At 71.0% G+C, this 57,411-nt stretch carries 47 protein-coding genes (1 of these 47 only partly in view); 28 read left to right on the top strand and 19 right to left on the bottom strand.

The window, feature by feature from the left end:
* The 4 genes from Pka01_RS11930 to Pka01_RS11915 all read left to right on the top strand — a co-directional run.
* Window positions 1–280, top strand: the 3' portion of a protein-coding gene (locus Pka01_RS11930) for a hypothetical protein (protein WP_203882755.1). 137 nt of this gene lie to the left of the window's left edge; 280 of the gene's 417 nt are visible here — the last part of the coding sequence; the start codon falls outside the window, past its left edge; its stop codon occupies window positions 278–280.
* Window positions 281–534: 254 nt separating this feature from the next.
* Window positions 535–1,452 carry a 4-hydroxy-tetrahydrodipicolinate synthase gene (gene dapA / locus Pka01_RS11925; protein WP_203882754.1) on the top strand — a complete coding sequence of 306 codons (918 nt, stop codon included), beginning with the start codon at window positions 535–537 and terminating at the stop codon, window positions 1,450–1,452.
* A gap of 215 nt (window positions 1,453–1,667) precedes the next feature.
* A complete protein-coding gene (locus Pka01_RS11920) occupies window positions 1,668–3,353 on the top strand; it encodes a ribonuclease J (protein WP_203882753.1) in 1,686 nt (561 codons plus the stop codon).
* Between the two features lie 83 nt (window positions 3,354–3,436).
* Window positions 3,437–3,949 carry a DUF402 domain-containing protein gene (locus Pka01_RS11915; protein ID WP_239114917.1) on the top strand — a complete coding sequence of 171 codons (513 nt, stop codon included), beginning with the start codon at window positions 3,437–3,439 and terminating at the stop codon, window positions 3,947–3,949.
* Here Pka01_RS11915 and Pka01_RS11910 read toward each other — a convergent pair.
* The 5 genes from Pka01_RS11910 to Pka01_RS11890 are packed head-to-tail and all read right to left on the bottom strand — an operon-like array spanning window position 3,942 to window position 12,051.
* Entirely contained in the window at window positions 3,942–5,477 is a 1,536-nt protein-coding gene (locus Pka01_RS11910; RefSeq protein WP_203882752.1) for a DHA2 family efflux MFS transporter permease subunit, read from the bottom strand. The two genes, Pka01_RS11915 and Pka01_RS11910, sit on opposite strands and share 8 nt — an antisense overlap.
* A gap of 30 nt (window positions 5,478–5,507) precedes the next feature.
* The gene (locus tag Pka01_RS11905; RefSeq protein ID WP_203882751.1) at window positions 5,508–8,750 is read right to left on the bottom strand and encodes an AfsR/SARP family transcriptional regulator; all 3,243 of its coding nucleotides are present in this window, start codon (window positions 8,748–8,750) and stop codon (window positions 5,508–5,510) included.
* A 15-nt stretch (window positions 8,751–8,765) separates the two neighbouring features.
* Complete coding sequence (locus Pka01_RS11900; RefSeq protein WP_203882750.1) at window positions 8,766–9,896, bottom strand: hypothetical protein; 1,131 nt, start codon at window positions 9,894–9,896, stop codon at window positions 8,766–8,768.
* Window positions 9,893–11,152 (bottom strand): glucarate dehydratase family protein, encoded by a 1,260-nt coding sequence (locus tag Pka01_RS11895; protein WP_203882749.1) that lies wholly within the window; start codon window positions 11,150–11,152, stop codon window positions 9,893–9,895. Before Pka01_RS11895 ends, Pka01_RS11900 begins: the two co-directional genes overlap by 4 nt.
* Complete coding sequence (locus Pka01_RS11890; RefSeq protein ID WP_203882748.1) at window positions 11,146–12,051, bottom strand: 5-dehydro-4-deoxyglucarate dehydratase; 906 nt, start codon at window positions 12,049–12,051, stop codon at window positions 11,146–11,148. The genes Pka01_RS11895 and Pka01_RS11890 overlap by 7 nt, the downstream gene beginning before the upstream one ends.
* Before the next feature lie 233 nt (window positions 12,052–12,284).
* Here Pka01_RS11890 and Pka01_RS11885 point away from each other — a divergent pair, with 233 nt between their 5' ends.
* Window positions 12,285–13,085 carry an NAD-dependent epimerase/dehydratase family protein gene (locus Pka01_RS11885; protein ID WP_239114916.1) on the top strand — a complete coding sequence of 267 codons (801 nt, stop codon included), beginning with the start codon at window positions 12,285–12,287 and terminating at the stop codon, window positions 13,083–13,085.
* Window position 13,086: 1 nt separating this feature from the next.
* Window positions 13,087–14,514: an aldehyde dehydrogenase (NADP(+)) gene (locus Pka01_RS11880; protein ID WP_203882747.1), complete on the top strand. Its 1,428-nt coding sequence runs from the start codon at window positions 13,087–13,089 to the stop codon at window positions 14,512–14,514.
* A 60-nt stretch (window positions 14,515–14,574) separates the two neighbouring features.
* On the opposite strand, the gene Pka01_RS11875 is transcribed toward Pka01_RS11880, so the two are convergent.
* The 3 genes from Pka01_RS11875 to Pka01_RS11865 all read right to left on the bottom strand — a co-directional run bounded on the left by Pka01_RS11875 (window position 14,575) and on the right by Pka01_RS11865 (window position 21,470).
* A complete protein-coding gene (locus Pka01_RS11875) occupies window positions 14,575–18,609 on the bottom strand; it encodes a discoidin domain-containing protein (protein ID WP_203882746.1) in 4,035 nt (1,344 codons plus the stop codon).
* Between the two features lie 587 nt (window positions 18,610–19,196).
* Window positions 19,197–20,495: a pectate lyase family protein gene (locus Pka01_RS11870; protein WP_203882745.1), complete on the bottom strand. Its 1,299-nt coding sequence runs from the start codon at window positions 20,493–20,495 to the stop codon at window positions 19,197–19,199.
* A 57-nt stretch (window positions 20,496–20,552) separates the two neighbouring features.
* The gene (locus Pka01_RS11865; protein ID WP_203882744.1) at window positions 20,553–21,470 is read right to left on the bottom strand and encodes a 5-dehydro-4-deoxyglucarate dehydratase; all 918 of its coding nucleotides are present in this window, start codon (window positions 21,468–21,470) and stop codon (window positions 20,553–20,555) included.
* Window positions 21,471–21,699: 229 nt separating this feature from the next.
* Here Pka01_RS11865 and Pka01_RS11860 point away from each other — a divergent pair, with 229 nt between their 5' ends.
* The 8 genes from Pka01_RS11860 (at window position 21,700) to Pka01_RS11825 (ending at window position 29,879) form a co-directional block, all read left to right on the top strand.
* On the top strand, window positions 21,700–22,566 hold the full coding sequence (locus tag Pka01_RS11860) for a carbohydrate ABC transporter permease (RefSeq protein WP_203882743.1): 867 nt from the start codon (window positions 21,700–21,702) through the stop codon (window positions 22,564–22,566).
* A gap of 25 nt (window positions 22,567–22,591) precedes the next feature.
* A complete protein-coding gene (locus Pka01_RS11855; protein WP_203882742.1) occupies window positions 22,592–23,479 on the top strand; it encodes a carbohydrate ABC transporter permease in 888 nt (295 codons plus the stop codon).
* A 30-nt stretch (window positions 23,480–23,509) separates the two neighbouring features.
* A complete protein-coding gene (locus Pka01_RS11850; protein WP_203882741.1) occupies window positions 23,510–24,802 on the top strand; it encodes an ABC transporter substrate-binding protein in 1,293 nt (430 codons plus the stop codon).
* Window positions 24,803–24,886: 84 nt separating this feature from the next.
* Window positions 24,887–26,050: an enolase C-terminal domain-like protein gene (locus Pka01_RS11845; RefSeq protein WP_203882740.1), complete on the top strand. Its 1,164-nt coding sequence runs from the start codon at window positions 24,887–24,889 to the stop codon at window positions 26,048–26,050.
* Window positions 26,051–26,080: 30 nt separating this feature from the next.
* The gene (locus Pka01_RS11840; protein WP_203882739.1) at window positions 26,081–26,854 is read left to right on the top strand and encodes an IclR family transcriptional regulator; all 774 of its coding nucleotides are present in this window, start codon (window positions 26,081–26,083) and stop codon (window positions 26,852–26,854) included.
* 192 nt (window positions 26,855–27,046) lie between these two features.
* Window positions 27,047–27,505 carry a nucleoside deaminase gene (locus Pka01_RS11835; RefSeq protein WP_203882738.1) on the top strand — a complete coding sequence of 153 codons (459 nt, stop codon included), beginning with the start codon at window positions 27,047–27,049 and terminating at the stop codon, window positions 27,503–27,505.
* Between the two features lie 62 nt (window positions 27,506–27,567).
* Window positions 27,568–28,515, top strand: coding sequence for an isopenicillin N synthase family dioxygenase (locus Pka01_RS11830; protein WP_203882737.1), 948 nt, complete (start codon window positions 27,568–27,570; stop codon window positions 28,513–28,515).
* Window positions 28,512–29,879, top strand: a complete 1,368-nt coding sequence (locus tag Pka01_RS11825; RefSeq protein ID WP_203882736.1) for a purine-cytosine permease family protein — start codon at window positions 28,512–28,514, stop codon at window positions 29,877–29,879. The genes Pka01_RS11830 and Pka01_RS11825 overlap by 4 nt, the downstream gene beginning before the upstream one ends.
* Here the strand turns inward: Pka01_RS11825 and Pka01_RS11820 are convergent.
* Entirely contained in the window at window positions 29,860–30,783 is a 924-nt protein-coding gene (locus tag Pka01_RS11820) for a sugar kinase (RefSeq protein WP_203882735.1), read from the bottom strand. The genes Pka01_RS11825 and Pka01_RS11820 overlap by 20 nt on opposite strands.
* Window positions 30,784–30,905: 122 nt before the next feature.
* On the opposite strand from Pka01_RS11820, the gene Pka01_RS11815 reads away from it, so the two are divergent.
* The 6 genes from Pka01_RS11815 to Pka01_RS11790 all read left to right on the top strand — a co-directional run bounded on the left by Pka01_RS11815 (window position 30,906) and on the right by Pka01_RS11790 (window position 37,493).
* Complete coding sequence (locus Pka01_RS11815; RefSeq protein ID WP_203882734.1) at window positions 30,906–33,419, top strand: DNA translocase FtsK; 2,514 nt, start codon at window positions 30,906–30,908, stop codon at window positions 33,417–33,419.
* A 128-nt stretch (window positions 33,420–33,547) separates the two neighbouring features.
* Window positions 33,548–34,279: a helix-turn-helix domain-containing protein gene (locus tag Pka01_RS11810; RefSeq protein ID WP_203882733.1), complete on the top strand. Its 732-nt coding sequence runs from the start codon at window positions 33,548–33,550 to the stop codon at window positions 34,277–34,279.
* 29 nt (window positions 34,280–34,308) lie between these two features.
* Window positions 34,309–35,724, top strand: a complete 1,416-nt coding sequence (gene rimO, locus Pka01_RS11805) for a 30S ribosomal protein S12 methylthiotransferase RimO (protein WP_203882732.1) — start codon at window positions 34,309–34,311, stop codon at window positions 35,722–35,724.
* The gene (gene pgsA / locus Pka01_RS11800) at window positions 35,721–36,383 is read left to right on the top strand and encodes a CDP-diacylglycerol--glycerol-3-phosphate 3-phosphatidyltransferase (protein ID WP_203882731.1); all 663 of its coding nucleotides are present in this window, start codon (window positions 35,721–35,723) and stop codon (window positions 36,381–36,383) included. Before rimO ends, pgsA begins: the two co-directional genes overlap by 4 nt.
* Complete coding sequence (locus Pka01_RS11795; protein WP_203882730.1) at window positions 36,380–36,874, top strand: CinA family protein; 495 nt, start codon at window positions 36,380–36,382, stop codon at window positions 36,872–36,874. The genes pgsA and Pka01_RS11795 overlap by 4 nt, the downstream gene beginning before the upstream one ends.
* Window positions 36,875–37,127: 253 nt before the next feature.
* Window positions 37,128–37,493, top strand: a complete 366-nt coding sequence (locus tag Pka01_RS11790) for a helix-turn-helix domain-containing protein (protein WP_203882729.1) — start codon at window positions 37,128–37,130, stop codon at window positions 37,491–37,493.
* Here the strand turns inward: Pka01_RS11790 and Pka01_RS11785 are convergent.
* Both Pka01_RS11785 and Pka01_RS11780 read right to left on the bottom strand, forming a co-directional pair.
* Complete coding sequence (locus Pka01_RS11785; RefSeq protein ID WP_203882728.1) at window positions 37,490–38,275, bottom strand: DNA-formamidopyrimidine glycosylase family protein; 786 nt, start codon at window positions 38,273–38,275, stop codon at window positions 37,490–37,492. The two genes, Pka01_RS11790 and Pka01_RS11785, sit on opposite strands and share 4 nt — an antisense overlap.
* Before the next feature lie 56 nt (window positions 38,276–38,331).
* A complete protein-coding gene (locus Pka01_RS11780) occupies window positions 38,332–38,796 on the bottom strand; it encodes an RrF2 family transcriptional regulator (protein ID WP_203882727.1) in 465 nt (154 codons plus the stop codon).
* Between the two features lie 95 nt (window positions 38,797–38,891).
* On the opposite strand from Pka01_RS11780, the gene Pka01_RS11775 reads away from it, so the two are divergent.
* Window positions 38,892–40,373 carry a cryptochrome/photolyase family protein gene (locus Pka01_RS11775; RefSeq protein ID WP_203882726.1) on the top strand — a complete coding sequence of 494 codons (1,482 nt, stop codon included), beginning with the start codon at window positions 38,892–38,894 and terminating at the stop codon, window positions 40,371–40,373.
* Between the two features lie 156 nt (window positions 40,374–40,529).
* Window positions 40,530–41,708, top strand: a complete 1,179-nt coding sequence (locus Pka01_RS11770) for an ROK family transcriptional regulator (protein ID WP_203882725.1) — start codon at window positions 40,530–40,532, stop codon at window positions 41,706–41,708.
* Window positions 41,709–41,790: 82 nt separating this feature from the next.
* Here the strand turns inward: Pka01_RS11770 and Pka01_RS11765 are convergent, their stop codons facing one another.
* The 4 genes from Pka01_RS11765 to Pka01_RS11750 form a co-directional block, all read right to left on the bottom strand.
* Window positions 41,791–43,284, bottom strand: a complete 1,494-nt coding sequence (locus Pka01_RS11765; RefSeq protein WP_203882724.1) for a glycoside hydrolase family 3 protein — start codon at window positions 43,282–43,284, stop codon at window positions 41,791–41,793.
* A 101-nt stretch (window positions 43,285–43,385) separates the two neighbouring features.
* A complete protein-coding gene (locus Pka01_RS11760; RefSeq protein ID WP_203882723.1) occupies window positions 43,386–44,237 on the bottom strand; it encodes a carbohydrate ABC transporter permease in 852 nt (283 codons plus the stop codon).
* Window positions 44,234–45,250, bottom strand: a complete 1,017-nt coding sequence (locus Pka01_RS11755) for a carbohydrate ABC transporter permease (protein ID WP_203882722.1) — start codon at window positions 45,248–45,250, stop codon at window positions 44,234–44,236. Before Pka01_RS11755 ends, Pka01_RS11760 begins: the two co-directional genes overlap by 4 nt.
* A 6-nt stretch (window positions 45,251–45,256) precedes the next feature.
* Window positions 45,257–46,582 carry a sugar ABC transporter substrate-binding protein gene (locus Pka01_RS11750; RefSeq protein WP_203882721.1) on the bottom strand — a complete coding sequence of 442 codons (1,326 nt, stop codon included), beginning with the start codon at window positions 46,580–46,582 and terminating at the stop codon, window positions 45,257–45,259.
* A gap of 213 nt (window positions 46,583–46,795) precedes the next feature.
* Between Pka01_RS11750 and Pka01_RS11745 the strand changes: the two genes are divergently transcribed.
* Entirely contained in the window at window positions 46,796–47,959 is a 1,164-nt protein-coding gene (locus Pka01_RS11745) for an ROK family transcriptional regulator (RefSeq protein ID WP_203882720.1), read from the top strand.
* Window positions 47,960–47,975: 16 nt separating this feature from the next.
* Window positions 47,976–48,659: a M15 family metallopeptidase gene (locus Pka01_RS11740; RefSeq protein ID WP_203882719.1), complete on the top strand. Its 684-nt coding sequence runs from the start codon at window positions 47,976–47,978 to the stop codon at window positions 48,657–48,659.
* A gap of 104 nt (window positions 48,660–48,763) precedes the next feature.
* Here the strand turns inward: Pka01_RS11740 and Pka01_RS11735 are convergent, their stop codons facing one another.
* Complete coding sequence (locus Pka01_RS11735) at window positions 48,764–49,354, bottom strand: hypothetical protein (protein ID WP_203882718.1); 591 nt, start codon at window positions 49,352–49,354, stop codon at window positions 48,764–48,766.
* A gap of 177 nt (window positions 49,355–49,531) precedes the next feature.
* Here Pka01_RS11735 and Pka01_RS11730 point away from each other — a divergent pair, with 177 nt between their 5' ends.
* Both Pka01_RS11730 and Pka01_RS11725 read left to right on the top strand, forming a co-directional pair.
* Window positions 49,532–50,719, top strand: coding sequence for a sensor histidine kinase (locus Pka01_RS11730; RefSeq protein WP_203882717.1), 1,188 nt, complete (start codon window positions 49,532–49,534; stop codon window positions 50,717–50,719).
* Window positions 50,716–51,399, top strand: coding sequence for a response regulator (locus tag Pka01_RS11725; protein WP_203882716.1), 684 nt, complete (start codon window positions 50,716–50,718; stop codon window positions 51,397–51,399). Before Pka01_RS11730 ends, Pka01_RS11725 begins: the two co-directional genes overlap by 4 nt.
* Before the next feature lie 9 nt (window positions 51,400–51,408).
* Here Pka01_RS11725 and Pka01_RS11720 read toward each other — a convergent pair whose 3' ends face one another.
* The 3 genes from Pka01_RS11720 to Pka01_RS11710 are packed head-to-tail and all read right to left on the bottom strand — an operon-like array spanning window position 51,409 to window position 54,883.
* A complete protein-coding gene (locus tag Pka01_RS11720) occupies window positions 51,409–53,379 on the bottom strand; it encodes a N,N-dimethylformamidase beta subunit family domain-containing protein (RefSeq protein WP_203882715.1) in 1,971 nt (656 codons plus the stop codon).
* Window positions 53,376–54,650, bottom strand: a complete 1,275-nt coding sequence (locus Pka01_RS11715) for a condensation domain-containing protein (protein WP_203882714.1) — start codon at window positions 54,648–54,650, stop codon at window positions 53,376–53,378. The genes Pka01_RS11720 and Pka01_RS11715 overlap by 4 nt, the downstream gene beginning before the upstream one ends.
* On the bottom strand, window positions 54,647–54,883 hold the full coding sequence (locus Pka01_RS11710) for an acyl carrier protein (protein ID WP_203882713.1): 237 nt from the start codon (window positions 54,881–54,883) through the stop codon (window positions 54,647–54,649). Before Pka01_RS11710 ends, Pka01_RS11715 begins: the two co-directional genes overlap by 4 nt.
* 537 nt (window positions 54,884–55,420) lie before the next feature.
* On the opposite strand from Pka01_RS11710, the gene Pka01_RS11705 reads away from it, so the two are divergent.
* On the top strand, window positions 55,421–56,836 hold the full coding sequence (locus Pka01_RS11705) for a class I adenylate-forming enzyme family protein (RefSeq protein WP_239114915.1): 1,416 nt from the start codon (window positions 55,421–55,423) through the stop codon (window positions 56,834–56,836).
* Window positions 56,833–57,411: condensation domain-containing protein (locus tag Pka01_RS11700; RefSeq protein ID WP_239114914.1), on the top strand; the 579-nt coding region annotated here is incomplete at its 3' end. The genes Pka01_RS11705 and Pka01_RS11700, both read left to right, overlap by 4 nt.

Below are 57,411 nucleotides of genomic sequence, written 5' to 3'. Positions count from 1 at the left end.
AGAGTCGCCGTACCACGGCATCCACGTCGCCCCGCTCCAGCCGGAGCACGTGAAGATCAGGTGGTTGAAGGACACGCGGCGCTGCGACCACGTACGGGTCCGCAGACATACCTGCGACTGCAAGTCGACGATCTACGAGCTGTGCCACGCGGGTGGGCTGATGTTCATCCGGCGGACGATTCGCGAAGGCGACGCTCAGATCGCCCACGAAACCGAACGACTCATCACGGCCCGCATGGAAGATCTATGGATGAGGCTGATTCTTGGGCAGGCGCGCTGAGCGTCCGGCGGTCCGCGGCGGGCTTCGGAAAAATTCTCACCAGTAGCGTGTAACGCCCGCGTAAGACGCGGCGATTCTCCGGTAGAGGCCGCTGATGTGTGTACCCCCGAGCACATATCGGCGGTCTCTTTCGTTGCCCGGACATGATGTGGATCGCCCGTCTTCGTCCCGCGTGTCGCGAGGGCGGCGATGACTTCGGCATAACGGGGTGGCGGGGTCCACGGGCATGTCGGGATCCAGGTAGCGTTCCGTCTATGGCATCGCCAACTGGAACCTCCGACGCCCCCTTCGGCCGCATGCTCACTGCGATGGTCACGCCGTTCACCTCCGACGGCGCGGTCGACTACGAGGGTGTCCAGCGCCTCGCCACCTACCTGGTGGACGAGCAACGCAATGACGGTCTCATCGTCAGTGGAACCACGGGGGAGTCCCCCACCACCACGGACGAGGAGAAGGACCGCATCCTGCGAGCGGTCGTGGAAGCCGTGGGTGACCGCGCGAGCGTGGTCGCCGGCGCGGGCACCAACGACACCCGCCACAGTGTGGAGCTCGCCCGCGCCGCGGAGCGTGCCGGGGCGCACGGGTTGCTGGTGGTGACCCCTTACTACAACAAGCCTCCGCAGGAGGGTCTGGTCCGCCACTTCACGGCGGTGGCCGACGCGACCGAGCTTCCCGTGATGTTGTACGACATCCCCGGCCGCACCGGCGTCCCGATCCAGACCGAGACCCTGGTACGGCTCGCGCGGCATCCCCGCATCGTCGCCGTCAAGGACGCCAAGGGCGACCTGTTCGCGGGGTCCCAGGTCATGGCCACGACGGACCTGGTGTTCTACTCCGGCGACGACCTGCTCAACCTGCCCTGGCTGTCGGTGGGCGCGGCCGGCGCCGTCAGCGTCGTCGGCCATGTCGTGGGCGCCGAGCTGGCCTCGATGATCGACCTGTACGGCTCCGGCGACGTGGCGGGCGCGCTCGCCGTCCACCGTCAGTTGCTGCCGGTGGTCACCGGCGTCATGCAGCGGACCCAGGGTGCGATCATGGTGAAGGCCGCGTTGAAGCTGGCCGGCCAGGACGCCGGCTTCGTCCGGCCGCCGCTGGTGGACGCCACCCACGAGCAGGTCACCCTGCTGCGCGAAGACCTCATCGCCGGAGGTCTCAAACTTGCTGACAGCTGAGCCGTGCGGGACGCGTCACGTCCCGCACCGCGCGGCCCTCGTGGTGCCGCGCCCCGTCGTCTTCGGCCGGAGCCAGCCCCCGGCCCTTGCGCCACGTCCCCTTCCCCGGGTCGCGGCGTTCAGCACGTTGTCCATAATCCGTGAGTCATATGGAGCCGAATGAGCGAGCGAAATACCAGAGATAGCCACCGGGACGAGCGCGGGGGGGAGCTCTCATGAGTCACCCGCATCCTGAACTCGCGCCGCCGCCGCCGGTGCCCGAGAACGGCCTGCGCATCGTCGCGCTCGGTGGTCTGGGGGAGATCGGCCGCAACATGGCGGTCTTCGAGTTCGAAGGCCGTCTTCTCATCGTCGACTGCGGGGTGCTGTTCCCCGAGCCCGACCAGCCGGGCATCGACCTGATCCTGCCCGACTTCGACTACATCAGGGATCGCCTGGACGACGTCGAGGCGGTCGTGCTGACCCACGCGCACGAGGACCACATCGGCGCCGTGCCGTACCTGCTGCGCGAGCGGGTCGACATTCCGCTGGTCGGGTCGCGGCTGACCCTGGGCCTGATCGAGAGCAAGCTGGCCGAGCACCGGATCCAGCCGGTCAAGGCCGAGGTCATCGAGGGGGAGCGGCGCCGGTTCGGGCCGTTCGAGTGCGAGTTCTTCGCGGTGAACCACTCGATCCCGGACGCACTGGCGGTGGCAGTCCGCACGCCCGCGGGAATCGTGCTGCACACCGGCGACTTCAAGATGGACCAGTTGCCGATGGACGGGCGGCTGACCGACCTCGGCGGCTTCGCCCGGCTCGGGGCCGAGGGCGTCGACCTGCTGATGTCGGACTCGACCAACGCGGAGGTGCCCGGCTTCGTCACGAGCGAGCGAGAGATCGCGCCGGTCATCGACGACGTGTTCCGCACGGCCGACAAGCGCATCATCGTGGCGAGCTTCGCCTCGCACATCCACCGGGTCCAGCAGGTCATGGACGCGGCGGAGGCGCACGGGCGCAAGGTGGCCCTCATCGGCAGATCGATGGTCCGCAACATGGGCGTGGCCCGCGACCTCGGTTACCTGAAGATCCCCGCCGGGCTGCTGGTCGACTCCAGGGAGATCGAGGAGTGGCCGCCGGAGGACGTGGTGCTGATCTGCACCGGATCCCAGGGCGAGCCGATGGCGGCGCTGTCGCGGATGGCCAACCGGGACCACCCGATCCGTATCGCGGCGGGTGACACCGTTCTGCTGGCGTCCTCGCTGGTCCCCGGCAACGAGACCGCGGTCAACAAGGTCATCAACGGGCTCACGCGCTGGGGCGCGAAGGTCATCCACAAGGGCAACGCGCGCGTCCACGTGTCGGGTCACGCGGCGGCGGGCGAGCTCCTCTACGTGCTGAACCTCACCCAGCCGTCCAACTTCATGCCGGTGCACGGCGAGTGGCGCCACCTGCGGGCGCACGCGCACCTGGCGAGCCTCACGGGGGTCCCGCAGGAGAACATCGTGATCGCCGAGGACGGAGTGGTCGTCGACCTGGTCGACGGCAAGGCCTCCATCGTCGGCGCGGTGCCCTGCGGCTACGTGTTCGTCGACGGCACATCGGTCGGCGACATCACCGACGTGGCGCTGAAGGACCGGCGCATCCTCGGCGACGAGGGGTTCATCTCCATCGTCATCGTGGTCGACTCCACCACGGGGAAGCTGGCGGGCGGACCGGAGATCACCGCGCGTGGGTCCGGCATCGACCCGGAGGCGTTCGACGCGGTCATCCCGCAGATCGAGATCGCTCTCCAGGAGGTCGCCGCCGCCGGGGTGGCCGACATCATGCAGATCCGCCGCACGGTGCGCCGTACCGTGGGCCGCTGGGTCAGCGACACCTACCGTCGCCGCCCGATGATCATTCCGGTGATCGTCGAGGTCTAGTCCCGCCGGGGCCGCACTCCGGTGTGGCCCCGCACGGCGGACGCCGTTGCGCCTCACAACGGCGCTGACATAGCGTGCCGCCCATGTCTGAGGTGAGCGCGGACGGGGTGCGGGTCGTCTACCGCAAGTACGGGGGCGGCCTGCACTGGAACCACGCCGGGCGGCTGCTCGGCGAGGACGAACACGGGGTGTGGGTCGGCTGTCCCGCGGGGACCGTGGCCCGGAGGGGACATCGTCCGCCGGTGACGTGGGTGCACGCGTTCGTGGGCCTGTTCCCCCGCGACGCGTGGTGGACCGCCGTGTTCTACGCGGCCCCGCACGAGATGGAGATCTACTGCGACGTCACGTCCGTGCCGCGGTGGCACGGTGACGAGGTGACCATGCTCGACCTCGACCTCGACGTCATCCGGTTCAGGGACGGCCGGCTTCACCTGGACGACGAGGACGAGTTCGCCGAGCACCAGGTGCGGTACGCCTATCCGGACGATGTCATCAGCCAGGCGGAGCTGTCGGCCGCCTGGCTGATGGACGCCGTGGGGCGTGCGTCCGGCCCCTTCGGCGGCGCGCACACCCCGTGGTTGTCACTCGTCACCTGACGGCGGCGGGCTCGGCGGGCTCCTCGTGCTCGGGGATCACCTTGGGCACCCCGCGCAGCGCGAACAGGGTCGCGACCGCGAGGCAGACGAGGATCCCCGCGGCCGTCAGCACGGTGACCTGGATGCCGCCCACGAACGCCTGCTTGGCCGCGCCCGTGACGGCCGCGGCCACGTCACGGGGCAGCGTGGCGGCCGCCTCGATCGCCCCGCCGAGGGTGTCGCGGATCTGGCCGTCCGCCGCGGCGGGCACCCCGGTCGGGACGTCGATCCCGTTGCGGTAGGCGCTGTTGAGCACGCTGCCGAGAACGGCGATCCCCAGCGCGCCGCCGATCTCGTGGGCGGTCTCGGAGATGGCCCCCGCGGCCCCGGCCCGCTCCTTCGGCGCCGTCGCCAGCACGGTGTCGTTGGTGACGGCGAAGGTGAAGCCGATGCCCACCCCCTGGATGATCATGGCGACGAGGAGATAGGGGTAGCTGACCTCGACCCCGATCCGGCTGAACAGCGTGAACCCGACGGCGACCAGAAGCATGCCGAGGGCGACGACCGGCCCACGCCCGATCTTCTGGACGAGCGGTCCGGCGAGGGCGCCGCCGGCGCCGCCGGCCAGCCCGCCCGGCATGCCCGCGAGCCCGGCCATGAGCGGGGTCCAGCCGGCGACCAGCTGGAAGTACTGCGCGAAGACGAGCGACATGGCCAGCAGGGCGAACATGGCGACGAGTTCCGCGCCGACCGCCGCGGAGAACGAACGACGGCGGAAGAGCCGCACGTCGATGAGCGGTTCGGCGAGCTTCGTCTGCCGGCGGACGAACACGACGAGCGCGGTGAGGCCGACGACGGCGGAGACGGCGACGGAGACCTCGGCGACCCCGTGGTAGGCGGCCTCCTTCAGGGCGTACACCAGCCCGAGCACCCCGATCACCGAGAGCGGGACGCTGACCGGGTCGATCCGGCCCGGGCGGGGGTTGCGCGACTCCGGCAGCACGAGCAACCCGGCGACGAGGATGATCGCGACGACCGGCACGTTGATGAGGAAGACCGATCCCCACCAGAACACGTCAAGCAGCGCACCGCCGATGATCGGCCCGAGGGCGAAGCCGATGGCCGAGACGCTGCTCCAGACGCCGACGGCGGTGGTCCGCTGCCGGGGGTCGGTGAAGACGTTGCGGATGAGCGACAACGTCGACGGCATGATGGTCGCCCCGGCGACGCCCAGCAGGGCCCGGGCCGCGATGAGCAGGCCGGGATTCGGCGCGTAGGCCGTCACGACGGAGGCCGCGCCGAAGGCGACCGTGCCGATGAGCAGCAGCCGTTTCCTGCCGATCCGGTCGCCGACGTTGCCCATGGTCACCAGCAGGCCGGCCAGCGCGAAGCCGTAGATGTCGGCGATCCAGAGCAACTGGGTCGCCGACGGGTTCAGGCTCACGACCAGCTTGGGCACGGCGAGGTGCAACACCGTGAGGTCGATGGACAACAGCAACATGGCGAGGCAGGCGATCACGAGCGTGCCCCATTTACGGGTGTCGTTCATGCCGTCAGCGTGTCCGGGAGCGCTGACGAGTCAGCCACCGAACGCTGACAGGTGCCGTGCGAGAACGGTCAACGCGGGCTCGGGGGCGTCGGTGACCGCGGTCATGCGTTCGGCCGTCAGTCGCGTGCCGCGTTCGTAGACGTCGTCGTAGACGCCGTCGCCGAGGAGGGCGCGGCAGCGGGCGACGACCCTGGCCGCGTCGGGATCTCCGATGGGCGCCGAGCCCCGAAGGGCCGTGCCGACACCGAGCAGCAGGGCCGCCCGCTCGCCGTCATCGTGGAGCAGGGCGACACCCGCGAGCCCCTCCGCGACCCGGGCCGCCAGGGAGAGGTCGCGGTCGCTGACCACCGTGGCGAGCGCGCGCCGGTGCCAGGCGAGGGCCTCCGCGGCGTCGTTCCCCATCTGCGCGATCCAGCCGAGGGCCAGGAACAGGCGTACTCGTGCCTCCTCGGCGGCGTAGGAGTCCGCGGTGCACTCCGCCAGCGCCTTCTCGAACAGCGCACGCGCCACGCCGAGGTCTCCGTGCAGGCGGGCCATCTCGCCGAGCCCCAGATGCGCGATGGCGAGGATCTCCGGCGCTCCCGCCCGGCGGGCCAGTGCGGCGGCGCGCTCGTAGTCGGCCCGGGCTCCGGCGTCGTCGCCGATCCGGACCCGTCCACCGGCCCGGCGGGACAGGATCTCGGCCACGTCCAGCACGGCGCCCAGTTGCTCGGCGAACTCCAGGGCCTCGTTGCAGATCGCCTCGACCTCGCCGTAGTCGCCTCGCAGGGTGACCAGGTCGGCGAGGGCCGACAACATGGTCACCAGCAGCCACCTGTCGCCGACGGCCCTGACCGCGGCCACCGACGCGACGACCTGGTGCTCGGCCTCCTGGAGCCGCCCGTTGAAGGCCTGGAGGAACGCGCTGCCGAAGTTGACGAGCGCGCTCACCCACGGATCCGCGTCGAGCAGGCCGGGCGGGACCTCGAGGACCGTGCCCCGTTCCGGCGGGCCGCCCACGATCGCGCGCACCATGTAGACGTACGGCTGGCGGGGAACCGTCGGCAGGCCGTCGACCATCCGGAGGGCGGTCTCCATGGAGGGGCCGAGCCCGGCGTCGTGACCGTCGCCCCACACGACGAAGAGCGCGGACAGTGCGTACTCCTCGTCGAGCCCGTCCGGGACCTGCGGGCCGATCCGCGCCAGCAGGTCTCTCGCCAGTCCGGTGGCCTCGCTCCGCAGGCCGCGAAGGAGCCAGTATCCGGTCGAGGCGGACAACAGGCGCAGCGCGCGGGCAGTGTCACCCGAGCGGGCCGCCCTGCGTACGGCCGCGTGCAGGTTGTCGTGTTCGTCGTCCAGCCGGCGAAGCCAGTCCAACTGCTCGGACCGCCGCAGATGGACGTCCGCGGTCTCCGCGAACCGGAGGAGGTACGCGGAGTGCGCGTCGTGCAGCCGTTCCTCCTCGCCCGCCTCCACGAGCCGCTCCGCGCAGAACGCCCTGATGGTGTCGAGCATGCGATAGCGGTCGCCGACCACCTCGACCAGGGACTTCTCCACGAGAGAGGCGAGCACGCCGTCGGTGCCCGGCACGCCGCACACCTGCTCGGCCCCGTTCAGGGTCGCTCCGCCGACGAAGACCGTCAGGCGTCGCGCGAGCGCGCGCTCGGTGTCGTCGAGCAGGTTCCAGCTCCACTCGACCACCGCGCGCAGTGTCCGATGCCGCGGCTGAGCGGTACGGCTGCCGCGTGACAACAGGGCGAAACGGTCGGCGGGAGAGCCGTCCCCGGGCTCCGGCGTCGTCTCCGCGCCGGTCCCCACGGCCACTCCGAGCCGGGTGGCGATCTCGGTGGCGCTCATCGAGCGCAGCCGGGCGGCGGCCAGTTCGATGGCGAGCGGCAGCCCGTCGAGCGCGCGGCAGACGCGCAGGACGTCCTCGGTGATCGACGCGTCGAGTTCGAAGCCGGGCCGTACGGCGCGGGCGCGCTCCACGAACAGTTCGACCGCCGGGTAGGAGAGGGCGTGGCCGGCGCCGCCCGAGGGGGGAAGGGCCAGCGGGGGAACGGGGACGAGCCGTTCGCCGGTGATGCCGAGCGCCTCGCGGCTGGTGGCCAGGACGCGCAGAGACGGGCAGGCGGCCAGCAGCCGGTCGGCGAGCCTGGCGGTCTCCTCCACGACGTGTTCGCAGTTGTCCAGCACGAGCAGCGGCGGGCGGTCGCTGAGGGCGGCGACGAGCCGGGCGAGCGGGTCGGGTGGCGCCGCCTGCCGCCCTGGAGCGGAGCCGGCCAGCAGGCCGGTCTCCTGGAGGCCGAGCGCGGCGAGGACGGTCTGGGGCACGTCCGTCCCGTCGCCGAGCGGCGCCAGCTCGACGAAGCAGACGCCGCCGGGCCTGCGCGCCGCCGCCTCGGCCGCGAGCCGGGTCTTGCCGGTGCCGCCGGGCCCGGTGAGGGTGACGAGCCGTGCCTCGTCGAGCAGGGCGTCGATGAGCCGCAGCTCCTCCGCACGTCCGACCATCGTCGTGAGCTGGGCCGGCATCGACCGGCGTGCCGCCGTGGCGGGGGACAGGGAGGGGTCGGAGCGGAGCACCGCCAGGTGGATCGCGGACAGTTCCGCCGAGGGGTCGGCGCCGAGTTCGTCGGCGAGCCGGCGCCGCGTGTCCTCGAAGGCGGCCAGCGCCTCCGCCTGCCGGCCGCCGGAGTACAGCGCTCGCATGAGCTGGCCGATTGATCGTTCGCGCAGCGGATGGGCCGTGACCCGCTGCTGCAGCTCGGGCAGGAGATCGCGGTGCTCGCCGAGCGCGAGCGCCGCGTCCGCGAGGTCCTCCGCCGCGTCCAGGCGCAGCTCTTCCAGCCGCGCAGCCTCCGTCGCGGCGAACGGCGCGTCGGGGACGTCGGCGAGGGCCGGGCCGCGCCACAGGCCAAGCGCCTCACGCAGGAGCCGGGCCGCCGCGTGATGGTCGCCGGACGACAGGGCGCGCCGTCCCTCGGCCGCCAGCCGTTCGAAGCGGAGCGCGTCCACGTCGTCGGGGTCGACGGCGAGCCGGTAGCCGGCCGGGTGCCGCACCACGAGGTCTCCGAACTGCTGGCGTAACCGGGAGACCTGGGCCTGGAGGGCGTTGGTCGCGTTCGCCGGAGGCTCGGCGCCGTAGAGGCCGTCGATCAGACGCTCGCCGGTGACCACTCGTCCCGCACCGAGGAGCAGCAGTCCGAGAAGCGCGCGAAGGCCCGGTCCTCCGACGGGGACCGGGCGCCCGTGCTCGAGCCAGACCTCTGTCTGGCCGAGGATGCCGAACCGCATGACAGAGATTGTCGCTCACCGGGCGATGGTCGCGGAGATCGCCTCCAGGCGGGCGGCCGAGGCGAGACCGCCGTGATACCAGTGGATCTCCTCGGCTCCGGCCGCGGTGTAGGCGTCGGCCAGCCACGACAGGGCCTCCGCGTCCGCCGGCCGCGGCGCGAGCGCGAGCAGGTAGGCGCCGACGCGGGGGCCGAGCCGGCCGAGTGCGCGCAGGCCGGCCTCGTCGACCTCGAGGGCGTTCCAGCAGTTGCCCACGAGCACGTCGGCGTCCACTCCGGCGGGCACGGTCGCGAAGGGCCCGGTCGCCCACGGGTCGGCGCTCGCATGCAGGGTGACGGGCAGGCCCGGCCGTACCGACCGGGCCTCCGCGAGGAGCAGGTCGCGCAACTCGCCCGCCAGCCCCGTCCGCAGATCCCGTACGGCGTCCGCCAGGTCGCCGAGGGCCTCGTCGACCGACGTCACGGAGCGGGGGTCGCGGTCGACGGCCGCCCGCACCCTCGAGCGCAGCACGGTGACGTCGAGGCCGGCCGACTCGTAGCGGAGGACGCACGCCGCGCAGAAGCACAGGGACAGCAGGGCGAGCTGGGCGGCCGACCAGTCGGCCCCGTCTGTCTTCTCGTGGTGGCCGCCGTGGCGGAAGCCGAGCGCGCCGCACGCCTCCAGGATCAGCGCGTCGGGCTCACCGAGCTCCACGATCTCGTGGACCAGCGTCCTGCAGTACTCGCGCACGTCGCCGGAGGCCGGGCACAGCGCGTACCGGTAGAGCTCTCCGAAGGCGTTCCTGACGACGAGGTCGGGGTTGGCCGAGCCGAGCAGCGAATTGTGCGTGAGCACCGTCCAGGCGTGGACCGCGAGGCCCTCGGCCCGCAGGGCGTCGCGGGCCTCGCCGTACGGGTCGGCGGACGTCATCCAGGAGGGCCTGCCGGGGACCAGCCGCCGGCCCTGCCACGCCTCCTCCCGCACCGGGACGTAACAGGCGGAGTGCAGGGCGTCGACCAGGCGATGAGCCGGATGCAGGGGGGTGGCCGCCCTGGTCGTGTGGTAGGAGGCGGCAAGCGCCACGGCGTCGGCGCCGAGCGCCCTGAGGCGTCCGGCGGCGGCGCCGTCGCCGACGAGGTCCCAGGGATAGGCGTAGATGACGTTCACCAGCGTGGCCTCCGGGGGGAGAAGGTCGGGTGGAAGCGCTTCATGTACGACGTGTCGTCGCGGGAGCGTACCCCGCACTTCTCATACTGCTCGTTCATGACCGCGAGGGCGTCGCGGTCGAGTTCGACGCCGAGCCCCGGGCCGTCCGGCACCGGTACGGCTCCGTCCACGAATCGCAGCGCGCCGGGCGCCACCACGTCCTGTCCGTCCTGCCACGGGGTGTGGGTGTCGCAGGCGTGGGTGACCGCCGGTGTGGCGGCCGCCAGGTGGGTCATCGCGGCCAGGCTGATCCCCAGATGGGAGTTGGAGTGCATGGACAGCTCGATGCCGAAGGTCGTGCACAACGTGGCGATGTGGGAGGACTTCACGAGCCCGCCCCAGTAGTGGTGGTCGAGGAGCAGCACGCCGATCGCCCCCTGCCGGATCGCCGGGGGGAGGTGCTCAGGCGTGACCACGCACATGTTCGTCGCCAGGGGCATCGGGACGTGCGGCGCGACGGCCGCCATCCCGTCGATGCCGCCGGTGGGGTCCTCCAGGTATTCCAGGACGCCGTCGAGCGCCCGGCCGACCTCGATCGAGGTGTCCACGCTCCAGGCCGCGTTCGGGTCGAGCCGCAGGGGGTGCTCGGGGAAGGCCTGGCGCAGGGCCAGCACGGCCTCGATCTCCTCGGCGGGAGGGAACACCCCGCCCTTCACCTTGATCGAGCGGAAGCCGTACCGGCCGACCAGCAGGCGGGCCTGCTCGACGAGCCCGTCGGGGTCGAGCGCCGCACCGAACGCGTCGTCGGGCCCGTCGGGGTGCCCGGCCCACTTATAGAAGAGATACGCGCTGTACGGCACGGCGTCCCTGACCCTGCCGCCCAGCAGGTCGGCGACGGGCCGTCCGGCGGCCTTGCCCAGGACGTCGAGGCAGGCCACCTCGAACGGGGAGAACACCCGGTCGACGGTCTTCTCCAGGGTGGCGGCCCCGGTCAGCCCGTGCGCGTCGGTCACGACGTCGGCGCCGACGGACGCGGCCACTGCCGTGTACACGGCGTTGCGGTCGTAGGCGTCGAGCCCGGTCAGCGCCCGTGCGGCCGTCCGCGTCTTGGCCAGGTGGTCGAGGTCGCCGTAGGTCTCGCCCAGGCCCGTGACGCCCTCGTCGGTGACCACCTCGACGATCGTGCGCAGCGCCCAGGGCTCGTGCACGCCCGCGGCGTTGAGGAGAGGGGGGTCCCTGAAGGCGACCGGTGTGACGACGACCTCGCGGATCAGCATGCGACGATCTCCAATCCCCTCTTGATGAGGCGTTCCAGCCGGTCGACGTGGCGGGCCGCCGCGTCGACCAGCGGCGGCCGCACCCCGCCCACGTCGAGCCCGCGCAGCGTGACGCCCGCCTTGACCAGGGCGACGGCGTACCCGGGTACGAGATCGCGGAGCTCGACGAGAGGGCGGTAGAACTCGGCGAGCAATCGCCGCGTCAGGGCCTCGTCCCCTTCGGTGACCGCCCGGCGGAAGGCGAGCGCGACCTCGGGAACGAAGCAGAAGGCGGCGGAGGAGTAGAGATCCACCCCGAGTCCCCGGTAGGCGGGGACGGTCATCTCCGCCGTCGGCATGCCGTTGAAGAAGGCGAAGTCGCGGCCGGCGACCTGCCGTACGGCCAGGACGATCCGCTGCAGCCGGTCGAGGTCGCCGAGGCCGTCCTTGAATCCCACGATGGTGGGCTCCAGCGCGAGCTCGGCTGCCGCCTCGGGGGTGAACACCGCGTTGCCGCGCTGGTAGACGATCGCCGGGAGGTCCGTGGCCGTGCAGACCCGGCGGACGTATTCCACCAGGCCCGAGGGGGGAGCGGACACCAGGTACGGCGGGAACACCAGCAGGCCGTCCGCGCCGGCCCGGGCGGCGGCCTCCGCGCACGCCCGCGCGAACGGCAACGGCCCGCCGGCGCCCGTGAACACGGGGACGCGCCCCGACGTCGCCTCGACGGCGATCCGCACCACGCGTTCGTACTCGTCCAGGCTGAGGGCATGGAACTCGCCGGTGCCGCAGGCCGCGAAGACCCCTCCGGCGCCCGCGCGCACGCCGTCCTCGACATGCCGGCGCAGCGCCCCCTCGTCGAGTGCGCCGTCGGCGGTGAAAGGAGTGACCGGGAAGAACAAGACACCTTCGAGACGCATCAATCCACGCAATCTTGGTAACCGGCTGCTGCCGAGGTGGTTCATATATATGAATCAGGGTCAGGATTGTGAACCACCGTCGGCAACTGTAAGAATCGGTACTAACGGTGTCAAGATTCCCCAAATAAGCGGACATAAATGCTGATATCTGGCAGGCGGAGACAACGGGAGACGCCGCCGCGACGGGCCGACGTGGCCGTGGCGCGGCGGAGTCGACGTCGGACGGGAGAACCATGCGAATTCTCATGACGGGAGCCGCCGGCGGCGTCGGCACCCTCCTGCGCCCGCGGCTGGCCCGCGAGGGGCGGGTCGTGCGCCTGCTCGACCTCGTCGCGGTCGAGCCCGGTGCGGGCGAGGAGGCGATCACGGCCGACGTGACCGATCCGGCGGCCATGAAGGAGGCGATGGACGGCGTCGACGCCGTCCTGCACCTCGGCGGGCACAGCGTGGAACAACCCTGGCAGGACATCCTGGACGCCAACATCAACGGCACGTACGTGGTGCTCGAGGCCGCGAGGAAGGCCGGCGTCCGGCACGTCGTGCTGGCGAGCAGCAACCACGCCGTCGGCTTCCATCCCCGGGAGGCCGAGGCGCCCGACTATCTGTTCCCGCGCCCGGACACCTACTACGGCGTCAGCAAGGTGGCGAAGGAGGCGCTCGGCTCCCTCTACCACGACAGGTACGGCATGGCCGTGACGTGCCTGCGCATCGGGTCGTGCTTCGAGCGGCCGAGGGACCTGCGCATGTTGTCCACCTGGCTGTCGCCCGACGACTGCGCCCGGCTGGTCGAGGCGTCGCTGGCCGCCGACGGCTACCACGTGGTCTGGGGCGTGTCCGCCAACACCCGTGGCTGGTGGTCGCTCGAGGAGGGCCGGGCCATCGGCTACGAGCCCAAGGACGACGCCGAGGTCCACGCGCCGGGCCTCGTCGCGGAGCTGGGCGAGCCCGATCCGGAGAGCATCGAGCACGCGCTGCTCGGCGGGCGTTTCTGCGGACCGGCGCTCGACGCCGACAACCTCACCCGGGAGAACTGACATGACCGGTATCGACACGGCGGTGGAACGGGCCGAGGAGGCGGGGGCGAAGTGGCGGGCCATCCCGGCCGCGGAGCGCGCGACCATCCTCGAGGGCGTCGCCGACGCGCTGCTGAAGCACGCGGACGAGCTGTGGCCGGTCGCTGACGCGGAGACCCACCTCGGAGAGGTGCGGCTGCGCGGCGAGATCGGGCGGACCGCCTCGCAGTTCCGGCTGTTCGCCGAGGTCCTGCGGGACGGAGGCGCGGCCGAGGCCGTCATCGACCACGCGGATCCACAGGCCACGCCTCCCCGCCCCGACGTACGGCGGATGAACCGGCCGATCGGGGTCGTGGCGGTGTTCGCGGCGAGCAACTTCCCGTTCGCCTTCTCGGTGGCGGGCGGCGACACGGTCTCTGCCCTCGCGGCGGGATGCGCCGTCGTGGTCAAGGCGCACGAAGGCCACCCGCGGACCTCCGACCTGACCGCCTCGGTGGTACGGCAGGCCCTTCCTGATCCCGGCCTCCTCGGGCTCGTCCACGGGTTCGAGGCGGGCGGGCCGCTGGTCCGGCATCCGCTCGTGACGGCGGTCGGCTTCACCGGATCGCTCGCGGGCGGCACCGCCGTCAGGAGGCTGATCGACCAGCGGCCGGACCCGATCCCCTTCTACGGGGAGCTCGGCAGCGTCAACCCGGTGATCGTGCTGCCCTCGGCGGACCCGGCCACCGTGGCGGCGGGGTTCGCCGCGTCGCTGACGCTGGGCGTCGGGCAGTTCTGCACCAACCCCGGCCTGGTCTTCGTGCCCGAAGTCGGAGGGTTCGAGCGGGAGATCGGGGACGCGGTCGCCGCGACCACCGGCGGTCGGATGCTCACCGCCAAGATCCATGACGGGTACCTCCGCGCGGTCGACCTGCTGGCCGCACGACCGGAAGTGGCCAGGCTGGCGACCGGTGCCGCAGGAGCGGCGCCGGACGCGGTGACGCCCCAGGTCTTCACCGCTTCGCTGGAGGCGTTCGCCGACGGGCTGCCCGAACTGGGGGAGGAGTGCTTCGGCCCTGCCGCGATAGTCGTGAAATATCGTGATCCGTCCGATCTGTCTGCCGTACTTCCGCGGTTGCCCGGCTCGCTGACGGCGACCGTGCACGCCGGACCGGAAGCCGAGGACGCCGGGGCCGTCGGGGCCGTCGTGCAGGTCCTCCAGCGGCTCGCGGGACGCCTCATCTGGAACGGCTGGCCGACCGGGGTCGCCGTCACCTGGGCCATGCACCACGGCGGACCCTGGCCCGCGTCCACCGCCTCCGCCCACACGTCGGTGGGCGCGGCCGCGATCAGGCGGTGGCTGGTCCCTGTCGCCTACCAGGACTGGCCAGCCGCCCTGCTGCCGCCCGAGTTGCAGGACGGCAACCCGCTCGGCGTCCCCCAGCGGGTGGACGGCCGCCTGCGCGTCTGACGGCCGTCCCCGGCGCTCTTCTCCCCGGTCCCGGCGGACCGGGGAGAAGAGCGCGGACTGTTAGCCGGCGGCCGAGTTGTAGGCGTGCGCCGACACGTGGATCCCATGCCGGTCCGCGTGTGACGGCCACGAGACCTCCACCCGGCGCGTCTCGCCGGGCAGCAGCCAGAAGTAGTTGTCGTCGTACCGCGCGGGCAGCACCCGGTCGCCGTGGGAGTCGCGCACGCTCAGCCGGACCAGAGCGGCGACCGCGCGGCCCCGGTTGGCGACCGTCGCGGTGAGCGCGTCACGCCCGCCGGACGAGCGCGGACCCGTGGCCGACACCGACAGGCGGGTGCGCGGCATGCCGGTGAGCGCCCGCATGTCCTGTGCCTGCTCGTACCGCCAGTAGGTGTTCTCCGACAGCAGACGGTCGCGGCCGTCGCGCAGTTCGAGGCGGACCAGGTGCAGCGGGACCCCGTCCGGCGCGGCGAGCGTGAAGACGGCCGACGTCGACGACGTGCCGACGTCCACCCGCCCGCTCTGGGCCTTGCCCAGCTGCCTGCCGTCCAGGTCGTAGAGCCTCGCGGTGACCGTGGCGCCGGTGAGCGCCGCGGTCGTGTGGTTCACGACGCGGACCTGCCACGTGCCGGGGTCGGCCTGCACGTGCAACGGCTCGCAGCCCTTGCGCGCGCCGTAGTAGGCGCCGTTCACGTCAAGGTCGTAGTCGTACGTCTGCCACACCGTGCTGTGCCAGGCGGGATGCGACATCCACAGCAGCAGGGCGGTTGCGTCCTGCCACAGGTTGGCGTTCCACGCCTCGAACATGGCGCGGTGACTCTCGTAGTTGACGAACTGCGCCCGCGTGGCGAACTCCTCGAGCGAGGCGGATGCGCCGAGCCGGTCGTCGATCGCGGCCAGGTAGGTGTCGGTGTGCTGGTTCCCGATGGTCGACCAGTCGTGGTAGTTCCACACCTCGCCGATCGGCCAGCCGGGCTCGTCGCCGACGAGGTTGCGCATGCTCTCCACCACCGGGACGACCGGCATGCCGATCTCGGTGTGGAAGCCGAAGGCGCCCGTGTCGTAGGTGTTCTTGTCGTTGTAGGCCGGCGGGTCGATCCAGCGGTACGGCCCGTGGCCGCTGACGATGCCGCCCGCGGAGTTCGGGATGTAGAGGATCTCGGGGTGCAAGTCGGCGACCGCCTGCTTCAGCCCCGCGTCGACGATCGGGGGCGGGTCGCCCTCGTTGGCGCCGCACCACACCACGATGCTCGGATGGTGCCGGAAGCGCCGGATCGTGTCGGCGGCGATGTCGACGTAGCCGGGCGGGTTCGGCAGGAACTGCCCCGCCTGCCAGAAGTCGTTCCACACGAGGATGCCCTGCTCGTCGCAGGCCTGGTAGAGCTCCTCCCGGTTGCTGCTGCCCAGCCAGTTGCGGATCATCGTGAAGTTCATGTCGCGGTGCATCTCGACGGTGTCCGCCAGCCGGTGCGGAAGCACCCGGCGCAGCAGCTCGTCCCAGCCCCAGTTGCCGCCCCGGCAGAACACCGGCACGCCGTTCACGCTGATCTTCAGCTGGCGGACGGCGTTGTTCACCGACTTCACGTCGGTCCACCTGTCCCCGTCGTCGGAGACCTGGATGACGAAGTCGCGGGCGTACGCCTGCTCCCAGGCGATGGTGACCTGGTCGAAGTCGACCGGGGCGCCGAGGTCGACCTGGATCCACTGGTCGTCCTGGTACGCCGACGCCCAGCGGGTGCGCGGATTGCCGTCCACGGCGTTGCCGGCCACGTTGGTGTCGTTCTCCGACGTGGACGAGGTCGCGGTCTTGTTCAGTGCCAGGTCGACGGTCGGGTCGGCCTGCCGCTGCACCGAGAGCGTCCACATCGAGACGCCCCACTGGCTCGCGCGCTTGCCGGCCTGGATGCGCACATGGCGCGCGGTCTGCGGCGGGAACGTCTCGACCTGGACCGCGGTGTTGCCGATCGGGGTGTCGTTCGTCACCGACTTCACGTCGGTCCAGGCGTCGCCGTCCGCGGAGACCTGCACGCGGTAGTCCAGTGCGTACGCCTGCTCCCACACGATGGTCACCCGGTCGAAGTCCACCGCGGCGCCGAGGTCGACCTGGATCCATTGGTCGTCCTGGTACGCGGACGCCCAGCGGGTCCCGGCGTCGCCGTCGACGGCGTTGCCCGGCCCGTTACCGTCCGTCGAGGAGGCCGTGGCCGTCTTGCGAAGGGCCAGGTCCGCGCCGTCCCCGTCCGCCACCGACAGGGACCACATCGACACTCCCCAGCCGGTCGCGCGCTTACCGGCCTGGATGCGGACATGCCGGGCGTGCTGCCGGTCGAACGTGACCGTCTGCGGCGCGCGGCCGTCGGTGAACTCCAGCGGCGGCTTCCCCGGCGGCGACACGACGATGGGCTGGTCCCAGTCGTAGGCGAACTCGCGGATACCGAACCGGAGGTCGCGCCGGTCGCTGACCTCGCCGCGCACGGTCGCCGTGACGTGCAGGTCGTGCAGGTGAGGGTCACCGTAGCCGTTCGGCCACCAGAGCTCGGGGTTCCTCAGCCTGAGCGCGGCGAACGACTCCGGCGAGAACGTCACCGTGACGGTCTCGCCTGCGGGGACGGTCACCGTCGTACGGACGTCGACCTTGCCGAAGGACGCCCGCACCGTCACGGCGGTCGTCGTGCTCCCCACGTTGCGCACGGGCACGGCGACGGTGACCTCGGCCGTGCGCGTGTCGGGCAGGCCGGGCAGCGCGGTCGTGACGTGCGGGTCGCCGATGACGGCCACGCCCGTGCTGCGCAGCCTGACGTGGTTCCAGATGCCCGTGACCCGGTCGCGCACGGCGGGCATCCAGTCCCACCCCGACACCGCGAGGTACGTCGGCGCGTCGAGGTAGTGGTGGGCGGACTGCAGGAACGTGTTGCCGTCCGCGCCCTTGTCGCCCGGCGTGCCGGGATGCGGCATCGGGGTGACGCGGACCGCGACGACGTGCTCCACGCGGCCCCGAAGGGCGTCCGTGACGTCGAACGCCGCTCGGGCGAACGGGTGCGTCACGGTGCCGACCTGGACGCCGTTCACCCAGGTCGTCGCCTCGTGGTTGACCCCGTCGAACTCGAGCCAGATCCGCCGGCCGGCCGAGGTGTCGAGCCCCTTCGGCAGCCGCAACGGCCGCCGGTACCACCAGGAGTGGCGCGACAGGGCCTCAGGGATCTGCATGTTGTTGTAGCCGGACACCGGATCGGGCAGGTGGCCCTGGTCGACGAGCGCCCCGAGGACCGTGCCGGGGACCGTCGCGGGCAGCCAGGACCGGACGTCGACGCCTCTTGCGGACAGGACGGCGCCGTCGTCTGTGCCGGCGAAGTCGTCCATGGTGAGCGACCAGCCCGACTCCAGCGGCACCGTGCCGTCGGCGGCGACGGTGAGCGCGGGCGCCGGCCGGTCGCCGCCGCTCCAGTCGGTCCAGCCGCGCGCGGGCGGCCGGTGCCCGGTGGCCGTGCCGTACACCTGGAAGCCGTTGAGGCCCACCGGGTTGCTGTTGGAGCGTTTGGTCGCGGTCATGCGGATCCACCGGGCGACGACAGGCTCGGTCAGCGTGATCTCCTCGACCCCGCCCCGGCCGTCGGCCGTCTCGTGGACCGTGCGCCAGGCGCGGCCGTCGGACGAGACCTCGAGCCGGTAGGCGACGGCGGCGCTCGACCGGATCTCGTCGCCGTCGGTGTCGGAGTAGTTCCCGTCGAACGGCTGGTCTTCGAGGGTCGCCTCGAAGACCAGGGTGACGGCCTCGACGTGGCACGGCGCCTGAAGGTCGATCGAGATCCACTGCGGATCGCCCTGGGCGGCCCGCCAGCCGCTGCCGCGCACGCCGACCTGCGGCAGCCCGTCCACGGCGAAGGCGCCCGGCGTCGGGGCGTAGTCCGTGGACGACACCGTTACCGGCCGGTGGCGGGCGAGGTCGGCCCCCGGCGATCCGGGCGTGGGCCCGGTGGGTGAGGCGGACGCGGCATGGGCGGCGTCCGGCAGGGTCGCGGCCACGCCGAACGAGGCGAGAAGGGTGGCACCGGCCGACAGAAAGGTGCGGCGTGACACGGGTGACAACTCGGGCATCATGACTCCCACGGGATGACAACGTTGTCAATCTGCCGATATGACCAGCCGTTGTCAAGATCCCCTGGGGTGTGATCGCGCACCCATTCACACAGCCTCGCGTGTTCGTGATCATGCACGCGTTCGCACCGTGCGGGCCCGACCAGCGCCCCACTTGTGTGTGATCATGCACGAGCTCGCACGCTGCGGGCCCGACCTGTGCCTCGAGTGCTCGTGATCATGCACAGATTCGCGCAATGCGGGTCTGGCCAGCGCCTCTCGCGCGCGTGATCATGCACGGATTCGCCGAGTTGCCACCTGGCCGGCGCGATCTCGGTTCGTGATCATGCATGCATGTGACGGGGAAGGTCGCGAGCGGGGCTGTCCTGATGCATGATCACGGTGACTGACGGCGCAGGTCAACGGGCGTTCTTCCGAATCCGTGCATGATCACACTTCATGAATCCGCAGGTAGGGGCGGGCGAGCCCGAACCTGTGCATGATCACCCCGAGGGTGAGTGATCACCCCGCGAGGATGTGGTGATCAACCCCGAGGATGTGGTGATCAGCCCCCCAGGGTGAGGTGATCACACCCAGGGGGCCGGGGGTTAGGGGAGGTGGCCGGCGCCGGCATGGCGGGACACCTCGCGTCTGACGGCGCTCGCGGGATCGATCCGGGTGTGCAGCGTCGGCGTCCACCCGGCATCGGCGCCGAGATCGGGGTCGTGGGCCGCGTTGTAGACGCCGACCAGGTCGATCGGCCGTTCCTTCCCGCCGACGCGCAGCAGGTTGCCGCGGGCGGTGAGGGTGGTGCCGCCCCAGTCGTAGAGCAGCCCCGCCGGGTCGACGTCGCGACTCAGCCGGAAGTAGTTGTTCTCCGCGACGATCTGGGACTGCACGCCGACGCCGATGGCGTACACGAACGTGGCGGCGTCGGGCACCTCGTAGTAGTTGTCGTACACGTGGACCTTCCCGAACCGCACGCGCGGCAGCCGCTGGAGCGTGTCGGAGAAGTGGTTGTGGTGCACGGTCACGCTGAGCTTCCCGGCATCGGCCGCCGGGTTGTTCGTCGAGCCGATCAGCATGGTCTTGTCGTGGCCGGAGAACTCGTTCCATGACACGGTCACGAAGTCGGAGCCGTTGGTGATGTCCGTCTGGCCGTCGTGCACCTGGTACGGCCGGCCGAAGTTGAGCGGCTGGGCGGAGTCGGGGTTGGTTCCGTCGGTGAAGGTGTTGTGGTCCACCCAGACGTGCGTCGAGCCGGTCACGGAGATGTTGTCGTAGAGCGAGTTCCAGTTGCCGGTCTCACCGTCCGTGGGGTCCCACTGGGGGAAGCAGTCGGCGGCGTCCTCGAACCGGATGTTGCGGATGATGACGTTGTCGGCGTTGTCGACGTGCAGGTTGAGATGCCGGATGGTCGCGCCGGGCAGCCCGACGATCGTGGTGTCCGACGGCACCTTCAGCTTGATGTGCGCGGTCTGGTTGGCGGCCGAGGCGGCTCTGGCCTCTTCGAGGGGGCCGGACGGCTCGGCGTCCCTTCCCCAGACGGCCGGGTCGTAGGCGGCTAGGTAGCCCGCGAGCGTGTATCCGCCGGTGGCGTAGTCGGCGCAGCTCTTCCCGCTGTCGAGGCGGCCTTTGACGTAGATGATCCGGGGGCCGGGAGCGGCGAGCGCCGCCGCGAGCTGCGACCGGGTGGTGACGGTGTGGACGTTCGCCGGCGGCGCCGCGGCCCCGCCGGTCGTCCCCGTTCCGGCGGAAGCCCATCCGTCTTTCGCGGGCAGGGTCTGGCGGCCGAGCCCGGCACCGTGACCGGGGCCGCCGCCGTGCGTGGCCGCCCCGGCGGGCGCGGCGGGCGCGGCGGTCGAGAGCGCCAGGACGGCCGACAGGAGGAGGGTCGTTTTGCGCATGAGCTGACTCCGTTCCGGTGGCCCGGGGCCGGCTCCCGCGATCGCCGATCGGCGGTCTCACGCGGGGTCCGGGGATCGCTCCAGGTCCTCCATCAGGGTGAGGCCGCGATCGATCAGCTCCGCGAGCCTGCGCAGGTGCTCGGGGCCGGGGTCGACCAGCGGCCGGCGGACGGGTCCCACGTCCTGACCACGCAGGCGCACCCCCGCCTTCACCAGGGAGACGGCGTATCCGGGGCCGAGGCCCCGCAACTCGACGAAAGGCAGATAGAACTCCTTCATCAGACGGTCCACGACGTCGTCCCGTCCGTCGCGGAGGGCGTCGTGGCAGGCGAGCGCCAGGTGCGGCAGGAAACAGAAGACCGCGGAGGAGTACCGCACCACCCCGAGGTCCCGGTAGGCCCGCTGGGACGTCTCGGCGGTCGGCAGGCCGTTGAAGTACAGCAGGCCTGACGGCGCGGTCTCGATGATCCGGCGCATCAGGTCCAGGTCGCCGTGGCCGTCCTTGAGGCCGATGATCCCGGGGTGCCGGGCGAGTTCCGCCACCGTCTCCGGCTCAAGGACGGCGTTGTCCCTCTGGTACAGGATGATCGGCAGCCGGCTGCCGTCGGCGAGCGCCTCGTAGTGGCGGCGCAGGCCGTCCTGGCCGGCCTGGACGAGGTACGGCGGGAGCGCCAGCAGGCCCTGGGCCCCGGCGTCCGCGGCGGCGGCCGCGAACTCCAGGGCCATCGCGGTGCCGTACCCGGTGCCGGCGACCACGGGCACCCGGCCGTCCGCCTCCTCGACGGCGGCCGCCACGCACGCGGCGTAGTCGGCCAGGCTCAGCGCGGCGAACTCGCCCGTCCCGCAGCAGGCGAACACCGCTCCGCAGCCCGCCTCGACGCCCTGGCGCACGTGCCGCCGGAAGGCTCCGAGGTCGAGCCGCTCCTCCTCGTCGCATGGTGTGACCGGGAAGAACAGCAGGCCGTCGAACGACAACTGACACCCCTGACATGTTTATGGACGGCATTCATATACATGAACACCCGGAAGGTAAGCCCGGCAGGGGCCGCGGTCAAGACATCCCGCCGAAATCACAAATGCGGCGATCGGAAACATTTCGAATAGGACACGACTCCTTGACAACCCCCTGACTGAACATCACCGTTGAGGCCGTCCACGTTTGTGAACTCGGTTCAGAAATGTGTCATTGGAGAGGTGGGTGCCGATGTCGTCCCTGCGCCGCAGAGCGGTGCCGTACCTGCTGATATCGCCGACGGTCGCGCTCATCGCCGCGTTCCTCGTCTATCCGATCGGCAGCGTCGCGTACTACAGCCTGCAAAATCGCAACCTGACCCGGCCGTGGGCCGACGGGTTCGCCGGGCTGGAGAACTTCCGCCGCATGCTCTTCGAAGACGAGCTCTTCTGGCAGAGCCTGGGATTCACCGCGAAATGGGTCGTCGCGGAGATCGGGCTGCAACTCCTGCTGGGCCTCGCGCTGGCGCTCATCGTCAATGAAAGTTTCATCGGCAGGGGCCTCGCGCGGTCGCTGGTCTTCTCTCCCTGGGCGGTCTCCGGGGTGCTCACGACGGGCATCTGGATTCTGCTCTACACGCCGGGGACCGGAGTGCTGAGGTTCCTCGGCCATCCGGAGACGGCGGTGCTCGGCAACCTCGACACGGTCTTCCCCGCCGTCGTCGTGACGGAGTTGTGGCGCGGGGTGCCGTTCTTCGCGATCCTTCTGCTCGCCGGTCTCCAGGGCATCCCCGGCGAGCTGTACGAGGCGGCGGCGGTCGACGGCGCCGGCCGCGTCCGCCGCTTCCGCCATGTGACGCTGCCCCACCTGCGTGACGCGATCGTGCTGGCCACGCTGCTGCGCTCCGTGTGGGAGTTCAACAACGTGGACCTGCTCTACACGCTCACCGGCGGCGGCCCGGCGCAGGTCACGACCACGCTGCCGCTCTACGTGGCGCAGCGCGCCATCGACTCCAAGGACTTCGGGTACGGCTCGGCGCTGACGATGGCGGGGTTCGTGATCCTGCTGTTCTTCTCCCTCCTCTATCTCCGGCTCAGCCGGTTCGGGGAGGACCGATGACCGGCGAGGAGGCGGGACGACCGGCATGAGCACTGACGTCGTGATCCGGGCGGGACGGGCGCACGCCTCGGGGGACCGGTCGCACCGGCGGCCCCGGCCGAAGCGGGACCCCGGCCGCGTCCTGCGGCTCTACGTGCCGCTCGGGCTGTACCTGGTCTTCACCCTCGTGCCCTTCTACTGGATGCTCGTCTTCGCGGTGCGGCCCGCCGGATCGACCACGCCCGTGCCCTGGCCGATCACCTTCGAGCACTTCGAGACGGTGTGGAACGACATCGGCTACGCGGTGTTCTTCCGCAACAGCGTGATCGTGGGCGTCTGGTCGCTGCTGGCCACCACCGTGCTCGCCGTGATGGGCGGGTACGCCCTGTCCAGGTACCGGTTCAGGGGCCGGACCCTGTTCATGGTCGTGCTGCTGTGCACCCAGTTCATCCCCGGGGCGATGTTGCTCATCCCGCTGTTCACGATCTTCAAGACGCTCGGGCTGATCAACAATCTCGGCAGCCTCATCGTCGCGGACACGGTGTTCAACCTGCCGCTCTCGGTCATCCTCATGAGCGGATTCATCTCGGCCGTGCCCTTCACGGTCGAGGAGGCGGCCATGGTCGACGGCTGCACCCGGCTGCGGGCCTTCCTCGCCGTCGTCCTGCCCCAGTTGCGGCCCGGGCTGATCGCCGTCGGATCGTTCGCGTTCATCCACACGTGGAACAACTTCCTGTTCGCGCTGATGTTCGTCAGCAGGCAGGACAGCTTCACGATCCCCGTCGGGCTGAGCTACACGATCGGGGAGTACAGCGCCGACTTCGGGGCGCTCGCGGCCGGGGGCGTCGTCGCGGCCGTTCCCGTGGTCTGCGTCTTCGCAGTGGTCCAGCGCTATCTCGTGCACGGCATCAGCGCCGGGGCGGTCAAGGGATAGCTCCCCCCGCCACCATCAGCAGGAGGAACCATGAAGAGAACAACGGCCTGGGCGGCGATCGCCGTCCTCGCGGTCGCGGTCGCGGGCTGCGGTTCGGGATCCGGCCCGGACTCGGAGGAGTCCGGCAAGACGACGATCACGTTCTGGGACAACAACGGCGGCACCCGCACCCCGATCTACCAGGAGCTGATCAAGCGGTTCGAGACGGCCAACCCGACGATCCACGTCGAGTACGTCGGCATCCCGATCGCCTCGGTGCAGCAGAAGTACGACACCGCCATCGCCGGCGGGGACACCCCGGACGTCGGCGGCGTGACCACCTCCTACCTGGCGAACCTCGTCGGCCAGCAGGCGCTGGAGCCCGCCGACGACTGGCTCGGCAAGAGCGCGGTGAACGGCAAGCTGGCCGCGCCCATGCTCGACTCGGTCCGCGACACCGTGCCCGACGGCAAGCTGTACCTCGTTCCCGGCACCTCCAACCTCGACGTCGTCTGGTACCTCAAGGACAAGCTCCCCGAGGCGCCGAAGACGTGGGACGAGTTCTTCACCGACGTGCACGAGCTCACCAAGGCCCCCGACCAGTACGGGTACACGATCCGCGGCGGCGCGGGCTCGATCTTCCAGGTGCTCGCCGAGATGTACGCCTACTCGGGCGTCACCGAGTTCTTCGACGCCTCGGGCAAGAGCACGGTCAACGACCCGAAGAACGTGGAGTACCTGACCAAGCTGGCGGCCCTGTACAAGAAGGACACCCCCGAGGCCGACGTCACCAACGACTTCCCGAAGATGGTGGCCGCGTTCGGCACCGGGAAGATCGCGATGATGCACCACAACCTCGGCTCGTACAACGACCAGGTGAAGGCGCACGGGGCGGACAAGGTCGGCGCGTTCGCGCTGCCGGTCGGCGCGTCCGGCAAGCGCACGATCGTCGCCAACCCCGTCGACGGCTTCGCGGTCTTCAAGGGCAGCGAGCACAAGGACGCCGCCTGGAAGTTCGTCGAGTTCCTGGTCTCCAAGGAGAGCAACAGCTACTGGAACCAGCAGACGGGCCAGATCCCGGCCAACACCGAGGCGCAGGGCGACTCCTGGGTGACGGGCCTGCCGCACCTCAAGACGGCGGTGGACGCGCTCAACGACCCGAACACCGCGGTCGTCTCCCCGCCCTACTACCTGCCGCAGTTCTCCTCGATCACGAAGGCCGACACCGAGCCGCTCTTCCAGAAGGTCCTGCTCGGGCAGATGAAGCCCCAGGAGTTCCTCGACACCATGGCGCAGAAGCTCACCGACGCCCAGGCCGAATGGAAGAAGGCGCAGGGCGGCTGACCCCTGGACGGGGCCGGTGCGACCCTGACCTCGCACCGGCCCTCAGGAGCGACCACACGAGGCATCGAGAAAGGAAGCGAGCACATGGCGGTCGTCGAAAGCGTCGAGGTCACCGTGTTCACGACGGTGGCCGGATCCGTGGTCGACGGGCACGGGCACCGGCATCCCGGACCGCCGCGCGAGGTCCAGGAGGCGCTGTTCACCGTCACCGACGGCGACGGCGTCACCGGCCACTGCCTGACCCAGCCGGACACGGTCAGGGAGACGGTGATCAGGAACCACATCGGGCCCGCGATCCTCGGGCAGGACAGCCTCGAGCGCGAGCGTCTGTGGCACCGGATCGCCCGTCGGCAGCGCGGCGCCCAGGGCAACCTGTCCGACCGCGCGCTCAGCACCGCCGACCAGGCACTGTGGGACCTGGCGGGGCGCACCGTCGGCCTGCCCGTGTGGAAGCTGCTCGGCGGAGCCCGGTCCGAGGTGCCCGCCTACGCGAGCACGATGTGCGGCGACGACATCCCCGGCGGGCTGGCCACCCCCGACGACTACGCCGCCTTCGCCAAGGACCTGGTGGCCCGCGGCTACCGCGCCATCAAGCTCCACACCTGGATGCCGCCCATGCCGTACGGCGTGGCCCGCGACATCGCGGCGTGCACCGCGGTGCGGGAGGCGGTGGGGCCGGACGTCGCGCTCATGCTCGACAGCAACCACTGGTACTCACGGTCGGAGGCGCTGACCCTCGGACGGGCGCTCGACGAGCTCGGCTTCGCCTGGTACGAGGAGCCGATGGAGGAGGCGTCGGTCCAGTCCTACCGGTGGCTGGCCGACCAGCTCGCGACGCCGATCCTCGGCCCGGAGACCTCCTGGGGCAAGCACATGGCCCGCGCCGAGTGGGTCGCGGCGGGGGCGTGCGACATCCTCCGGGTGGGCGTGGTGGGATCCGGCGGCGTCATCCCGGCGCTCAAGGCCGTGCACCTCGCGGAGTCTTTCGGGATGGAGTGCGAGATCCACGGCAACGGCTCGGGGGCGCTGGCCGTGATCGGCGCCACCACGTGCGGGCACTGGTACGAGCGCGGGCTGCTCCACCCCCACACGGACTACGACACCGCGCCCCCGCACCTGCGGTCGATCGTCGACCCTCTGACCGGCGGAAACGTCCGGATGCCCGCCGCTCCCGGGCTGGGCGACGATCTCGACCACGATTACATCGCCGCCCATGCGGTCGCCTCCTGGGGAACCCGCTCACAATAGGAGGCGGACAGGCGGGTCAGGGAGGTACACATGGCGGAACCGGTGCCCCACGTGAAGTCGGCGCTGCGGACGGTCGAGCTGCTCGACTTCTTCGCGCAGTATCCGGGGCAGCACAGCCTCACCGACCTCCAGGGAAAGCTCGGCTATCCCAAGAGCAGCCTGCACGCCCTGCTCCGGACGCTCGTCGACCTGGGCTGGATCGAGACCGACGTCACCGGGACGCTCTACCGCATCGGCATGCGGGCGCTGCTCGTCGGCGCTACCTACATCGACGGCGACCCGCTGGTGCAGATGGCCCACGACGCGCTCGACTGGCTGGCGGAGACCACGGGGGAGACCGTCCACCTGGCCAGGCTCGACCACTTCGACATGGTCTACCTCGCCACCCGGGCCTCCCGTCACTATCTGCGGCCCTTCTCGCGGGTCGGCAGGCGGCTGCCCGCCAGCACCACCTCGCTGGGCAAGGCGGTCCTGGCGACCCGGGAGGACGACGAGGTACGCGCCCTGCTGCCCGCCGAGCTCCCCGCGCTGACCCGGCACACGATCGTGGACCACGACAAGCTCGTCGCCGACCTCCACCGGGTCCGCAGGCGCGGCTACGCCGTCGACCGCGAGGAGAACACCGAGGGGCTGCGCTGCTTCGGCGTCGCCCTGCACATCACCGAGCCGCCCCGCGACGCCATCAGCTGCTCGGTTCCCGTGCCCCGGCTGACGGCCGAGAGGGAGAAGGACATCGTCGCGTGCCTCCTGGAGGCTCGGGAGCGGATCGAACGGTCGGCCCTCAGGCAACGCCGCGCGTACTGAGTGGGGGAACACGCCCAGCTCGTGTCGGGGGCGTTGCGCGGATCGCACCATCGATCAGCGGTGCCTTTTGGGAGGTCCGCAACCCTTCTCCGGGAGGCCGCCGCGGCGGATAGTGGAGGTGGCGGACACCGCGGCCCCGGCCGCGTGATCCTCCCGTCCCGGTCCCTTCGCTGAGCGGAGAGGCGGCCCGACATGACAGACGGACGTGACGACGCCGACCAGGCCATGCTCGCGGTCGCCGTCGAGGAGGCGCGGAAGGGATACGCCGAAGGCGGCATCCCGATCGGGGCGGCCCTGTTCGCCGCCGACGGCCGGTTGCTCGGAAGGGGCCACAACCGCCGGGTCCAGGACGGCGACCCCTCCGTCCACGGCGAGACGGCGGCCTTCAGGAACGCGGGCCGCCTGCGCTCCTACCGCGGCACGACCATGGTGACGACGTTGTCGCCCTGCTGGTTCTGCAGCGGCCTGATCCGGCAGTTCGGCATCTCCCGCCTGGTGGTCGGCGAGTGCCGGACGTTCATGGGGCAGCACGACTGGCTGGCGGAGGCCGGCGTCGAGGTCCGCGTCCTCGACTCCCCGGAGTGCGTCGAGCTGATGACCGAGTTCATCGCCGCCCGTCCCGAGCTCTGGAACGAGGACATCGGGCGCTGACCCCCCTGAACCCCGGCCCCCTGGAACAGCCGAACCGATCCGCCGAACTGAGGAGGCCCCCCGTGCGGACCGTCCCGACGATCGATCTGACGCCCTGGTTCGGGGGCGGCCCGGCGGACCGGCGGACCGTCGCCGACCGGGTCGACGCCGCCCTGCGCGATGTGGGCTTCCTGCTCGTCACCGGTCATGGGGTCCCGCCCGGTCTGCGGGCCGGGGTGCGGGCGGCGGCGAAACGCTTCTTCGCGCTGCCGGAGGACGTCAAGCTGCGCTACGCGGCCAGGGTGGGCGAACGCGGGTGGCTGCCCCCGGGCGTGGAGGCCAACGGCTATGCGGAGGGCACGCCCACCCCTCCCGACCTGAAGGAGACCTTCGCCGTGGGCGCCGACCGCCCGACCGGCGATCCGTCCGTCGACGACGTCTGGTTCCCGGCCAACGTGTACCCGGCCGAGGTGCCCGACCTCGAACCGCTGATCGTGGACTACCTGGCCAGGATGCGGGCCCTGGCGGACGAACTCCTGGTCATCTGTGCGGAGGCGCTGAATCTCGAGGGGGATTTCTTCACCTCGCACGCGGGCCACCCGTCCTACACGATGAACATCAACAGGTATCCGCCGCTGTCGCAGGTGGGGGAGCCGGAGCCGGGCCAGTTCAGGATCGGCCCGCACACCGACTTCGGCACGGTCACCGTCCTCGACCGCCAGCCGGGCGTCGGCGGGCTGCAGGTCTGGGCCGACGGTGAATGGGTGGACGCCCCCTACGCGGAGGACTCGTTCACGATCAACATCGGCGACCTCCTGGCGCGGTGGACGGGAGACCGCTGGTGCTCCAACCGGCACCGTGTCCTGCCGCCCGACCCGAGCGCGCCCGACGAGGAACTCGTCTCGCTCATCTACTTCTACGAGTGCGATCCGGGGGCGCTCGTCGAGTCGCTGCCCGTCGGAACGGCCGCCTACCCGCCGGTGCGGGCGTCCGACTACCTGCTCGAGAAACTGAGGGCGATCAGCCTATGAGCGCAGCCGAGCCGGCCGTACGGGAAGGCGAATACGGCGACAGGGTCGCCGCGATCGAACCCGGCGGCCTCGAGCTCATCCCCCTGGCCGACCGCCACGGCAAGCCCCTCGACCTGCTGTGGACGTGGATGTCGCCCAACCTCGAGTTCGCGACCGTCTTCCTCGGCGTGCTGGCGGTCGCGGCCTTCGGGCTGAGCTTCTGGCAGGCCGTGCTCGCCTCCGTGATCGGCACCGGACTCGGCGCCGTCGCGCACGGCGTGCTGTCGGCCCGCGGCCCGTCGGCGGGGGTGCCGCAGATGGTGCTCGGCCGGGTGCCGTTCGGCTACTGGGGGAACCTGCTGCCCTCGGCGTTCAACACGGTGGCGGCCGGCATCGGCTGGTTCGCGGTCAACAGCGTGAGCGGTGCGCTCGCCCTCAACACGCTGACCGGGCTGCCCGGCTGGCTCTGCCTCGTCATCGTGGTCGCCGTGATGGTGGCGCTCGGGTTCTTCGGCCACAACCTCGTGCAGGCCTTCGAGCGGTACGCCTTTCCCGTGCTCGCCCTGATCTTCCTCATCGCCGCGGCCGTCATCCTCGGCAAGGCCGACACCGGATACGCGGGGACCGGGGGAGGGACGGGCGGCTTCCTGCTGGCCGTCGGCGCCACGTTCGGTTACACGGCCGGCTGGAACCCCTACGCCGCCGACTACACCCGCTACCTTCCCGCCGGCTCGAGCAGGCGGGCCGTCGGCCTGTCCGCCGGGTTCGGCGTGTTCGTCTCGTGCGTGGTCCTCGAAATCGTGGGGGCGGCGTCCGCGACCATCGGCGGCGACGCCCTCGGGCAGCCGACGACCGCGTTCACCGGTCACCTGCCCGGTCTCGTGGCCGACCTGACCCTGCTCGCCATCGCCCTGGGCGCGATCTCGGCCAACGCCCTCAACGTCTACTCGGGCGCGATGTCCCTGCTCGCCCTCGGCGTACGGCTCCCGCTCAGCCTGCGCCGGGCGATCGTCGCACTGGCCTGCGGCGTGGCGGGCTTCCTCGTGGCGCTGTCGGGCCTCGAGGACGCCGGGCACAAGTACGAGGCGTTCCTCCTGGTCATCGCCTACTGGATCGGCCCCTGGCTCGGTGTCGTGCTCGCCGACCTCCGCCTGCGCCGCGACCGCGGCATCGAACGGCTGTTCTTCGACACCGGACACGTGAACTGGGCCGGCCCGATCGCGATGGTGGCGGGCGTCGTGCTGTCGGTGTGGCTGTTCTCCAACCAGGAGCAGTACGTCGGCCTGGTGCCCGCACGGGTGCCCGAGGTGGGCGACATCGCGTTCGAGGTGGGGTTCGTCATCTCCGCCGTGCTCTACACGGCGCTCAGGCCGCTTCGCCGATGAGGGCGACGATCTCCTCCGTCGTGGCGACCCGGCCCGTCCCGCCCTGACCGCGCAGGGAGATCGCCGCGGCGGCCGTGCCCGCGCGGACCGCCTGCACCAGATCGGCGCCCCTGGCCAGCCAGCCCGCGAGCGTTCCGGCGAACGCGTCGCCCGCGCCCGTCTGGTCGACGACCGATTCCGTGCGGACGGCGGGAACGTGCAGGACGGATCCATCCTGGGTCCCGAGGAGCACGCCCTCGGCCCCCATGGTCACCGCGGCGGCCCGCGCGCCGAGGCCGAGGCAGGCGCGGAGCACCTCCCGCGGATCGTCTGTGCCGAACAGCGGGCCACTGTCGCCCGGGCAGGACGGCACCACCAGGGCCGCGTGCGGCGCCACCGCCTCCAGGACGTCCCGCGCCTTCTCGGGATCGGTGAGTCTCGACCTGAAGTTGGGGTCGTAGACGACCCTGCCCCGGGCGGTCGCCGCCGCGTGCCGTACGGCCTGCTCGCACGACGGCGACAGGGCCGCGGTGACGCCGGACAGCAACACGACGCCGGCCTGCGGCGCGGGGGAGCGGTCGACGTCGCCGGGATCCATGCGGGAGGCCGCGCTGCCCGCGCGCATGTAGACGAACGCCCGGCTGCCGGTCGGGTCCGCGCCCAGGGCGTAGGCGCCCGTGGAGCCCTCACCCGTGACCATCCACCGGGTGTCGACGCCGTGGCCGGCGGCGAACCGGACCAGGCGCTCGCCGAACTCGTCGGCGCCCACGCGGGTCACCAGGGCGGCGCTCGCGCCGGTGGCCGCGGCGGCCACGGAGGCGTTCAGCGCGTCACCGGAGAACGAAAGGCGGAACAGGTCGGCCCGGTCGAGGGAGGCCGCCGTCGAGAACTCCACCAGGGGTTCGCCCAGGACCACGACATCCATGAGTTCTCCCATGTCCCATGTAGTGGAACGCCGCCACGCCTCTATGCGACAGCCAGTGTAGAGGTTTCCGCCTTCGGCGAGTCTTCCCGAAATCTCCTGGCCGCCCAGGTACCTTCGGCATCATGGCCACCCGTACGTCCGGAAAGGGTCCCGGGAAGCGCCCGACACCGCGCCCCGGGTCCCGCACGACTTCCGCGAAGCGCTCACCGGCCCGGGGCAGGACGTCCTCCCGGCCCGGGCAGAAGCGGGCGGTGGCGACAGGCCAGGATCCCGTCAGCTGGGTCTTCCTGATGATCGGCAAGCTGGTCATCGGCCTGTGGCTGCTGCTCGCGCACGGCATGGGCGGGGCGGCCAGGGCCCTCGGCCAGGGCGCGCGCGACCTCGATCCCGCGCACCGGCGCGACGGCGTCGGCCTGTCGGTGCTCGCGGGCGCGATCGTGCTGGCGACGATGGTCTGGCGCGACACCAAGACCGGGGTCTCCCTGGTCGTGGACGCGGCGCTGCGCGGCGTCGTCGGGTCGTTGGCCTGGTGTGTGCCCGTCCTGCTCGCGCTGCTCGCGTGGCGTCTGCTGCGCCATCCCGACCAGAACGCGGAGACCGGCCGGATGGGCATCGGCTGGACGGCGCTGCTCGTCGGCGTGCTCGGCGTCGTGCACGTCGCGCACGGCACTCCCTATCCCTCCGGCGGCCCGACCGACGGCATGGACAAGGTGTCGGCGGCGGGCGGCATGCTGGGGTTCATCGTGTCGGCCCCGCCGTCGAGCATCCTGCCCGCGTTCATCACGATCCCGCTCCTGCTCATGCTGTCCGGGTTCGGGGTGCTGGTGATCACGGCCACTCCCGTCCACCGGATCCCCGAGCGGTTCTCCGAGATCAGGCACCTGCTGTTCCAGCGGCCGGAGGAGGGCGGCGAGCCGAAGCCCGCGACGCCTTCGAGGAAGCGGGGCAAGAAGCCCGCGGACGGCAAGCCCGAGGTCGGCGACAACGTCAAGCCTTACGACACGCCGGTCCTGTCGGAGAAGGACCACTCCCCGGAGATCGTGCCCGGCCTGGTCGACGACGCGGAGGCGATGGAGGGCGTCGAGGCCGAGCCCGCGAAGTCGCCCGCGCAGCCGCCCCTCCCCACGCCGGCGCCGCGCAAGGTCGAGCAGCTCGTGCTCTCCCCGCAGGCGGGGCCGTACACGCTGCCCGACCCGAAGGTGCTGCGCTCGGGGACCGCGCCCAAGCCGCAGACCAAGGCCAACACGGTCGTGGTGAACGCGCTGACGAGCGTGCTCGAGCAGTTCGGCATCGACGCCCAGGTGATCGGGTTCACCCGCGGGCCGACGGTCACCCGCTACGAGATCGAGCTCGGGCCCGCGGTCAAGGTGGAGAAGGTCACCGCCCTCACCAAGAACATCGCCTACGCCGTCAAGTCGGCTGACGTCCGGATCCTGTCCCCGATCCCCGGCAAGTCGGCGATCGGGGTGGAGATCCCGAACACCGACAAGGACCTCGTGTCCCTGGGCGACGTGCTGCGCTCACAGGTGGCGCAGGCCGACCACCATCCCATGATCGTCGGCCTGGGCAAGGACGTCGAGGGCCGCACGATCGTCGCCAACCTGGCGAAGATGCCGCACATCCTCATCGCCGGCGCCACCGGCGCGGGCAAGTCGACCTGCATCAACGGCCTGATCTCCTCGATCCTCATGCGGTCGACGCCCGACGAGGTCCGCATGGTGCTGGTGGACCCCAAACGGGTCGAGCTCAACACCTACGAGGGCATCCCCCACCTCATCACGCCGATCATCACGAACCCGAAGAAGGCCGCCGAGGCCCTCGAATGGGTCGTGGGGGAGATGGACCGCAGGTACGACGACCTCGCCGCCAGCGGCTTCCGGCACGTCGACGACTTCAACAAGGCAGTCCGGGCGGGCAAGCTGGTGCCGCCGCCCGGCAGCGAGCGGGTCTACCAGCCCTACCCCTACCTCCTCGTGATCGTCGACGAGCTCGCCGACCTGATGATGGTCGCCCCGCGTGACGTCGAGGACTCGATCGTCCGCATCACCCAGCTCGCGCGTGCCGCGGGGATCCACCTGGTCATCGCAACCCAGCGTCCCTCGGTCGACGTGGTGACCGGCCTGATCAAGGCCAACGTCCCGTCGCGGCTCGCGTTCGCCACCTCGTCCCTCGCGGACTCGCGGGTCATCCTCGACCAGCCCGGCGCGGAGAAGCTGGTCGGGCAGGGCGACGCGCTCTTCCTGCCGATGGGCGCGAGCAAGCCGATCCGGCTGCAGAACGCCTTCGTCTCCGAGAAGGAGATCGCGGAGGTCGTCGCGCACTGCAAGGCCCAGATGCAGGTCGAGTACCGCGACGACGTGGCCGCGCCGGCCGCGGCGAAGCGCGAGGTCGACGAGGAGATCGGCGACGATCTCGAACTGCTGGTCCAGGCCGCCGAGCTGATCGTCTCCACGCAGTTCGGCTCGACGTCGATGCTCCAGCGCAAGCTCCGCGTCGGCTTCGCCAAGGCGGGACGACTGATGGACCTGCTGGAGAGCCGCAACGTCGTCGGACCGAGCGAGGGCTCCAAGGCCCGCGAGGTCATGGTCAAACCCGACGATCTGCCCGGTCTCCTGGCCGACCTGCGAGGTCAGTGAGAAGAACCGTACGGCGTGCCGGTGAATGCTTTGGGTGTTCTCGCCTGTACTCTGCGTAGCGATTACTGGTTGAATGTGATTAACTACGCAATGTAGGACAAGTAGCTCGGGCGAGGGGGCGTGACCAAATGAGTGTTGGCGCTGCTCTGTCGGAGGCGAGACAGAACGCCGAACTGACCGTTAGCCAGCTCAGTGATCGCACGAATATCCGAGAAACGATCATTCAAGGCATCGAGCGGGACGACTTCTCCGCGTGTGGGGGCGACTTCTACGCGCGCGGGCACATCAGGGCGATCGCCGGCTATCTGGGGGTGGAACCGGAGTCGATCATCCGGGAGTACGACGACGTCCACGCCGACACGCACCCCCCTGTCCGCGCGGCGACCGTGTTCAACGTGAACAACCTCTTCCCCGGTAAGCACGGGCGCCGGATTCCGAACTGGACGATGGCCGCGGCCGTGGCCCTGGCGATCGTCGTCATCTTCGCGATCGTGCGGCTCCTCGGGGGTTCGGACGCGAAGCCGGGCCGGACGGCGGCGGAGGGTCCCGTGGGGGCGTCCGACACCAGGGTCCAGCACGCCAAGGCGCCGCAGGTGGGCCGTGACGTCGTCGTGGTCAAGGCGTCCGCGGTGAAGCCCGCTTGGATAAACGTCAGGGACGCCAAGAACCACCGGCTCTTCCAGGGCACCATCGAGCAGGGGAAGACGGTCACGTGGACGGCCAAGGACAAGGTGAAGGTCGTCATCGGTGACGCGGGCGCGGTCCGGCTGGAGGTCAACGGCAAGGACCTCGGTACGCTTGGGAGGGACGGCCAGACCGTGCGGCGGTCATTCGGGCTCGGCATCCCGAGTGCCCGTTAGGGGCCTACTCCCGATACCGTAGGTTCATCATGTCTTCTCGCCGAACCGTATCGCTGGTCACATTGGGTTGCGCACGCAACGAGGTCGACTCTGAGGAGCTGGCGGCCCGGCTCGAGGCTGCCGGCTGGCAGATGCACGACGATGACCCGGACGTCATCGTCGTCAACACGTGCGGCTTCATCGACTCGGCGAAGAAGGACTCCATCGACACCCTGCTCGCCGCGGCCGACTCGGGCGCGAAGGTGGTTGCCGCGGGCTGCATGGCCGAGAGGTACGGCGAGCAGTTGGCCGGTGCCCTGCCCGAGGCCGCGGTGATCTCCTTCGACGACTACACCGACATCGGGGCGCGCCTCGACGACGTGCTCGAGGGCAGGGCGCTGACGCCGCACTCGCCGCGCGACCGGCGGACGCTGCTGCCGATCAGTCCGGTGGACCGCTCCGCCGCGCACGCGCACATTCCTGGGCACGCCACGGCCCCGGACGTCCTCCCCGAGGGCCTGGCGCCCGCCAGCGGGCCGAGGATGCTCAGGAAGCGCCTGAGCGGCGGACCGGTGGCGGCGCTGAAGCTCGCGTCGGGATGCGACCGCAGGTGCACGTTCTGCGCGATCCCGGCCTTCCGCGGCTCGTACGTCTCGCGGCGGCCGGAAGAGCTGCTCGCCGAGGCCGAATGGCTGGCCGGCGAGGGAGTCCGCGAGCTCGTGCTCGTCAGTGAGAACTCGACGTCGTACGGCAAGGACCTGGGCGACCTGCGGGCCCTGGAGAAGCTGCTGCCGCAGCTCGCCGGGACCAAGGGGATCGAGCGGGTCAGGGTCAGCTACCTCCAGCCCGCCGAGCTGCGGCCCGGCCTCCTGGAGGTCATCGCCACGACCGAGAGCGTCGCGCCCTACTTCGACCTGTCCTTCCAGCACGCGAGTGGTCCGGTGCTGCGGCGCATGCGGCGCTTCGGCGACCCGCGGCGCTTCCTCGACCTGCTGGAGCGCGTCCGCGAGCTCGCGCCGGAGGCGGGCGTGCGGTCCAACTTCATCGTGGGCTTCCCCGGGGAGACCCAGGAGCAGTTCGACGAGCTGACCGCCTTCCTCGAGGAGGCGCGGCTCGACGTGATCGGCGTGTTCGGCTACTCCGACGAGGAGGGCACCGAGGCGTTCTCCTTCGAGGACAAGCTCGACCAGGACGTCGTCGACGAGCGCGTCGCCGCGCTGAGCGAGCTCGCCGAGGAGCTGACCGCTCAGCGGGCCGAGGAGCGGATCGGGACCGAGCTCGAGGTCCTGATCGAGGAGGATCTGGGAGACGGCGGCTACGAGGGCCGGGCGGCTCATCAGGGGCCCGAGGTGGACGGCTCGGTCACGGTTCAGGGCATCGGCCTGATCCCCGGCCAGATCGTCCAGGCGGTGGTCGTCGATTCCGAGGGGGTTGACCTGATCGCCCGGATCAAGGCAGGCGCATGACGGATCGAATCGAACCCCCCTCCGGCGCCGCCCCGAGCCCGCCGGAAGCCGCTACGGCGGCTCAGCCCCCCTCTGTGGCGCACGCGGCCGCCGAGCCGCTGATCCGCCGGGTCAGCACGTGGAACATCGCCAACGTGCTGACCATCGCCCGGCTGGCGATCGTCCCCGTCTTCATCGTCTTCCTGTTCGTCGAGGGGCAGGGGTGGCGGATCGCCGCCCTCGGCGTATTCGTCGTCGCCTCTGTCACCGACCAGCTCGACGGGTGGCTCGCCAGGAAGTACGCCCTGATCACCGATTTCGGCAAGATCGCCGATCCCATCGCGGACAAGGCGCTGATCGGCTCCGCGCTCGTCAGCCTGTCGATCCTGGGGGAGATCCCCTGGTGGGTGACCATCGTCGTGATCGCAAGGGAGGCCGGCGTCACCCTTCTGCGCTTCATGGTGATCCGGCACGGCGTCATCCCGGCGAGTTACGGCGGCAAGATCAAGACCGTGCTGCAGATCGTCGCCATCGGCCTGTACATCCTGCCCGGCGTCCCCGGCCCGCTCCGGTGGATCACACTGGGGCTCGCCCTGATCGTGACCGTCGGAACCGGCGCCGACTACGTGTTCCGGGCGATCCGGCTCAGGCGGGTGGCCAAGGCGGCGCGGTCCGAATGACGGCCGACGCCACGCGGGTCCTCGCGTCGCTGATCCGGCGGAACCTCACGATCTCCGTGGCCGAGTCCCTGACGGGCGGCCTGCTCGGCGCGACACTGACCGGCCCGGCGGGGGCGTCCGCGGCGTTCAGGGGCGGGGTCATCGCCTACGCGACCGAACTCAAGGCGTCGTTGCTCGGGGTTCCCCCGGAACTGCTGGACAGAGAGGGCGCGGTCCACCCCGGCGTCGCCGCGGCGATGGCGGCCGGAGTGCGCGAACTCACAGGCTCCGATTACGGGCTGGCGGTGACCGGGGTGGCCGGGCCCGATCCTCAGGACGGCAAGCCGGTGGGCACGGTCCACATCGCCCTGCGGGGCCCCGGAGACCGCGTCTGGCACCGGGATCTGCGCCTAGACGGAGATCGCGAAGCGATACGAAGCGGGACATGTCTGGAGGCTTTGGGCCTGCTCGTAGGTGTGCTGGAGGCAAATACGGGGGAACATTCTGGGTGATTACCGCGTTACGTCACCAGCGAACATGCTCACCACGGTCTGCCGCGGTGTTGCCCTCTACAGGTACGGTGGATGTGTGAGTGAGGTCCGTGAGCCATCGGCGAGGAGCAAGTCAGGCACGCGTCCGGCGAAGGGGCCGAGCGAATCGATGATGACGGCGAGGAGCATGTACGAAGGGCGTTCGAAGAACGGGCGACATGAACCCACCGCGCGAGGCGTCGTCAAGGCGCCCCCGCTGGGGAGGGAGCGACAGATGGTCCTGCTGCGTCAGCTGCTCGGTGACGTGCTGCGGCGGCTGAGGGTGCGGCAGAATCGCACCCTTCGCGAGGTCTCCACGCTCGCGCGCGTCTCGCTCGGATACCTGTCCGAGGTCGAGCGCGGCCAGAAGGAAGCCTCGTCGGAGCTGCTCGCCTCGATCTGCGGCGCCCTGGGCGTGCCGCTCTCACAGGTGTTGCGTGAGGTGTCCGACCAGTTCGCGCTCGCCGAACTCCAGGCCGCTCCCGTCATGGCCGACGTGCCGGAGCACGAGAGGCTGCCTGTTTCCGAGACCGTGCCGGGCGGTATCCCCGAGTCCGGTTTCGATGGTTTCCCCGAGGTCAAGGACATGGTCGCCGCCTAACCGGGCTGGCACACGCGGCACCAGAAGATCAACCGTTCGTATGGCTGTTCCCCCATCTCTCCGCTGTTGATCGGGCTCCCGCAGACGCGGCAGGGGCGGCGGGCCCTGCCGTACACGAAGAGTGAGCGCCCAGGCCGGAGATCGCCCGTCGTGACCGGTAGCGGTGCGTCCTTGCTCGCGTCCATGAGCTGGCGCGCGAGCGCCACCAGTGAGTCCAGATCAGTGGGTGGAATCGACTCCACCGTCCGCCACGGCGACAGACGCGCGGCGAAGAGCGTCTCGGCCCGCCAGATCGTGCCGATCCCCGCCAGATTGCGCTGATCCAGGATCGCCTCCCCGATCGTGCGCCCCGGATCCCCCCGTAGGTTCGACGCCGCCCGCGCAGGATCCCAGTCCGGGCCGAGCAGGTCGGGCCCCAGATGGCCGACGACCCGATCCTCCCGGTCCGTGGGAACGAGATCGACCATTCCCAGCCTGACGCCCAGCGCCGTCCACTCAGCGTTGGCCAGGATCAGCCGGACGACGTCGCCGCGCGGGGCGGGACGCCCCGTGGCCACCACCCGCCAGCTGCCGTCCATCCGCAGATGGGTGTGGATCGTGACGCCGCCCTGGACCCGGGTGAGCAGATGCTTGCCGTGCGAGACGGTCGTGACCACGGCGCGGCCCCGCAGGTCGGCGGTGGCATGCCGGGGCACCCGGAAGTCCGACCGGGTCAGCACCCGCCCGTCGAGGGCCTCCCTGAGCCGCTTCGCGGTCCGGTAGACCGCGTCACCTTCGGGCATGCGGACCGTCTCTCCGGCGCGTCACCGCGCCACCTGCGAGAAGGGGAACCGGGTGGTCAGACCGGAGTGTGCGAGTTCCAGGCCGACGGGTCGGAGGAGAGCTCGGTCACCCGCGCGGGCAGCTCACCCTTGGCGATCTGCTCAAGCGTGACCTCCTCGAGGATGGCCCGCTCACTGGCCCGAAGAGCGATCCAGACCTGCTGCAACGCCTGGGCGGCGCCCAGGTAGCCCACATGCTCCGGCCGTTCGCCCCGGACGTTGGCGAGCGGCCCGTCGACCGCCCGGATCACGTCCGCGAGGGAGATCTGGCTCGCGGGGCGGGCCAGCACATAACCGCCCTCGGGGCCGCGCTGACCGCGGACGAGACCGGCGCGGCGCATCTGCAGGAGGATGTTCTCCAAGTATTTGGGGGGCATTTCCTGCCCCTTTGCCAGCTCGCCCACCGTTGTGGGGCCCTCGCCTGCGGCGGCGAGCTCGGCGGCGGCACGGAGGGCGTAGTCGACACGGGCAGAAAGTCGCATGTAGTCGATTATCCCGCCTGGTTGGCATTGGTTAGACGGCAACCTCGCAACTGACGCGCCGGAGATCGCCGGCGGCCCCCTGCCTAGCATGAGATATGGGGACCGGACACAGGCGATGGCTGTTCGCCGACCAGCTCGGGGACCACTTCCTGGACGACGACGACCAGCCGGTGCTGCTGGTGGAGGCCCGCTCGGTGCTCGAGCGAAGGCGCTTCCACCGGCAGAAGGCCCATCTGGTCCTGTCCGCCCTGCGCCACCGGGCGGCGGAGCTCGGAGACCGGGTGATCTTCGCCAGGACCCGCACGTACGGCGAGGCCCTCGACGCGGCCGGGGAGCCGCTCACCGTGTGCCACCCGACCAGCCATGCGGCGGCGGCCTTCGTCTCCGGCAGGGCGCGGGTGACCGTGTTGCCGGCCCGTGGCTTCACCACGACGCGGGAGGACTTCGCGGCCTGGGCAGAAGGGCGGGGCGACCGCCGGCTGCTCATGGAGGACTTCTACCGCGACGCCCGGCGGCGCCTGGGTGTGCTGATGGACGGGGACGAACCCGCCGGCGGCCGGTGGAACTTCGACGCGGACAACCGGGAACCGCCGCCGCGGGGCGGCTTCGGCGTGCCGGGGCCGTGGCGCCCGGACGAGGACGAGATCGACGAGGAGGTCCGGCGGGATCTCGACCGCTGGGAACGCGACGGCGTGGTCGCCTTCGTCGGCAGGGACGGCCCGCGCTCCTTCCCCGCGACCCGGGCGGAGGCAGCCGAGGCGCTGGCCCGTTTCGTCGCCCACCGGTTGCCGTGCTTCGGGCCGTACCAGGACGCGATGTCGTCGGACGACCCGGTCATGGCCCACAGCCTGTTGTCGCCCGCGCTGAACCTCGGCCTGCTCGATCCCATGGACTGTGTGCGGGAGGCCGAGAGGGCCTACCAGGAGGGCCGAGTGCCGCTGCGGAGCGCCGAGGGTTACATCCGGCAGCTCATCGGGTGGCGCGACTACATCTGGCATCTCTACTGGCATCTCGGGCCCGGCTATCGCAGGGAGAACCGCCTGTCCGCCCACACCGCGCTCCCCGAGTGGTTCGCCGAACTCGACGCGGACGCGGTGGAGGCGCGCTGCCTGTCGTGGGCGCTCGGCCAGGTCCGCGACCACGGGTTCGCCCACCACATCGTCCGGCTGATGGTGCTCGGCAACTACGCCATCCAGCGGGCGTTCGAGCCGGGACTGCTCACGGACTGGTTCCACCGGTGTTTCGTCGACGGCTACGACTGGGTGATGACGCCCAACGTCGTCGGCATGTCCCAGCACGCCGACGGTGGCGTGCTCGCGACCAAGCCGTACACGTCCGCGGGGGCGTACATCAACCGGATGAGTGACTTCTGCCACGCCTGCCGGTACCGGCCCGACCGGCGGACGGGGGCCGACGCCTGCCCCTTCACCACCGGATACTGGTCGTTCGTCGCCCGCAACGAGGAGCTCCTGGCCGCCAACCCCCGCACGGCGCGCAGCGTGTACGGGATGCGCCGGCTGGCCGACATCGACGAAGTCCGCGCGATCGAGGCGGACCGCGGGGACACGCCCCCGTGAGCGGATCTCCGGGTGTACGGGCGGGGGAGCGACGGGGCGGCGGCCACGGAACGCTGCACGGCCTTGTCCGCTCGCTAAGCTTGCAGGAAACTTTGTTGACGATTTGCGGGCGCGGATCGCGCCGGTTCCACGGGGGCGACGATAGAAAGCAGGAGCATGGAGCGACGTCCTGGCGTGCCCAGGCTGCTCCGGGAGATAAACGACCGGGCCGCACTGGAGTTGTTGCTCGCCTCGGGGCCGCTGACGCGCGGCCAGATCGGTGAGCTGACCGGGCTTTCGAAGGTCACCGCCTCCCAGACGCTGGCCCGTCTCGAGGAGCGCGGTCTGGTGGAGGTCGTCGGGGAGCAGGCGGGCAACCGCGGGCCGAACGCGGCTCTCTACGGGGTCATCCCGTCCTGCGCCTACGTCGCGGGTCTCGAGGTCGGGCCCGACTCGGTCACCGCCGCGATCGCGGACATCAACGGCGAGGTCGTCGCCGAGGTCACGGCCGTTCCCGACGGGCAGGACGACCCGGTGTCCGTCGTCCACAACGCGGTGGTCAAGGCGTGCCGTTCCGCCAAGGTGGCGTTGTCGCGCCTGCGCGGCGTCGTGATCGGCGCTCCGGGCGTCGTGGATCCGCGCACCGGGGACGTGCGGTTCTCCTTCGACCTGCCGCACTGGCACGAGGGCATCCACGAGGCGCTGGCCCGGGACCTGCGCAGGGACCTCACGATCGAGAACGACGTGAACCTCGCCGCGATCGCCGAGCGGGCCAAGGGGGCCGCCCAGGCGGTAGACGACTTCGTGCTCGTGTGGGTGGGCCGCGGCATCGGTCTCGCGGTTGTGCTCGGCGGGCGGCTGCACCGCGGCCGTTCGGGCAGCGCGGGTGAGATCGGCTACCTCCCCGTGCCCGGCGTGCCGCTGGCCGAGGACGTCAAGGCCACTCCGGGCCGGCTGCCGTCCCTGTCGGGAGGCCTCCAGTCGCTGATCAGCGCGGAGGCGGTGACCGAGCTCGCCAGGGAGTTCGGCTTCTCGGGGACGAGCGCGGCCGACTGCGTGACCCAGGCCGTGGCCGCGGGCCCCAGCGGAGACCGCCTGCTCGACGAGATCGCCTCCCGGCTCGCGCTCGGCGTCGCGTCGGTGTGCGTGGTGCTCGACCCCGGGCTCGTGGTGCTCGCCGGCGAAGTGGGGCAGGCGGGGGGAACCGGCCTGACCTCCCGCGTCGAGGAGGCCGTGGCCAGGATCTGCCCGATCCGTCCCGAGGTCGTCACCAGCGAGGTCGCGGGCAGGCCGGTGCTGAAGGGCGCCGTCCTCGCCGCCCTCGACCAGGCGCGCGAGGACATCTTCGCCTCCTGACCACACGGCTGACCACACGGCTGACCACACGGCCGGCGGTACCACCCGCGGCGCAGCCCCCGCTGGCGCCGCGGGTGGTGGTTCAGGCGGTCAGCAACTCGGCGGCCGCCTGAGCGTTGGGCCGGGCGGCGCCGTACGTCGCGATGTAGGCGGCGGCCTGGGGGCGCCAGACCGGCAGGCCCATCTCGACGACGACCGCGTCGGGGCGCGTGGCGACCAGGTCGGACACGAACGACCGGGTGCGCGGATGGCGGTGGGCGTCCTTGACGACGATGACCAGCGACCGGCCCGACGCCCGGCCCAGCAGCGTGGCGCCGTCGGCCTCCTCGGGCTTCACCCTGACGACCTCCGCCTCGGGCAGCCAGGGCGCGAACCCCCACGGCACGTCGCCCACCGCGATGGTCGGCGGAGTGTCCACCTCGATCACGAGCGGGTCGACCAGCGGCGCCGCCGACCCCGTCAGCGAGACCGCGCGGCGCGCGGCGTCGAGGCCGATGACGTTGCCCTCGCCGGCGTCCTGACGCGGCGCGGAGAACCAGCGCCGCAGCCGCTCTACGCGCTCGTTGGCCTCCTCCAGCCGGGCGGCGGGCAGCCGGCCGTCGGAGACCGCGGTCACGATCTCGGCGAGCATCGCCTGGATCTGGTCGGGCGTCGGCAACGGCCCCAGGCAGAGCAGGTCCGAGCCCGCCCGCAGCGACATGACGGCGCCGCCGCCGAGCCCCACGCTCTTGGTGATCGCATGCATGTCGAGCGCGTCGGTGACGACCACGCCGTCGTAGGCCATCTCCTCGCGGAGCAGGCGGGTCAGTGCGGACGGGCTCAGCGTGGCGGGCGCGGCGCCGGTGAGCCACGGGACGGAGACGTGCGCCGTCATGATCGACTTCGTGCCGGCCTCGATCGCCGCGCGGAACGGGACGAGCTCACGCTCCCGCAGCAGCTCGGGGGAGGCGTCGACGACGGGGATCTCCAGGTGGGAGTCCTGCCGGGTCGCTCCGTGACCGGGGAAGTGCTTGACGCAGGCGGCCACCCCGAGCGACTGGAGGCCGCGGACCGCGGCCACGGTGTGCCGTGCCACGAGGTCCGGTGACGCCCCGAAGGACCTGGTCCCGATCACCGGGTTGTCGTCGGCGGTGTTCACGTCGGCGACCGGGCCCATGTCGAGGTTCACCCCGCACCGGACCAACTCGGACGCGATGGAGTGGTAGACCCCCTCGGTCAGTTCGACGTCGTCGACGGCCCCGAGCGCCGCGTTGCCCGGATAGGGGCTTCCGGTGTGGTAGGCCAGCCGCGTGACGTCGCCGCCCTCCTCGTCGAGGGAGATGACCGGGCGCCCGGCACCCGTGAGCTGCCCCGTCAGAGCGGTGAGCTGAGCGGAGTCGGCGACGTTGAAGCCGAACAGGGTGACGCCCCCCAGGCCGTTCTCCAGTGCCCGGAGGACCCAGTCGGGGGCGGTGGTGCCGTGGAAGGCGACGAGCAGCGTGCCGGCCGCGAGACGATGCAGCCCCCGATCGCTGATGTTCGCGGAGAAGCCGGCGATCCCCTCTGACGGAGGGAGATCGCGGGATGAGGCAGACATGCTGTCTCGGCTCCTTACCTGTAGGAGGTGCGGATGTCGCGGGCATGCCCGTACGGGCCACGCCTTCGTGGGGCGGGGCCGTACGGGTGCCCGTAGCGGTGTTATCCCTTGACTGCGCCCGCGACGAGTCCGGAGACCATGCGCCGCTGGACGAGCAGGAAGAAGATGAGGACCGGAATCGTCATCAGGGTCGAGGCGGCCATGATGCCGCCCCAGTCCGTCGACCGCTGGCCGACGAAGAACTGCAGGGCGACGGGCATCGTGTACTTGCCCTGGTCGCCGATGAGGGTGAGCGCGAAGACGAACTCGTTCCACGTGGTGATGAACGAGAAGATGCTCGTCGCCACCAGGCCCGGCGCGACCAGCGGGAACAGGACCCGCCAGAAGGTGGTGAACCGGCCGGCGCCGTCGATCCAGGACGCCTCCTCCAGCTCCTTCGGCACCGCCGCGACGAACGTGCGCAACATCCACACGGAGAACGGCAGTGTCAGGCCGACGTTGATGACGATCAGCCCGAGCAGCTGGTCGTACAGGCCGAGCCGCTTGACCATGGTGAACAGCGGGATCAGCAGCGCCTCTGCGGGCACCATCTGCACGATCAGCAGCAGGATGAGGAACGAGGTGCGGAACCGGAACCGGAACCGCGCCACCGCGGTCGCCGCGAGCAGTGCGAAGACCGCGCCGATGACGACCGCGCTGAGGGCCACGATCGTGCTGTTGAGCAGATAGCGCCAGATGGAGTTCCCGGCCACGCCCTGGGTGAAGACGCGGGACACGTGGTCCATCGACGGAGGGTCGGGGAACGGGATGAAGCTGGTGGTGAAGATCTGGTCGTTCGGCTTGAAGGCGGTGGCGACCATCCAGTAGACGGGGAAGACGGCGAACAGGAACACCGCGACGCCGGCCGCGTTGAGCGCGACCCGGCCGAGCCTCTTCCTGGCGAGCGGGCTCATCGCACGTCCTCCGTCTTGATGATGTTGCGGACGTAAACGAAGGTGATGACCAGCAGGATGCCCGTGAGCACGACGGCGATCGCGGCGCCGAGTCCCATCTTCGGCGGGCTGCTGAAGGCCTCGGCGTAGCTCCACAGCGAGAGGTTGAACGCGTCACGGTTCACCGTGCCGCCCGCAAGCAGGTAGAGCTGGGTGAAGACCTTGAAGTCCCAGATGGTCGACAGGACGACCAGCACCGAGAAGACCGGCTTGAGCAGCGGGAAGGTGATCTTCCTGAACGTGGACATCGCGGTCGCGCCGTCCATCCGCGCCGCCTCGTACAGCTCCGAGGGGATGCTCTTGAGTCCCGCGAGCACCGACACCGCGATGAACGGGAACGACGCCCACACGACGGCGACGATGAGCACGAGATAGAGCGTGATCGTGTCGTTGAACCAGGGCTGCCCGCTCCAGTCCGACCGGCCGAACACCAGGTTCGACAGCCAGTCGGGCAGCAGGTTCAGCGTCCAGTTGACCACGCCCGCGTCGGAGTCGAACAACCATTTCCAGACGACGGCCTGCGCCGTCGGCGGGGTGGCCCAGGCGGCCATGATGCCGACGACGACGAACGTCGACATCTTCGGGCCGAGCTTGTTGAGCAGCAGGCCGACGAGCGTCCCGAGGAGCAGGGTCAGCGCCACGGTGACGACCGCGAAGACCACGGTGTTGCGCAGCGAGGTCCAGAAGAGGTCGGATTCGAAGATGCTGTTGTAGTTGTCGAGCCCGACGAACTCGGCAGGGGTGGGGTTGATCGCCCTGATCTGCCGGAGCCCGACCTGATGGAAGGACATGTCGACCATCTGGTACAGCGGGTAGAGCAGCAGCGCCGCGATGACCAGGAGTCCGGGCAGGAGTAGGACGTAGGGGACCAGCCAGTTGGGCAGGCCGGTCCTGCGTCGTGGCCGGGGGCTGTGCCGGCGCGCCGGGGCGGAGGGGTCTCCTCCGCCCCGGGCGACGGTTGACGTCTGAGCCATCAATGCCTACTGGTTGAGGATCGTCTCAAGCTCGCCGTTGGCGTCCGCCAGAGCCTGGTCGACCGTCTTCTTGCCGTCGATCACCGAGCGGGCGGCGTTCTGCAGCACCGCCTTGGTGTCGTTGGCCTCCGCCCAGTTGGGGCTGGCCGGGAAGCCCTTGGCCACCGCGAAGGTGTCGGTGAAGGGCTTCTGCGCCGGGTCGGTGCCCATCTCGGTGAGCGCGTCCGGGTAGAGCGGGAGCAGGCCGCCCTCCTTGGCGTACCGGACGCCGAACTCCTTGCCGGAGGCCAGCTTCAGGTACTCGGCCGCGAGCTCGGCGTTCTTGGTGTCCTTCCAGATGGCGATGTCGTTGCCGCCCTGGAAGGCCGGGGCCGGACCGCTGCCGTCCTTGTTGGGCAGCGAGAAGAAGCCCATCTTGGACTCGTCGATCTTGCCCTTGCTCTGCTCCTTGATGGCCGCGATGTCCCAGCCACCGGTGACGTACATGCCGACCTTGCCGGCGGCGAAGCGCTGGGCGATGTCGACGGAGTTCTGGGTCAGGCGGCCCTTGCCGGAGACGCCGTCCTTGGCGACCAGGTCCGTGTAGAACTGGAAGCCCTCCTTGAAGCCGGGCTCGGTGAGCTTGCCCACCCACTTGCCGGCCTCGAAGGAGGCGAAGTCGCCGCCCGCCGACCAGACGAAGGGGGACAGGGACATGTTCGCGTCGGACCCGCCGTTGAAGGCGAAGCCGTCGACGTCCTTCCCCTGCTTGTCGACGATCGTCTTGGCCGCGGTGACCAGTTCGTCCCAGGTCTTGGGCGCCTGGATGCCGAGCTTGTCGAACCAGTCCTTGCGGTAGAGGACGGCCCGGGTGCCACCGCCCCACGGAGCCGCGTAGACCTTGCCGTCGATCGTCTCGTAGCTCCACAGGTTCTGCGGGATCTGCTGGAGCTCGCTGTCGCCCTTGACGACGTCGGTGATGTCCGACAGCGCGTCCTGCGCGACCCAGGCCGCGACCTGGTCGTTGCCGAACTCGGTGACGTCCGGGCCCTCGCCGCCGGCGAGCGCCGCGGTCCACTTCTTCTGCGCGTCGGGCCAGGGGATCCACTGCACCTTGGCGTCGGCGCCGGTGACCTCCTTGAACTTCGCGTTGAGGTCATTCATGTACTTGTCGGCCACGTCCGTGGGCGCGCCGAGCCGCCAGACCGTGAGGGTCTGACCAGCGAACTTGGGACCCGAGGCCGCCGGCGTGCCGGTCGGCTCGGTCGTTCCGGAGTCACTGCCGCATGCGGCGAGACCCAGGGCCAGTGCGGCGGTGACGCTTGTCGCGACCGCGATCTTCACGATCTTCACGATGGGTTTCTCCCTTCCCGGCTTCACGTCGGGGGTGCGCCCATGCGGGGTGTCGGCGGGCCTCCACCTGCTGGATGACGCATTCCGTCCGGTCGGCTCTCGTGGCATCCCGGATGCTGATCGCTTGCCTCCGGGGTGGCTGCCGCTAAACTAACAAGAAAGTTTCTTTAAAAAAACCCGTGTTAGCGGATCGTGACGAGAGGGAGCCAGCCAGTGCCTCTACGACCGGGAACACCTCGGCTGCTCCGTCAGATCAACGACCGGGCGGCGCTGGAACTGCTGCTGTCCCGCGGCCCGCTGACCAGGGCGGAACTGGGAGAGCTCACCGGCCTGTCGAAGGTGACCTCCGGTCAGCTGCTGTCCCGCCTCGAGACGCGCGGCCTGGTGACCACGGCGGGGGAGCGGCCGGGAGGGCGCGGCCCCAACGCCGCCCTGTACGGCGTGAACCCCTCGAGCGCCTACGTGGCGGGTCTGGAGGTGCTGCCGGACAGCGTCACCGCCGGCGTGGCCGACATCACCGGGAAGGTCGTCGCCGAGGTCACCGTCGACCCGACCGACGCGGGGGACCCGGTCCGGACGGTGTACGGCGCGGTCATGCGGGCCTGTGAGACCGCGCACGTCCCGCTGACCCGGCTGCGCAGCTTCGTCATCGGTACCCGCGGCGTCGTGGATCCCGTGAGCGGCGACATCCGCTACTCCTTCGACCTGCCCGCATGGCACGTCGGCGTGCTCGCCGGGCTGCGCACCCTGCTGGGCGGGTCCGTGATCATCGAGAACGACGTCAACCTGGCCGCCCTGGCCGAGCAGGAGCACGGCGCCGCCCGGGGCGTCGCCGACTTCGCCATCCTGTGGGCCGGGATCGGCCAGGGGCTCGGCGTCATGCTCGGCGGCCGGCTGCACCGGGGCATCACCGGGGGCGCCGGCGAGATCGGCTGGCTGCCCGTCCCCGGGGAGCCGCTCCCGACCGACGTGACCGAGCCGCAGTCGGGCTCCTTCCAGCGCCTGGTCGGCGGGGAGGCCCTCACCGGCCTCGCACAGGCCCACGGCCTGTCCTCCGGAGCCGACGTCGCGGACCTGGTCCGTACGGCTCTCGCCACCGGCAACGACGCCTTCCTCGACGATCTGGCCGATCGCCTGGCCGTCGGGGTCGCCGCCGTGTCCGTCGTGCTCGATCCTGGTCTCGTCGTGCTGAGCGGAGACGTCGGCCGGGCCGGAGGGCGGGAGCTCGCGGCCCGGGTCGAGGAGTCCGTCGCCCGGGTGTGCCCCAGCCGGCCGACGGTCGCGGTGACGCAGGTCGAGGGCAATCCCGTCCTGCGCGGCGCGATGGTCGCGGCCCTGGCGCGAGCCAGGGAGGAGGTCTTCTCCGACACCGTCTGACGGTAGGTTGCTCCTCATGCCTGACTCATCGCACGGTCCCGCGCGGGCGGCGGACGCCCCTGGAATCACCCTGATCTCGGACACCCGGGTGACGTCGATACCGGTACGCGAATGCGGAGAGCCACTGGCCGACGTCCGCGGGCGGCTGCGGGTCGATCCACGCCTCGCCGACCCCGAGGGCGCCTACGCCCACCTGAGGCAGGGCGTGCTGACCAGGCTCGAGGACGCGCAGAGCAGGCTTCCCGGCGGATTCCACATCGTGGTGGTCGAGGGATATCGGCCGGTCTCCCTGCAGCGGCGGTACTTCGAGGACTACAAGGCCGAATTGCGCATGACTTTTCCGGATATGTCGGAAGAGGCGTTGCATGTCGCGGCGAGCCGGTACGTCTCCCCGATCGAGGTGGCCCCCCACACGGCGGGCGCGGCCGTCGACCTCACCATGTGCGACGACGACGGGGTGGAGCTCGACATGGGCACGGCCGTCAACGCCAACCCGGAGCAGAGCGACGGCGCCTGCTACACCGCGGCCACGGGCATCGGCCCGGACGCCCGGCAGAACCGCAAGGTCCTCGGGGTGGCGCTGGAGGCGGCCGGGCTCGTGAACTATCCGACCGAGTGGTGGCACTGGTCGTACGGCGACCGCTACTGGGCCATGACCCGGCACGCCGGCGCAGCCCTCTACGGTCCTGTGATCCTCTGAGGGCCGTCCGTCTCCATGGCGGCGGCGCGGCCCGGTGAGATCGCCGGCGGCGTGACCGTCCGGTCACGCCGCGGCGGAGGTCGAAGGGGAGGTCGAAGCGGGGGTCAGCGCCGGCGGGCGAGGACGGAGATGCCGATCGCCAGCACCGTCCACCTGGCCGGCAGCGGAGCCACCATCATGACCCCGCCGATGATCGTCAGGATCGAGCCGAGTCTGCCCGCGCCGGCTCGTTTCAGGGCGATGCCGAGCAGAACGCCACCCAGGGCCAGCACCAGGAACGACGCGATGTAGCCGGCCTGGACGGTGTCGATGCCGTTGACGGCGAGCTCGGGCGCCGAACGCGCCAGGCCGGGGAGGGCGAACAGCTGCGTCCACTGCCCACCGGCGTTCAGGGCCGTGCCGGTCGCCGCCACGAACCACGCCAGCAGACCGAAGCCACGCCTCAGCTCGGGGAGGCGTACGGCGAGGCTCACCAGCCCGAACCCCATGAGGACGAGCGCCGCCAGTCCCGCGAGGGTCGAACCCAGAGCGGCCGGCGCGGTCGCCATCTTGAGCTCGTCGCCGCCGGTCATGGCGATCGCGACGGCCATCAGGACGACGCAGACGGCTGCCGCCGGGCCCGCCCAGAGCGACGCCGTACGCCAGCGGTCCTCCACCGATGTGACCTGCTGCGGTGTTGTCAGCGCGTCAGTCATCGCATGTCTCCCTTCCCGGACCCACGGCCCTGTGCCGCGGTCGTGGGTCGGAACGGTAGGAGCCGCGCCGAACGGCGGGCGTCCTGCACGGGAAGTGACCGCCTCCTCCGGGAGGAGGAGGTGGATCGGCCGTTCGGAGGCGGTGCCCGCGAAGGCGCGTGGTTAGCCTTGGCAATCATGGTCGACGACGCGTTAGGCCGCTCCCGCCGGTGGACGCGGCATGCCTACCCACTCGCCGGGTTCGCTCTCGGCGGGATCGGCGTGGTCCAGTTGATGGCCGAGTCGTCGGGCCACCGATGGCTGGGACCGGCCCTGGTCGCCGCATCGGTGAACGGGGGCTCGGTCGCGCTGCTGCGGCGCAGGCCGCTGATCGGCACGCTCGGCGTGAGCCTCGCCATCTCCGAAATGGCCGTGACGCTGGGCGTGCCGGTCTTCGCGACGTTCGCCGCGGCCGTCCTCGCCGCGCTCACGCTGGCCAGGTACGGCAGCGCCCGCACGGCCCTGGCCGGCTATCCCATGCTGGCCGCCGCGACCTCCGTGGTGGCCGTGCGCGAGGTCTCCGCGGGCACGGACAGCCTGTTCAACGTCGTCTACCCCATCGCGTACTTCGGCGGCGCCGGGCTGCTCGGCTGGCTGGCGCGGCAGCGGGCGGCCCAGGTGCGCGCGGCGGCCGAGCACGCGGCCGCGCTCGAACGCGAGCGGGTGCACCTCCGGGAGATCGCAGCGGCGCAGGAGCGCACCAGGATCGCCCGCGACCTGCACGACGTCATCTCCCACGGCGTGAGCCTCATGGTGGTGCAGGCCGAGGCGGCCGGAGAGGTCCTGGCCGCCAGTCCGGAGCGGGTGGGGCCGGCCCTCGACGCGATCGCGGTGACGGGCCGCGCGGCGATCGGCGACCTCGGCCGGATGCTCGGCGTCCTGCGGCAGGCCGGTGACGGTGCTGACCTCGCGACCCTGCTGGCGCCGGTGCGCGCGGCCGGCATCACGGTGGACCTGGCGCAGACCGGGACCCCTCCGGATGATGAGGCCATGCGAACGGTCGTGTACCGAATCGTCCAGGAGGCGTTGACCAACACGATGAAACACGCGCGAGCGGCCCATGCGGCCGTGCGGGTCGAGTACGAGGACCGGATCATCCGGGTCGAGGTCCTCGACGACGGGGTGGCCGGTGCGACGTCCGGCGGAAGCGGTTTGGGGCTGGTCGGAATGCGTGAGCGCGCACAGGCCCTCGGGGGCGACGTCGTGGCGGGACGCCGTACGGACGGGCCCGGCTTCCGGGTCTGCGCCCGCCTGCCCGTGCCGGGGAACGAGGGGGCCCGGCGGCCGTCCGGGCCCGGGGGCGCGGCCGGTGTGGTGGCGACGTGATCAGGGTGATCCTCGCCGACGACCAGGAGCTGGTCCGGGCCGGCCTCCGGATGATCCTCGAGGCACAGCCGGACATCGAGGTCGTCGCCGACACGGCGGACGGGGAGTCGGCCGTCAGGGAGACGCTGCACCACCGGCCGGACGTCGTGCTCCTGGACGTGCAGATGCCGGGAACCGGAGGTCTCGAGGCGGCACGGCGGATACTCGCCAGCCCGCGTCTGGACGCCAGGGTCGTCATGCTGACCACCTTCGACCTCGACGAATACCTGTACGCGGCGCTCAGCGCCGGTGCGAGCGGATTCCTGCTGAAGTCGTCGCCGCGCGCGCATCTCCTGCACGCGGTCCGCACGGCCGCGGCCGGCGAGGCCCTGCTGGACCCGTCGCTGACCAGGCGGCTGGTGGAGCGGTACGTCCGCCGTCCGCCGGTGGACGTCACCGGCGGGGTCCCCGCGCGGCTGGCCGCCCTCACCTCCCGCGAGCTCGACGTCTTCCGCGGGCTCGTCCGCGGACGGTCCAACGCCGAGATCGCGGCCGACCTCTTCCTCGCGGAGACGACCGTCAAGACGCATGTCGCGGCCGGGCTGCGCAAGCTGAACCTCCGCGACCGCGTGCAGGCGGTGATCCTCGGCTACGAGTCGGGCTTCGTCCAGCCGGGCGATCCCGCTCCCGACCCGTCATGAAGGGCCGGGTCAGCGGGCAGTGAAGGTCGCGGCGGGCCGCCACCGCAACGGCTGTCCGCTCGCCGCGGTGACGAGCAGCCCCGCGTGGGCGGTCAGGACCGCCGCTCCGGGGGCTTCGCCGAGGAACGACCACGCGGCGGGGGCGGGGAAAGGCAGCCGGGAGCGGAGCAGCTGGTCGGCCCCCAGGGAGTAGACCCGGCCGTTGCTCCCGCTCAGGCAGACGGCGCCGCCCGAGTCTCCGGCGTCGTGCCAGGCGGCCCGCGGGGACGCGGCGAGCTCGGCGAAGGTCACCGCCCACAGGCGGCCCGCCGAGGTGGCCGCGAAGAAGGTCCCGTCCTGGACGGCGAGGGCGATCGTGCCCTCGGGCGCCGCACCCAGATCGGTCCACTCGCCCCGGTTGCCGGCCCATCCCGCTGATCCGGCCGCGCCCGTCACCGCGCCCATCGCCGGGCCCGTCACCGCACCTGTCGCCGGGCCCGGCGACGCCTCGCGGTAGCGGAGCACGCCCTCGGCGGTCACACCGTACAGGCCGGTGCCGAAGCCGGAGCCGGCCTCACGCGGGGCGTCCAGGCACACGACGCCCCCCGCGCGGCCGATCGGCATCCACTGCAGGTTCTGACCGCACAACTCGCGGGTGAGCAGCTCGCCGTCGGCGCTCACGGCGTACAGCGCCGAGCCGCAGCCGGCCAGCGCGCGGACGTCCGCGACCGGGCCGATGACCTCCCAGCCGGGTTCGGGCGGCCGGGACAGCCGGTCGACGACGTTGCGCGTGATCCGCTCCACGACCGGGTCGTGGATGGTGTTGCCCCAGTTGACGGTGGCCGCGTTGAAGACCGTGCCGCGGCCGAGGGAGAACACGCCCATCGTGGCCCACCCACCCTGGCCGCCCGAGCTCCAGTGCCGCAGGTCGGCAGTCGCCAGCACGACGAACGTCGAGGGCGTGCCGTCCCGGCAGGTCACCCGGGGAACCCCCATCACCTCGGCGAACTCGGCCGCGTCGGTCTCGTAGCCGAGCGAGCCCTGCCCGAACTTGTCGCCGTCGGTCAGGCCCGTCCCCTCGAACACCCAGTGCGCGGCGAACCTCGCGGTGTACGACTCCTCCCGCATCAGCGTCATCGACCGGCCCCAGGTGCCCGCGCCGTTGCGGAAGCTGACCCCGGTCAGCGAGTTCTCCGGCCGGGAGACGGGCGCGCTCGACCACTCGACGGTCGTCAGGGCGGAGTCGTCCACAGGGTCGGTCAGCGGATCGCGATGGCACACCATGGTGCGGCCCTCCATGCGGATCTGCCACCAGCACGTGTTCCCCGAGAAGAAGGCGATGTTCCCGCCGCGCCTGGCGAACCCCTCACAGGCGTCGCGCATGCCCGCCGACCAGTACTCGTCGTGCCCGTTGACGATCAGCAGCCGGTACGCCTCGAGCAGGCCGGGCTCCAGATCGAGGCCGGAGCAGTACTCGACGGTGTATCCGGCCGGCGCGAGCCAGCGCAGCAGCCCGTCCTCCCACCCCTCGGGAGGCGGTCCGCCTCCAGGCCGGTCGAACGTCACGCGGGAGGCACGGTCGGGCTGCTCGGTCCAGTAGAGGCTCTCCCCGGGGACGCCGGCCCGGTTGTACGCCTGCCAGGTCGTGAACGGGAGGGACACCAGGATGGGCGAGGTCGCCCCGGGCGTGGCCTGCCGTACGACGAAGTAGACCTCGTCGTCGGGCGACGCGCCGACGCCGGGCAGGTCGCCCGTGGGCCTGGGGACGAGCACGTCAGGCTCCGGCGGCCCGGCGACGAATCGAGCCCGGTAGAGCGAACTCGGCCAGTCGGCGGGCACGCGCAACGTCCAGGACGGGCCGCGGACCGTGGCGGCCAGGACGAGCCGGTCGCTGGTCGCGTCGTGGACGGTCACGCCGACCGGCTCCGCGGTGTCCAGGCGGAAGCCCAGTTCCCCGCCCTGCGCGCAGGACGTGGCGGTGGCGTGCGCGCGGACCGTCACCGCAGGGCCGCCTCGACGAGCATCCTCTCCAGGCCGAGCAGGAACCGCTCGATGTCGGGCCGGGACAACCACCGGGTGTCGGCGGTGAGCGAGATCTGCGCCGCGCCGGCGAGATGCACGCAGAAACGGCAGTTCAGCTTGTCCTGGCTGAGCGGCCAGGACACGGAGGTCTCGGGCAGCGCCCGGCGGATCAGCTCCTCGTCGCGGTAGACCGCCTGCTCGGCGAAGCGCATGTCGTTGAAGCAGCAGTAGGGGTGGATCGGGGTGCCGCGTTCGCGGGCCGCCCCGGCCACGACCCGCTCACGGTCGGCCGGGTCGTGGTAGGCGCTGCGGTAGGCCCGCAGCACCGCGGGGCCCGAGGCGGCCAGCAGGTCGGTGAACCGGGCCTTGCCCGCTTCGAGGACGAACAGCCCCTCCTGCGACAGCGTGGTCACCGCCGTGCGCGTCGCGGCGCGGAAGCGGTTGCTGACGATGGGCAGCACGGTGACCGTCTCGTGTCCCGTGACCTCGGCGACCAGCGTCCCGACCGCGGTGAGCACCACGGTCGAGGTGCTCGTGCCGTGCCGTACGGCCAGGCGCTGGGCGGCCAGGTCGGCCGCCGGCGAAGTGAGCGTGGCCCGCCAGACGGGCGGATGCTCGGCGGCTCCCGAGAGGACGTGGAACATCGTGGGCGGCATCCTGAGGTGTTCGCGCTCCCAGAACGCCGCCGCGCTCGCAGCCTGCCGCCGGCCCGCGGGCGAGGTCTGCCATTCCGCGAGGTCGAACGGCTGCGGGGGAGGGCCGCCGCCCAGGCCTCCGCGCAGAAGGAGCAGTCGCAGGTCGCGGACGACCTCCTCCGCGCCGATCCCGTCGGCGGCCAGGTGGCAGAACGCGAGCACGATGTGCGTGACCTCGTCGCCGCTGGTCACGAGGGCGACCCGCAGCGGCCACTCGGCGGCGTAGTCGAAGACCGTCGCGGACAACTCGGCGAGGACGTCACGGGGGTCGGCGTCCGCCACGATCCGGAGGGGCAGTTCGCCGCTTTCGCGCAGGTCCTGTACCGGGCCGGGCCCGATCAGCGTCCGCAGCGCCTCGTGCCGCTCGACGAGCAGGCCGACGCTCCGGGCCACGTGGGCGATCGAGGCGGGCCGCACCCCCCGCGGCGTCTCGAGGATCCGCCCGAAGTTGAAGTAGCGGTCGTCGGGCGCGGTCCGCTGGATGGCGTCCCAGATGGCCCGCTGGCCCCAGGTCAGGGGCGCCGTGCCCCCGCGTGCCCCCGTGAACGTGATCATCGGGCCGCCGACACCCACGCGGCGAGGCCGTCGACGCTGTCGAGGAACGTGACGTCGTCGGCGAGGTCGATCTCGATGTCGTACTCGCGCTCGAGCGCGTCGATCAGGCGCATCTGGGCCAGTGAGGTGACGCCGAGGTAGGACAGGGGGACGGTGGCGCTCAATGCCTCGGCCGCCGTGATCTCCCCGTCGCACGCCTCCGACACCAGTTGCGCCAGTCGTTCCTTGAGCATTCCGCCTCCGCTCTCAGGGATCCGTTCTCAGCGGGTCCGTCCCCGGTCCCGGCGCCGGTGGCTCAGCGAGTTCGCCGGTTTCGCGGGACCATTGGTATTCGCCAGACCATGGGGGATCGGTCTCATCTTGGCGGTGTTCGCGCGGGAAGAAGACCGTTCCTGCGCATAAGGACGCGAATCTCTGAGATGGCATGCATTTCCGGGATGATCCCCCATGTGGTCGGATGAATGCAGACCAAATGGCCAGGCTGAAGGCCTTGTCGGTGACTAACTGAAAAGAAGGTTTGCAATTAGTGGACGGCCGTAAGTCTTGCACGGCTCCGTCGGAGTCTCAAGACCCGCTGGTCAATCCGTATTGGTCCGTATTGGTCCGCGGTGATGTCCGCGCGAAGTGTGGAATCGCTTGTCTCAAGTTGGTGCCCCATGTAAGACTGGCTCTCTGGGGAAACTGGAAACAACCTTTTCAGTAAGGCATGGTCTAGCGCGTCGGTCGTCCGTAATCATCCGAACCATTCGGGGGGCAGCCAATTGAGAAGCGTGCTCGAAACGCCCACCCTTCCCGACATTTTGGCCGCGCGGGCGGCTTCCGAACCGGAAACCGTCGCGATGATCGTGCACGGGTCCGGAGAACTGACCTTCGGGCAATGGCAGGCGCGGTCGAACGCCGTGGCCGATGACCTGCTGAACCGCGGCGTGCGCGGCGGCGACCGGGTCGCGATGGTGTTTCCCGGTTCCGGCTGGATCGACTACGCCGTGGCGTTCCTCGGGGTTCTGAAGGCCGGCGCGGTGGCCGTCCCGCTGTCGGACCGCATGCCCGCCGCGGAGATCGAGCAGATCGTGGAACACTGCTCGGCGTCCGTGACACTCACCGGCAGGGACGGCCCGCCGCCCGAGGGCTCGGCGTCGCCGCCGGAGGTGGCGCTCAGGCCCACCGACATGGCGCAGATCCTCTACACGTCCGGCACGACCGGCAAGGCCAAGGGCGTCGCGGCCACGCACGCCAACCTGGCCTTCGGCGCGCGGACCCAGCCGAGACGCCGGGCGTTCGCCCACTCCCGGCACCTGGTCCACGCGTTCCCGATCGGCACCAACGCCGGGCAGATGATGCTCGTCAACGCGCTGACCGCGCACCCCGCCGTCGTCACCCTGCCCCGGTTCACTCCGGGGCGGTTCGCCGGGCTCATCGAAAGGCACCGGGCCGGAACGGTCTTCCTCGTGCCGGCCATGGCCGTCGAGTTGCTGAACCTCCAGGAGGGCCCCGACCTGTCGAGCGTCCTGCTGCTCGGCTCGGCCGCCGCGCCCCTTCCACCGGCGGTCGCGTCCGGCCTCACCCGGATGTTCCCCAAGGCGACGATCACCAACTACTACACCTCGACCGAGGCGGCCCCCGCCCAGACGATCATGCTCTTCGACCCGGAGCGGCCCCGCTCCGTCGGCAGGTCGGCCGCGGGCGGAGACGTCCGCATCGCCTCGCCCGAAGGTGAGGACCTCCCGCCCGGCCAGACCGGCGAGGTGTGGATGCGCTCACCCGCCGCGCCCCGCGCCTACTACGACGACCCCGCGGCCAGCGGCGAGGTCTTCCGGGCCGGCTGGATCCGCATGGGAGACCTGGGGTATCTCGACGACGACGGCTATCTCTACCTGGTCGACCGCGACGGCGACGTCGTCAAGTCGGGTGCCTTCAAGGTCTCGACCCTGAAGGTCGAGAACGCACTGTACGAGCATCCCGCGGTGGTCGAGGCCGCGGCCTACGGCCTTCCCCACCACGTCCTCGGCACGGCCGTCGCCGCGGCCGTCGTCCTGCGGGCCGAGGTGTCCGACGCCGACATCCGGGCCTTCCTGCGCGACCGGCTGGCCCAGCACGAGATCCCCTCCGAGATCGCCAGGATGGAGTCGCTGCCACGCAATCGCGGGGGCAAGGTCGACAAGCGCGCACTGCGGGCACAGGCATGAGCGCCGACCTGAGGCAGGCCTCGTTCGCCCAGGTGGGGATGTGGCTCACCGAGCGGATGGGCCGGGCGGGATCCGCCTATCACATGCCGCTGCTGATCACCCTCGACGGGCCGCTGGACGCCTGCGCGCTGATCCAGGCGTGCGAGGCCCTGGTCCGGCGGCACCCGGTCCTCGCGACCGCGATCGAGGAGCGGGACGGCATACCGGTCGAGGTGCCGGCGGAGCGTCCCCAGGTCGTCGTCACGGCCGCGGAGGACCTCGCCCCGCTGGTGCGCGCCCAGACCCTGCGCCCCTTCGACGTCGAGAAGGGGCCGCTCGCCCGGTTCACGCTCGTCCGGTTGTCGTCCACCCGCCACGTGCTGGTGGTCGTGGCGCACCATCTGGTCTTCGACGGCGAGTCCAAGGACGTGCTCGTCCGCGACCTGGCCGCCTTCTACGACGGGCGGCCGCTCACCCGCCTCACGATGTCGTACGCGGACCACGCGGCGGCGGAACGGGAACGGGTCCAGGCTCTGCTCGGCGAGGCCGGCGACTACTGGCGCGGGCGATGGCGGGAGCCCGGCGAGGTCGTGCTG

Source organism: Planotetraspora kaengkrachanensis (assembly GCF_016862895.1).
Taxonomy (GTDB): domain Bacteria; phylum Actinomycetota; class Actinomycetes; order Streptosporangiales; family Streptosporangiaceae; genus Planotetraspora; species Planotetraspora kaengkrachanensis.
The sequence above is the reverse complement of the archived record's forward strand: the minus strand, read 5'-3'. Positions and strand labels throughout refer to the sequence as shown.

Excerpts from the sequence above, each read along its gene's own strand:
- dapA (WP_203882754.1), top strand. The coding sequence starts at position 535 with ATGGCATCGCCAACTGGAACCTCCGACGCCCCCTTCGGCCGCATGCTC.
- Pka01_RS11920 (WP_203882753.1), top strand. The coding sequence starts at position 1,668 with ATGAGTCACCCGCATCCTGAACTCGCGCCGCCGCCGCCGGTGCCCGAG.
- Pka01_RS11915 (WP_239114917.1), top strand. The coding sequence starts at position 3,437 with ATGTCTGAGGTGAGCGCGGACGGGGTGCGGGTCGTCTACCGCAAGTAC.
- Pka01_RS11910 (WP_203882752.1), bottom strand. The coding sequence starts at position 5,477 with ATGAACGACACCCGTAAATGGGGCACGCTCGTGATCGCCTGCCTCGCC.
- Pka01_RS11905 (WP_203882751.1), bottom strand. The coding sequence starts at position 8,750 with ATGCGGTTCGGCATCCTCGGCCAGACAGAGGTCTGGCTCGAGCACGGG.
- Pka01_RS11895 (WP_203882749.1), bottom strand. The coding sequence starts at position 11,152 with ATGCTGATCCGCGAGGTCGTCGTCACACCGGTCGCCTTCAGGGACCCC.
- Pka01_RS11890 (WP_203882748.1), bottom strand. The coding sequence starts at position 12,051 with ATGCGTCTCGAAGGTGTCTTGTTCTTCCCGGTCACTCCTTTCACCGCC.
- Pka01_RS11885 (WP_239114916.1), top strand. The coding sequence starts at position 12,285 with ATGCGAATTCTCATGACGGGAGCCGCCGGCGGCGTCGGCACCCTCCTG.
- Pka01_RS11880 (WP_203882747.1), top strand. The coding sequence starts at position 13,087 with ATGACCGGTATCGACACGGCGGTGGAACGGGCCGAGGAGGCGGGGGCG.
- Pka01_RS11875 (WP_203882746.1), bottom strand. The coding sequence starts at position 18,609 with ATGCCCGAGTTGTCACCCGTGTCACGCCGCACCTTTCTGTCGGCCGGT.
- Pka01_RS11870 (WP_203882745.1), bottom strand. The coding sequence starts at position 20,495 with ATGCGCAAAACGACCCTCCTCCTGTCGGCCGTCCTGGCGCTCTCGACC.
- Pka01_RS11860 (WP_203882743.1), top strand. The coding sequence starts at position 21,700 with ATGTCGTCCCTGCGCCGCAGAGCGGTGCCGTACCTGCTGATATCGCCG.
- Pka01_RS11855 (WP_203882742.1), top strand. The coding sequence starts at position 22,592 with ATGAGCACTGACGTCGTGATCCGGGCGGGACGGGCGCACGCCTCGGGG.
- Pka01_RS11850 (WP_203882741.1), top strand. The coding sequence starts at position 23,510 with ATGAAGAGAACAACGGCCTGGGCGGCGATCGCCGTCCTCGCGGTCGCG.
- Pka01_RS11845 (WP_203882740.1), top strand. The coding sequence starts at position 24,887 with ATGGCGGTCGTCGAAAGCGTCGAGGTCACCGTGTTCACGACGGTGGCC.
- Pka01_RS11840 (WP_203882739.1), top strand. The coding sequence starts at position 26,081 with ATGGCGGAACCGGTGCCCCACGTGAAGTCGGCGCTGCGGACGGTCGAG.
- Pka01_RS11835 (WP_203882738.1), top strand. The coding sequence starts at position 27,047 with ATGACAGACGGACGTGACGACGCCGACCAGGCCATGCTCGCGGTCGCC.
- Pka01_RS11825 (WP_203882736.1), top strand. The coding sequence starts at position 28,512 with ATGAGCGCAGCCGAGCCGGCCGTACGGGAAGGCGAATACGGCGACAGG.
- Pka01_RS11820 (WP_203882735.1), bottom strand. The coding sequence starts at position 30,783 with ATGGATGTCGTGGTCCTGGGCGAACCCCTGGTGGAGTTCTCGACGGCG.
- Pka01_RS11815 (WP_203882734.1), top strand. The coding sequence starts at position 30,906 with ATGGCCACCCGTACGTCCGGAAAGGGTCCCGGGAAGCGCCCGACACCG.
- Pka01_RS11810 (WP_203882733.1), top strand. The coding sequence starts at position 33,548 with ATGAGTGTTGGCGCTGCTCTGTCGGAGGCGAGACAGAACGCCGAACTG.
- rimO (WP_203882732.1), top strand. The coding sequence starts at position 34,309 with ATGTCTTCTCGCCGAACCGTATCGCTGGTCACATTGGGTTGCGCACGC.
- pgsA (WP_203882731.1), top strand. The coding sequence starts at position 35,721 with ATGACGGATCGAATCGAACCCCCCTCCGGCGCCGCCCCGAGCCCGCCG.
- Pka01_RS11795 (WP_203882730.1), top strand. The coding sequence starts at position 36,380 with ATGACGGCCGACGCCACGCGGGTCCTCGCGTCGCTGATCCGGCGGAAC.
- Pka01_RS11790 (WP_203882729.1), top strand. The coding sequence starts at position 37,128 with ATGGTCCTGCTGCGTCAGCTGCTCGGTGACGTGCTGCGGCGGCTGAGG.
- Pka01_RS11785 (WP_203882728.1), bottom strand. The coding sequence starts at position 38,275 with ATGCCCGAAGGTGACGCGGTCTACCGGACCGCGAAGCGGCTCAGGGAG.
- Pka01_RS11780 (WP_203882727.1), bottom strand. The coding sequence starts at position 38,796 with ATGCGACTTTCTGCCCGTGTCGACTACGCCCTCCGTGCCGCCGCCGAG.
- Pka01_RS11775 (WP_203882726.1), top strand. The coding sequence starts at position 38,892 with ATGGGGACCGGACACAGGCGATGGCTGTTCGCCGACCAGCTCGGGGAC.
- Pka01_RS11770 (WP_203882725.1), top strand. The coding sequence starts at position 40,530 with ATGGAGCGACGTCCTGGCGTGCCCAGGCTGCTCCGGGAGATAAACGAC.
- Pka01_RS11765 (WP_203882724.1), bottom strand. The coding sequence starts at position 43,284 with ATGTCTGCCTCATCCCGCGATCTCCCTCCGTCAGAGGGGATCGCCGGC.
- Pka01_RS11760 (WP_203882723.1), bottom strand. The coding sequence starts at position 44,237 with ATGAGCCCGCTCGCCAGGAAGAGGCTCGGCCGGGTCGCGCTCAACGCG.
- Pka01_RS11755 (WP_203882722.1), bottom strand. The coding sequence starts at position 45,250 with ATGGCTCAGACGTCAACCGTCGCCCGGGGCGGAGGAGACCCCTCCGCC.
- Pka01_RS11740 (WP_203882719.1), top strand. The coding sequence starts at position 47,976 with ATGCCTGACTCATCGCACGGTCCCGCGCGGGCGGCGGACGCCCCTGGA.
- Pka01_RS11735 (WP_203882718.1), bottom strand. The coding sequence starts at position 49,354 with ATGACTGACGCGCTGACAACACCGCAGCAGGTCACATCGGTGGAGGAC.
- Pka01_RS11730 (WP_203882717.1), top strand. The coding sequence starts at position 49,532 with ATGGTCGACGACGCGTTAGGCCGCTCCCGCCGGTGGACGCGGCATGCC.
- Pka01_RS11715 (WP_203882714.1), bottom strand. The coding sequence starts at position 54,650 with ATGATCACGTTCACGGGGGCACGCGGGGGCACGGCGCCCCTGACCTGG.
- Pka01_RS11710 (WP_203882713.1), bottom strand. The coding sequence starts at position 54,883 with ATGCTCAAGGAACGACTGGCGCAACTGGTGTCGGAGGCGTGCGACGGG.